General features: G+C 47.9%; 47 protein-coding genes, 1 tRNA gene, 1 pseudogene and 1 riboswitch (1 of these 50 running past the window's edge). Of the genes and pseudogenes, 6 read left to right on the forward strand and 43 right to left on the reverse strand.

All coding sequences use genetic code 11. The annotated features are described in order from the left end of the window. Positions 1 to 360: 360 nt before the first annotated feature. The 22 genes and pseudogenes from OCV96_RS11715 to acpP form a co-directional block, all read right to left on the reverse strand. On the reverse strand, positions 361 to 867 hold the full coding sequence (locus tag OCV96_RS11715; RefSeq protein WP_262594600.1) for a CvpA family protein: 507 nt from the start codon (positions 865 to 867) through the stop codon (positions 361 to 363). A 12-nt stretch (positions 868 to 879) separates the two neighbouring features. Continuing rightward, positions 880 to 2,079, reverse strand: a complete 1,200-nt coding sequence (locus OCV96_RS11720; RefSeq protein WP_022312772.1) for a DUF5711 family protein — start codon at positions 2,077 to 2,079, stop codon at positions 880 to 882. A 126-nt stretch (positions 2,080 to 2,205) separates the two neighbouring features. Beyond that, positions 2,206 to 3,282 (reverse strand): LysM peptidoglycan-binding domain-containing protein, encoded by a 1,077-nt coding sequence (locus OCV96_RS11725; RefSeq protein WP_262594601.1) that lies wholly within the window; start codon positions 3,280 to 3,282, stop codon positions 2,206 to 2,208. Positions 3,283 to 3,299: 17 nt separating this feature from the next. Next, the gene (locus tag OCV96_RS11730; RefSeq protein ID WP_262594602.1) at positions 3,300 to 3,497 is read right to left on the reverse strand and encodes a hypothetical protein; all 198 of its coding nucleotides are present in this window, start codon (positions 3,495 to 3,497) and stop codon (positions 3,300 to 3,302) included. 137 nt (positions 3,498 to 3,634) lie between these two features. Then, positions 3,635 to 4,684, reverse strand: a complete 1,050-nt coding sequence (locus OCV96_RS11735; RefSeq protein ID WP_262594603.1) for an aldose epimerase family protein — start codon at positions 4,682 to 4,684, stop codon at positions 3,635 to 3,637. Positions 4,685 to 4,730: 46 nt separating this feature from the next. Further along, a complete protein-coding gene (gene recR, locus OCV96_RS11740) occupies positions 4,731 to 5,327 on the reverse strand; it encodes a recombination mediator RecR (RefSeq protein WP_118731309.1) in 597 nt (198 codons plus the stop codon). Continuing rightward, positions 5,327 to 5,671, reverse strand: a complete 345-nt coding sequence (locus tag OCV96_RS11745; protein WP_022152832.1) for a YbaB/EbfC family nucleoid-associated protein — start codon at positions 5,669 to 5,671, stop codon at positions 5,327 to 5,329. The genes recR and OCV96_RS11745 overlap by 1 nt, the downstream gene beginning before the upstream one ends. 171 nt (positions 5,672 to 5,842) lie before the next feature. After that, a complete protein-coding gene (gene dnaX / locus OCV96_RS11750; RefSeq protein WP_227061957.1) occupies positions 5,843 to 7,426 on the reverse strand; it encodes a DNA polymerase III subunit gamma/tau in 1,584 nt (527 codons plus the stop codon). A gap of 86 nt (positions 7,427 to 7,512) precedes the next feature. After that, on the reverse strand, positions 7,513 to 8,586 hold the full coding sequence (locus OCV96_RS11755; RefSeq protein WP_262594604.1) for a 6-phosphofructokinase: 1,074 nt from the start codon (positions 8,584 to 8,586) through the stop codon (positions 7,513 to 7,515). 216 nt (positions 8,587 to 8,802) lie between these two features. Continuing rightward, the gene (locus tag OCV96_RS11760) at positions 8,803 to 9,855 is read right to left on the reverse strand and encodes a hypothetical protein (protein ID WP_262594605.1); all 1,053 of its coding nucleotides are present in this window, start codon (positions 9,853 to 9,855) and stop codon (positions 8,803 to 8,805) included. 7 nt (positions 9,856 to 9,862) lie between these two features. After that, a complete protein-coding gene (locus OCV96_RS11765) occupies positions 9,863 to 12,670 on the reverse strand; it encodes a hypothetical protein (RefSeq protein WP_262594606.1) in 2,808 nt (935 codons plus the stop codon). Positions 12,671 to 12,916: 246 nt separating this feature from the next. Continuing rightward, the gene (locus OCV96_RS11770; protein WP_262594607.1) at positions 12,917 to 13,366 is read right to left on the reverse strand and encodes a MarR family winged helix-turn-helix transcriptional regulator; all 450 of its coding nucleotides are present in this window, start codon (positions 13,364 to 13,366) and stop codon (positions 12,917 to 12,919) included. Between the two features lie 117 nt (positions 13,367 to 13,483). Further along, entirely contained in the window at positions 13,484 to 14,572 is a 1,089-nt protein-coding gene (locus tag OCV96_RS11775) for a beta-ketoacyl-ACP synthase III (RefSeq protein ID WP_262594608.1), read from the reverse strand. Continuing rightward, positions 14,569 to 15,630 carry an NAD(P)H-dependent flavin oxidoreductase gene (locus tag OCV96_RS11780; protein ID WP_262594609.1) on the reverse strand — a complete coding sequence of 354 codons (1,062 nt, stop codon included), beginning with the start codon at positions 15,628 to 15,630 and terminating at the stop codon, positions 14,569 to 14,571. Before OCV96_RS11780 ends, OCV96_RS11775 begins: the two co-directional genes overlap by 4 nt. Positions 15,631 to 15,654: 24 nt before the next feature. Next, complete coding sequence (accD, locus tag OCV96_RS11785) at positions 15,655 to 17,310, reverse strand: acetyl-CoA carboxylase, carboxyltransferase subunit beta (protein ID WP_262594610.1); 1,656 nt, start codon at positions 17,308 to 17,310, stop codon at positions 15,655 to 15,657. 73 nt (positions 17,311 to 17,383) lie between these two features. Continuing rightward, the gene (fabZ, locus tag OCV96_RS11790; RefSeq protein WP_118668822.1) at positions 17,384 to 17,812 is read right to left on the reverse strand and encodes a 3-hydroxyacyl-ACP dehydratase FabZ; all 429 of its coding nucleotides are present in this window, start codon (positions 17,810 to 17,812) and stop codon (positions 17,384 to 17,386) included. A 107-nt stretch (positions 17,813 to 17,919) separates the two neighbouring features. Continuing rightward, complete coding sequence (gene fabF, locus OCV96_RS11795; RefSeq protein ID WP_262594611.1) at positions 17,920 to 19,161, reverse strand: beta-ketoacyl-ACP synthase II; 1,242 nt, start codon at positions 19,159 to 19,161, stop codon at positions 17,920 to 17,922. A gap of 96 nt (positions 19,162 to 19,257) precedes the next feature. Next, a complete protein-coding gene (gene fabG / locus OCV96_RS11800) occupies positions 19,258 to 20,013 on the reverse strand; it encodes a 3-oxoacyl-[acyl-carrier-protein] reductase (RefSeq protein ID WP_262594612.1) in 756 nt (251 codons plus the stop codon). After that, a complete protein-coding gene (gene fabD / locus OCV96_RS11805; RefSeq protein ID WP_262594613.1) occupies positions 20,007 to 20,993 on the reverse strand; it encodes an ACP S-malonyltransferase in 987 nt (328 codons plus the stop codon). The genes fabG and fabD overlap by 7 nt, the downstream gene beginning before the upstream one ends. Positions 20,994 to 21,132: 139 nt before the next feature. Beyond that, a complete protein-coding gene (gene fabK, locus OCV96_RS11810; protein ID WP_227733875.1) occupies positions 21,133 to 22,071 on the reverse strand; it encodes an enoyl-[acyl-carrier-protein] reductase FabK in 939 nt (312 codons plus the stop codon). A gap of 68 nt (positions 22,072 to 22,139) precedes the next feature. Then, a pseudogene (locus OCV96_RS19640) lies at positions 22,140 to 22,377 on the reverse strand (hypothetical protein). Between the two features lie 11 nt (positions 22,378 to 22,388). Next, entirely contained in the window at positions 22,389 to 22,613 is a 225-nt protein-coding gene (gene acpP, locus OCV96_RS11820) for an acyl carrier protein (RefSeq protein ID WP_022312879.1), read from the reverse strand. Between the two features lie 446 nt (positions 22,614 to 23,059). Between acpP and OCV96_RS11825 the strand changes: the two genes are divergently transcribed. Continuing rightward, positions 23,060 to 23,146: transfer RNA gene (locus tag OCV96_RS11825), tRNA-Ser, on the forward strand. 93 nt (positions 23,147 to 23,239) lie between these two features. On the opposite strand, the gene OCV96_RS11830 is transcribed toward OCV96_RS11825, so the two are convergent. From OCV96_RS11830 to OCV96_RS11855, 6 genes are all read right to left on the reverse strand, one after another. After that, a complete protein-coding gene (locus tag OCV96_RS11830; RefSeq protein ID WP_022312878.1) occupies positions 23,240 to 23,479 on the reverse strand; it encodes a cysteine-rich small domain-containing protein in 240 nt (79 codons plus the stop codon). A 129-nt stretch (positions 23,480 to 23,608) separates the two neighbouring features. Next, positions 23,609 to 23,770: a hypothetical protein gene (locus tag OCV96_RS11835; RefSeq protein ID WP_022312877.1), complete on the reverse strand. Its 162-nt coding sequence runs from the start codon at positions 23,768 to 23,770 to the stop codon at positions 23,609 to 23,611. A 152-nt stretch (positions 23,771 to 23,922) separates the two neighbouring features. Further along, positions 23,923 to 24,789 (reverse strand): carbohydrate ABC transporter permease, encoded by an 867-nt coding sequence (locus tag OCV96_RS11840; protein ID WP_022154584.1) that lies wholly within the window; start codon positions 24,787 to 24,789, stop codon positions 23,923 to 23,925. Between the two features lie 12 nt (positions 24,790 to 24,801). After that, positions 24,802 to 25,716, reverse strand: coding sequence for a carbohydrate ABC transporter permease (locus tag OCV96_RS11845; RefSeq protein WP_118668825.1), 915 nt, complete (start codon positions 25,714 to 25,716; stop codon positions 24,802 to 24,804). A gap of 233 nt (positions 25,717 to 25,949) precedes the next feature. Then, complete coding sequence (locus tag OCV96_RS11850; protein ID WP_262594614.1) at positions 25,950 to 27,362, reverse strand: ABC transporter substrate-binding protein; 1,413 nt, start codon at positions 27,360 to 27,362, stop codon at positions 25,950 to 25,952. A gap of 99 nt (positions 27,363 to 27,461) precedes the next feature. Then, the gene (locus OCV96_RS11855; RefSeq protein WP_262594615.1) at positions 27,462 to 28,484 is read right to left on the reverse strand and encodes a LacI family DNA-binding transcriptional regulator; all 1,023 of its coding nucleotides are present in this window, start codon (positions 28,482 to 28,484) and stop codon (positions 27,462 to 27,464) included. A 491-nt stretch (positions 28,485 to 28,975) separates the two neighbouring features. Here OCV96_RS11855 and OCV96_RS11860 point away from each other — a divergent pair, with 491 nt between their 5' ends. Further along, complete coding sequence (locus OCV96_RS11860) at positions 28,976 to 31,411, forward strand: glycoside hydrolase family 94 protein (RefSeq protein WP_227061940.1); 2,436 nt, start codon at positions 28,976 to 28,978, stop codon at positions 31,409 to 31,411. A 289-nt stretch (positions 31,412 to 31,700) separates the two neighbouring features. Here the strand turns inward: OCV96_RS11860 and OCV96_RS11865 are convergent, their stop codons facing one another. Further along, on the reverse strand, positions 31,701 to 32,915 hold the full coding sequence (locus OCV96_RS11865) for a cation:proton antiporter (protein ID WP_262594616.1): 1,215 nt from the start codon (positions 32,913 to 32,915) through the stop codon (positions 31,701 to 31,703). Between the two features lie 68 nt (positions 32,916 to 32,983). Next, a riboswitch (Fluoride riboswitch) is annotated at positions 32,984 to 33,080 on the reverse strand. A gap of 72 nt (positions 33,081 to 33,152) precedes the next feature. Then, positions 33,153 to 34,106 carry an RsiV family protein gene (locus OCV96_RS11870; protein WP_262594617.1) on the reverse strand — a complete coding sequence of 318 codons (954 nt, stop codon included), beginning with the start codon at positions 34,104 to 34,106 and terminating at the stop codon, positions 33,153 to 33,155. A 190-nt stretch (positions 34,107 to 34,296) separates the two neighbouring features. On the opposite strand from OCV96_RS11870, the gene OCV96_RS11875 reads away from it, so the two are divergent. Beyond that, positions 34,297 to 35,286 carry a 2-hydroxyacid dehydrogenase gene (locus OCV96_RS11875; RefSeq protein WP_118504952.1) on the forward strand — a complete coding sequence of 330 codons (990 nt, stop codon included), beginning with the start codon at positions 34,297 to 34,299 and terminating at the stop codon, positions 35,284 to 35,286. 128 nt (positions 35,287 to 35,414) lie between these two features. On the opposite strand, the gene OCV96_RS11880 is transcribed toward OCV96_RS11875, so the two are convergent. Next, the gene (locus OCV96_RS11880) at positions 35,415 to 40,928 is read right to left on the reverse strand and encodes a LysM peptidoglycan-binding domain-containing protein (protein ID WP_262594618.1); all 5,514 of its coding nucleotides are present in this window, start codon (positions 40,926 to 40,928) and stop codon (positions 35,415 to 35,417) included. 450 nt (positions 40,929 to 41,378) lie between these two features. On the opposite strand from OCV96_RS11880, the gene OCV96_RS11885 reads away from it, so the two are divergent. Then, positions 41,379 to 42,425: an ATP-binding protein gene (locus OCV96_RS11885; RefSeq protein WP_262594619.1), complete on the forward strand. Its 1,047-nt coding sequence runs from the start codon at positions 41,379 to 41,381 to the stop codon at positions 42,423 to 42,425. 16 nt (positions 42,426 to 42,441) lie between these two features. On the opposite strand, the gene OCV96_RS11890 is transcribed toward OCV96_RS11885, so the two are convergent. From OCV96_RS11890 to OCV96_RS11920, 7 genes are all read right to left on the reverse strand, one after another. Beyond that, a complete protein-coding gene (locus OCV96_RS11890; protein WP_262594620.1) occupies positions 42,442 to 43,185 on the reverse strand; it encodes an anaerobic ribonucleoside-triphosphate reductase activating protein in 744 nt (247 codons plus the stop codon). A 3-nt stretch (positions 43,186 to 43,188) separates the two neighbouring features. Continuing rightward, entirely contained in the window at positions 43,189 to 44,223 is a 1,035-nt protein-coding gene (locus OCV96_RS11895) for a LacI family DNA-binding transcriptional regulator (RefSeq protein WP_262594621.1), read from the reverse strand. 29 nt (positions 44,224 to 44,252) lie between these two features. Beyond that, positions 44,253 to 45,746 carry a 4-alpha-glucanotransferase gene (gene malQ, locus OCV96_RS11900; protein ID WP_118668831.1) on the reverse strand — a complete coding sequence of 498 codons (1,494 nt, stop codon included), beginning with the start codon at positions 45,744 to 45,746 and terminating at the stop codon, positions 44,253 to 44,255. A 25-nt stretch (positions 45,747 to 45,771) separates the two neighbouring features. Further along, the gene (locus OCV96_RS11905) at positions 45,772 to 46,611 is read right to left on the reverse strand and encodes a carbohydrate ABC transporter permease (protein WP_262594622.1); all 840 of its coding nucleotides are present in this window, start codon (positions 46,609 to 46,611) and stop codon (positions 45,772 to 45,774) included. Next, positions 46,611 to 47,453, reverse strand: a complete 843-nt coding sequence (locus OCV96_RS11910) for a carbohydrate ABC transporter permease (RefSeq protein WP_262594623.1) — start codon at positions 47,451 to 47,453, stop codon at positions 46,611 to 46,613. Before OCV96_RS11910 ends, OCV96_RS11905 begins: the two co-directional genes overlap by 1 nt. A gap of 106 nt (positions 47,454 to 47,559) precedes the next feature. Beyond that, positions 47,560 to 48,978, reverse strand: coding sequence for an ABC transporter substrate-binding protein (locus tag OCV96_RS11915; RefSeq protein ID WP_118539379.1), 1,419 nt, complete (start codon positions 48,976 to 48,978; stop codon positions 47,560 to 47,562). 466 nt (positions 48,979 to 49,444) lie between these two features. After that, positions 49,445 to 50,857, reverse strand: a complete 1,413-nt coding sequence (locus tag OCV96_RS11920; RefSeq protein ID WP_118539377.1) for a family 4 glycosyl hydrolase — start codon at positions 50,855 to 50,857, stop codon at positions 49,445 to 49,447. A 260-nt stretch (positions 50,858 to 51,117) separates the two neighbouring features. Between OCV96_RS11920 and OCV96_RS11925 the strand changes: the two genes are divergently transcribed. Next, positions 51,118 to 52,062 (forward strand): helix-turn-helix transcriptional regulator, encoded by a 945-nt coding sequence (locus OCV96_RS11925; RefSeq protein ID WP_118539375.1) that lies wholly within the window; start codon positions 51,118 to 51,120, stop codon positions 52,060 to 52,062. Positions 52,063 to 52,120: 58 nt separating this feature from the next. Here OCV96_RS11925 and rsmA read toward each other — a convergent pair whose 3' ends face one another. The 5 genes from rsmA to OCV96_RS11950 all read right to left on the reverse strand — a co-directional run bounded on the left by rsmA (position 52,121) and on the right by OCV96_RS11950 (position 57,210). After that, positions 52,121 to 52,975, reverse strand: a complete 855-nt coding sequence (gene rsmA, locus OCV96_RS11930; RefSeq protein ID WP_227733673.1) for a 16S rRNA (adenine(1518)-N(6)/adenine(1519)-N(6))-dimethyltransferase RsmA — start codon at positions 52,973 to 52,975, stop codon at positions 52,121 to 52,123. 11 nt (positions 52,976 to 52,986) lie between these two features. Then, positions 52,987 to 54,105, reverse strand: a complete 1,119-nt coding sequence (locus OCV96_RS11935; protein ID WP_227733674.1) for a DHHW family protein — start codon at positions 54,103 to 54,105, stop codon at positions 52,987 to 52,989. A gap of 20 nt (positions 54,106 to 54,125) precedes the next feature. After that, the gene (locus OCV96_RS11940) at positions 54,126 to 55,541 is read right to left on the reverse strand and encodes an MBOAT family O-acyltransferase (protein WP_227733675.1); all 1,416 of its coding nucleotides are present in this window, start codon (positions 55,539 to 55,541) and stop codon (positions 54,126 to 54,128) included. Between the two features lie 16 nt (positions 55,542 to 55,557). Continuing rightward, positions 55,558 to 56,190 carry a DUF4358 domain-containing protein gene (locus OCV96_RS11945; RefSeq protein WP_227733676.1) on the reverse strand — a complete coding sequence of 211 codons (633 nt, stop codon included), beginning with the start codon at positions 56,188 to 56,190 and terminating at the stop codon, positions 55,558 to 55,560. Positions 56,191 to 56,295: 105 nt separating this feature from the next. Then, positions 56,296 to 57,210 (reverse strand): AEC family transporter, encoded by a 915-nt coding sequence (locus tag OCV96_RS11950; protein WP_117466394.1) that lies wholly within the window; start codon positions 57,208 to 57,210, stop codon positions 56,296 to 56,298. Between the two features lie 222 nt (positions 57,211 to 57,432). Here OCV96_RS11950 and OCV96_RS11955 point away from each other — a divergent pair. After that, on the forward strand, positions 57,433 to 57,671 hold part of the coding region annotated (locus OCV96_RS11955) for an ABC-F family ATP-binding cassette domain-containing protein (protein ID WP_262594624.1) (this coding region is incomplete at its 3' end). Its footprint extends 1,281 nt past the window's final position; 239 of 1,520 annotated nt are visible.

Consider the following 57,671-nt stretch of genomic DNA (forward strand, 5'->3'; position numbering starts at 1 on the left):
CAAGAGCTCGTTCGTTCGTTGCTGTTGTTCTCAGCGGCAACTCTGATATCTTATCATAACCGCTTTCGTTTGTCAACAACTTTTTTGAAATCTTTTTTCGTCTTGGAAAACTTTGTTTTCCGTGACAGGTATTTATGTTAACATATCTGTCAGACTTTGTCAACAACTTTTTTTGAAATCTTTTCAAGTTTCTTTCGAGCTGTTGTGTTGTCTCGGTGCTGCCTCAACAACGAATCTGAGTATATCATCCCCCACTGTACTTGTCAACACTATTTTTCGAATTTTTTGCACAAATTATCCCCTGCTACGTCAATTCCGCATAAACAGGGGATTTTTGCCATGTTTCTATTCTGTTTTTTACTATTTTATAAAGAACGGAAGCTTTTGTCCGAGCTGTTCCACCAGATATGCCAGATAGTTATTTTCATACAAACATGTAAGTATTCTGCTGTCTCTGGTATAATCTACGATCACCTGGCCCAGGGTTCCCAGGTCTCTGAAGATATTAAATGCGTATATTGTCCAAACAATTAGAACAGTTTCCAACATTCCAACCACAATACCTAGTAATTTGTCCAGGCTATGTACTATAGGTAGTTTCACGATCATCTTTGCCGAGAAAAATACGATATTAAGAAGATGATGCACCAAACCGATCGCCGCCAGCAACAGTATTGTCAGGATCACATTGAATATCTTTCCATCAAAGTAACTGCTCAGACCATTCCCGATCAGGAACAGCACCACACAGGTAATCAGCAGGGAGATCAGAGAGATCAGGGATTTTACCATTCCCTTCTTGTAGCCGTCCATCACCATGCAGATCAATACTACTGCCATGATGACCAGTAATAAATTCAGATTCATTGGTATACTCCTTTATTTTAACTGTATCGTATCTATTGTACTATCTGTCACCAGATAATATTTGTAGGAACCTCCTGCAGGAAGCAGAAGCCGGGCACTCTTACCGAAGCTGCCATGGTATTTTTCCACACCGTCCGTTGTAAAGATCTGGCACTCCGATTCGTTGTAGATCACCATGTCATCATCCCCGAAGAAAATATCCGTATAATCCACATCAAAATAGTAGCTGCCCACCTTTGCTGCCGAAGTATTGTACACATCCATGCGGTACTTGGTCTCCGCCTGGTCCGAAAGGAATACCAGTCCTACATATTTATCACTGTAGAAAATCGACTGGATCTCGTCGTCATATAGGTATTCTCCCGCCGTCACAGGCTTCTGGGTACCCGAATAGATCATAAGGCGGCTGTCTCCTACTGCAAACGCTGTATCATTATTCATAAACTGCACTTTCGGCACGACCAGGTCGGAATAAGAATATGCGCTGACCATATAATCGCTCTGATTCTCGCCCACCGGTCCGAAATTGTAGAATGTCACATTACTTTTTACTACGCCTGCATCCACATACAGGTAACTGATTGCCAGAAGCTCTCCGTCCGGTGACAAACTGACGGATACCGGATAACCTCCATCCGTCATATGCGCCTGTCCCGTGTAGCTGTTGGTACCGTCCGCTTCGTAAGTCATGATCCATGCCACATCCGTATCCGCCAGCACTGTTGTCACTCTTCCCGTTTCCGACACTGTGATATTTCGGATCGGCATGGTCGTTGTAATAGTTCCCAGTTGCTTGTCCGTATTCTGCACGTAGATCTCACGGCCGTTATAACTGCCGATAGCTGCCACATCGCCACAAGTAGCGATCTTCACATCCTGGATCACATAAGTCTGATTCCACTTTACATTTCCCTTGGCATCCGTACAGTGAGCGCCGTCTTTACTATATGTAAGAATACTGTTTTTCAACCGTATGTCTGTGGCATCCGATGAGACCTCCCGGCTAATGGAAGATACGGTGTCATATCCCGTATAGATATGTCTCTTTGCCTGTACCACCACAAGAGCAAGTGCCGCTCCCAAAGCCGCCACCACCAACAGCACCCGGTACACGATTTTCAGCCGGTGTTTACGGATCTTTTTCTTATAGTCATCCTGACTCTTTTGCCGCTTTTCTTTTTCCTTCAGATAATTCTTGATATCTGCTGCCATGTATCTGTTTCCTTATGTATTATCGTAACTATTAAGAATCGCATTCGCAAAATTACTGCGGCGCAGTCTGCTTTTTGCTCATGTAGTTACAGTATAACACACTTCCCCTTTTTGAAAATAAGTTTTTTACGGGAGAAGGATTTCCTGACCGATCTTGATATCATCCGGGTCAGTGATACCATTCAGGGAACAGATCTCAGATACCTTACTGTTGCTGCCGTAGTTCCGCAGAGAAATACCGATCAGTGTGTCCCCTCTCTGGATAGTATAATGTGTGGGTTGAGCAACCGCCTCCACTGTAGGAGTCTCTGCCACTGCAGAGTCTGCCGTCTGTGTCACATCCTGTATTGTTTCCTGTGTCGTGTTCTGTTCTGTTGCCTCCGTCACATCTGTCGTATTTTTTGTGACATTGCTGTCCGCAGAGGTTCCATCCGCTACACTGCCCGTATTTTCTTCCGTCGGATCTACAGCACTGTTTCCTGTTCCATCCATTGATGCATTTTCCGTGCCTTCCGGCATCACTGTCTCTGCTGCAGTCCCAGTAGTATTTCCCGCCGCAGCATTTTCCTGTCGCAGGGCGTCCTCCAGCTTGTCCTCCGCCACCAGCGTGCTGATCTGGCTCTGTTCCTCCACCGCATCCGGCAGTTTCTGCTCCATCAGGTTGCTCATGGCCTGCCTGGCTGTCTCCCCCAGGGATTCTCCGGTGCTTTCCTGCCGCATCAATGCCAATGCCATCACGCAGAGCAGAACAAAGACACCGGCAGCCGCCATTTTCATCCGACGCAGCCCCACCGTTGGCATGGGTATAATATTATCCGGCTCCTTACGCCTGGTTGCCGCAGCTCTGCGGTATTCCACGGATGTATTCTCCGTATGTCCGGCGGCACGGGAGGCATATCCGCTCTCCTGTCTCTGCCTGCGTTCCTCCTGCCGTTTCTTCACCACTTCGTATTTTTCCTGATCCACCTTCTCCGGTGCCGCCTCTTCGCCCCGGTTCTCCAGCATATATGCCAGCATACTGTCATTCTTCTCATAGAACTGCGCATACCCCGACACATAACGGCAGATCTCCTGTTCGCAGATCTGGAAGCCTTCCACCATCTCGCCATTCAGTATCTGGTAGCCTAAAAAGGTCATTTCCGAAAAATACTTTCTCCGCAGCTTCTCAATCTCCTGTTCCTGCGCCTGGGACAGGTGCCGCACCGGCTTCTGCAGGAAATTCAGCTTTGCGGAGCCATAGGCGATAGATATGCCACACCGTCCTCTGCTGTCTTCCTGCCGTATAATGCTATGGCAATATCCTTGTTCTGTGCCATTCCATTCATTTGTTTTATGTAAGATACCACATAATCTTCCACATAGATTCTGCAGTGCTTGTCCGCCTCTCCGATCTGCGTTATGTTCTTCGGTAATTCCATACAAAAAACACCTCCCATGCCGTTTCTATCAGTTATCACTAACTATAGCATCCGCACAGGAGGTATTTTAGCGTTCTTTGTCGCACCTCTTCAAAAACAGTTCGACAAAGTTTGCACCATATTCTATGTATTCTTAGCTATGCTTCAAACTTATATACGGTAACAGAATCGTATTCTCTGCCGTTCTCCCCGCCAAATACATAGGAGGGGAAATTCTCATGATGAATGGTATCCGGGAAATACTGGGTCTCCAATGCAAAACCGCAGCGATTGCCGTAGGTCACCCCATCTTTTCCGGGCTGTACATCAATAAAATTGCCTGCATAAAACTGCACTCCTGGCAGGGTGGTGTATGCCTTCATTACCCTGCCGCTCTTCGGGCCTTTTACTGTAGCAATATGCCGCAACGTACCGTCCCAGTCATCAATGACAAAGTTATGATCATAACCGCCGGTCAGGAGTAACTGTTCATAATCTTCCCGGATATCTCTGCCGATCTTCTTCGGCTGTGTGAAATCCATGGGGGTGCCTGCTACCGCACGGATCTCACCGGTAGGGATCGATCCTGCTGCCACCGGAGTAAAGTGAGAGGCTCTCAGCCACAGTTCATGCTCTTCAATGCTGCCTGCGCCGTGCCCGTCCAGATTGAAATAGGAATGGTTGGTCAGGTTGATAATGGTCTTCTTGTCACTGGAAGCATGGTAATGCAGAGTCAGCTCATTCTCCTCACTCAGAGAGTAGGTTACGGATACCTTCTTATTGCCGGGGAATCCCAAATGTCCATCCTCATCCTCCAGAGAAAATGTCACGCTGTTCTCTCCGATCTCCGCATCCCAGAGTCTCTTATGGAAGCCCAGCTGCTTATGGGTATGTAAATTGTTGGCACCGTCATTTTTGTCCAGCTGATAAGTAACGCCATCCAGCGTATACTCCGCACCGCCGGTACGGTTCGCACAGGGGCCGATCACCGTACCGAAAAAACTGTCGTTGCCATAATAACTTTCACCGTTATCAAATCCCAACACCAGATCATCCGCCTTGCCTGTAGCATCCGGCACCAGTACACGCACCAGAATAGCTCCCAGATCTGTCACCGCTGCCTTCATACCCTTACTATTACTCAGGGTATACAGCGAGATCTCTTTACCTTCCGGGCTTTTCCCAAATAAACTTTTTGTTACTGCCATTGTCTTTCCCTCCCACTTTTATCCATTTTTATTTCATGCATACTGTCTATAATTCCACTCTGCCCTCTAAAGCGCGGAGTAATGTTACCTCATCAATATATTCCAGATCTCCTCCTACAGGGACACCACTGGCGATTCTGGTCACCTTGATTCCTGTGGGCTTGATAAGCTTGCTGATATACATTGCCGTGGTCTCACCTTCCAGGCTGGAATTGGTTGCGATAATGACCTCCTCCACATCACCCTGCAGACGTTCCATCAGTTCCTTCAGCTTGATGTCACCGGGTCCCACACCCAGCATCGGGGAAATGGCACCATGCAGTACATGGTACACGCCCTCATATTTGCCGGTCTTCTCATAAGCCGCCAGATCTCTGGTGTTCTCCACCACCATAATGGTACGATGATCCCGTCTGGGATTCGCACACACCGGGCAGAGTTCCTTATCCGTCAGAGTATAGCATTCCTTGCAATAGCGGACATTGGCTCTGGCTTCGATCATGACGTTTGCCAGCCTGTCCACGCGTTCCTTCGGCATATTGATCAGATGAAAAGCCAGTCGCTGTGCGGACTTACTGCCAATCCCCGGAAGGGCTGCCAGTTCTTCTATTAATTTATTGATCTGTCCGCTGTAGAGTTCCATTAGAAAGGAAATCCTCCTAATCCTCCGGTCATTTTGCCCATAAGTTCTGCATTGGCTTCATCCGCCTTGCGCAGTGCTTCGTTGGCTGCTGCCACGATAGCATCCTGCAGAGTCTCGATATCCTCGGGATCCACGATCTCCTCTGCCAGCTTGATGGATGTGATCTCTTTTTTACCGTTGATGGTCACTTCCACCGCTCCTCCACCTGCGGATGCGGAGAACTCCTTGGTCTCCAGTTCCTTCTGTCCTTCTTCCATCTGACGCTGCATTCTCTGTGCCTGCTTCATCAGATTATTCATATTACCGGGCATTGCGCCTCCGGGAAATCCACCTCTTTTTGCCATGTTGCTGTTTCCTCCATATTATTTATAATTGATTTCTCCGTGCTGCGCACTTTCGAAATCATAACATATATTCGCATTTCGGACTATTGTCCTACGTGCTCATATATGGTTGAGTTATTATTCTATCTTACCTTATCTGCAAGTCTGCCGCAATCCCAAATTCACGCAGGATCACTCTTCCTCATCGATCTCCATGTTGATGACCTTACTGAGATCCACATAGTTATCTTCGAATTCTCTGCTGCTTTCCACCGTCTGGATCGTCACTTCAATCTCTTTGCTGGAAAAATCGGACAACAGCATTTCCAGCTGCTGCTTGTTCTGTTCGTGGGCTTCCCCCTTGAAATAATCGGAAGCCAGTCCGTCCTCCAACACCACCATGAGCTTGTTGTCTCCACCCAGACTTAATCGGGCGTTTTTCAGATACATCTTCATGGGATTCTCGGCATTTCCCACGATGGCCGGCCATTTCCGTACAATCTCCTGAATATCCCCGGGGACCGCCTTCGGCAACTGTGGCTTCGGCTTTGCCACACCGGCCTGCGGCACTCCCTGTGCTCCGGGAGCTCCGGCAGGCATCTGGGCCGCCGTGACTACAATACCGTTCTCGACCTTTTCCTCCACCTGGCGGATTCTATCCAGGACCGCCTCCTGATCCGTCTCCATCTCCGGCTTGCACAGCTTGATCAGCGCGATCTCTACCAGAATACGTTTCTGTGCCGCATAGCGGATCTGGCCGGACAGTTCGGAGAAAATATGAATATAGCGGATGATCTGGTCCATGGACAGCATGGAAGCTTCTTCCTTCAGATTCGCCAGATTGTCCGTAGACATGTCTATGACATCCTCCAGATTATCCGCTGTCTGTACCAACATCAGATTCCGCAGATACCAGGTAAAGTCCGTGACAAACTGTACCAGCTCCCTGCCCTGCATGACGATCTCTTCCAACAGTTCAATGCAGCCTAACACATTCCGGTCCATGACGAAGCGCAGCAACCTGCTGAACACTTCCGTATCCACTGCCCCCAGCACATCCAGGGTCATATCGTAGGTCAGTTCTTTGCCCAGATGGAAGGCAATACACTGATCCAACAGGCTCAAGGCATCTCGCATAGAACCGTCCGCTACTTTCGCAATGTAGCGCAGAGCTCTGTCCTCCACCTGTACCTGCTCCGTGTCCATCAGTTCCTTCATACGATCCGTGATGGTATCAATGGAGATTCGTTTAAAATCATATCTCTGGCAGCGGGACAGGATCGTAATGGGGATCTTGTGCACCTCTGTGGTCGCCAGAATAAAAATAACATAAGAGGGCGGCTCTTCCAGCGTTTTTAACAATGCGTTGAAAGCTCCGGGGGAGAGCATATGCACCTCGTCGATGATGTAGACCTTGTATTTTCCCTCCGCGGGAGAATAGGATACCTCGTCGATGATCTCACGGATATTGTCCACACCGTTGTTGGAAGCCGCATCGATCTCGATGACATTCATGCTGGCTCCTGCTGCGATTGCCTTACAAATACGGCATTCCCCACAGGGGCCGTCCTCTGTGGGGTGTTCGCAGTTCACTGTTTTCGCAAAAATCTTGGCCACCGTGGTCTTACCGGTACCTCTTGTTCCGGTGAACAGGTACGCATGGCCGATCCGGTTCGCCCGCAGCTGATTCTTCAATGTGGTCACGATATGATCCTGACCTTTGACATCGGAAAAAGCATCCGGGCGGAATTTCCGGTATAGTGCTGTATATGACATGTTTTTTCTCTCTTCCTTGTAACTATTCAGAGCCATCAAATATTAGCAGATGCCTGGCGAAAATAGTTACTCATTAATTTTCTGTCTTAATCGCCGAAGCAGATGCCCAGCAGTTTCGCTTCCTGTACGATGGTAGCATCGGGATCCACGGTCTTTAACTTGCCCGCTACATCCTCTAACGGAACCCTTACGATCTCACGGTTCTTGTAACCTACCATGAATCCATACTGATTACCCAGGATCAGCTTGCCTGCCTCGGAGCCCAGACGGCTGGCGAATACTCTGTCATAAGGGCAGGGGCTTCCGCCTCTCTGCATATGGCCGGGTACGGTGACACGTACTTCTCTGCCGGTCTTCTCCTGGATCTGTGCAGCCACTTCGTAAGATACGGAAGGGAACGGATATTTTTCCATCTTTTTCTTGTAGTCTTTTTTGGTCAGGGCAGCATCTTCCCTGGAAATCGCACCCTCAGCCACAGCGATAATGGTAAAACGGCAGCCCTTTTTGTCCCTGTCTTCGATCTTCTCGATCACCTTATCGATATCATAAGGGATCTCCGGGAGCAGGATGATGTCCGCACCGCCTGCCATTCCGGCATTCAAGGTCAGCCACCCTACTTTATGTCCCATAACTTCCACGATAAATACTCTGCCGTGGGAAGCTGCTGTGGTATGGATGCAGTCGATGGCATCCGTTGCAATATCCACCGCACTCTGGAAACCGAAGGTCATATCGGTGCCCCACAGGTCATTGTCGATGGTCTTGGGCAGGGTCACGATATTCAGTCCTTCCTTGCGCAACAGGTTCGCAGTCTTGTGGGTGCCGTTACCACCGAGAATTACAAGGCAGTCCAGCTGCAGCTTGTAATAGTTCTGCTTCATGGCTTCCACTTTGTTCAGCCCGTTGGGATCCGGATCCTGGATCGTCTTGAAGGGGGTACGGGAGGTTCCCAGGATCGTGCCGCCCTTGGTAAGGATGCCGGAGAAATCCTTGTCTGTCAGCATGCGGAAATTACCGTAGATCAGTCCTCTGTAGCCATCGAGGAAGCCATAGATCTCGACCTCTTCCTTACTGTTCGCCAGGGTCTTCACCACACCTCTCATGGCAGCATTTAATGCCTGGCAGTCACCACCGCTCGTCAACATTCCGATTCTCTTCATCGTAGGATCCTCCGTTTTCTATATTTCATTATTTTCTCTTGCGTTTGCTGTAACTATGCAAAACTGTCTTCGTTCTGCCAATACTTATTTCTATTTTAATACATTTATTTTCATCTGAAAATAGTTTGTTGTAATTTCCGGCAGATTTCTCCCCTATGGCAAAACAAACCTCAGAAGCACCGGGCCTCTGAGATTCGCTTATCATCTTATCATACGTTATTTGAATTTAAACTTTCCTTTGATCATGGTCACGTAGACAGCTGCGCCGCCACCGCCGACCACTACGGCTCCGGCTGCTGCCGCTGCCGCCACGCGGCCTGCGTTCGTTCCCTTACCGGAGGTCTCCGTTATCTGCTCTGTGCCGGATTCCTGAGAGTCGGAAGTCTGGGCGGTCATGGAATCTATCCGCTCCTCCTGCGGTGCTTCTCCACTCGATTCCTGCGTGTCCTGTACCTCCCCGGAGGGCTTTGCCGCATCTTCCTTACGGTTTTCGTCCGCAGCGGGTGTTGTCGGGGGCACGGGAATTACAGAAGGCTTTACCACACCGGGTGTGGCAGGCGTTGCCGTGGCTGCGGGAGGTGTTGCCGCGCCCGTGGCCTTCTGGTCCGTATTGGACGCCTGACTGCTGTCATCGTCGTCATCATCGTCATCGTCGTTACTGGCAGCAGGCTTCTTCGGTGCGATCTCATAACCGCAGATCGTACAGATCTCCGCCCGTTCTGTGGTGGCCGCGCCACCGGATGCATGCTTTTCCGTATTGCTGGTGATTCCACAGACACCACACTTATGCCAGTGTCCGGTCATATCGGACAGATATCCTTCTGCCCAGCTATGATCCGTCTTCGGAAGAACGATCTCTGTCGCTGTTATGCTCTTGCTTCCGTCCGCGGATGCAAAATACAGTCCGCAGACGTCGCAGGTCCAGTATTCGATGCTGCCCTCTGCCTGACAGGTGGGTTCCACCCGGTCGTGGCGGTTCAGCGGGCCGTGACCGGAGTTCCATGTCTTCGATACGGCGGGGCTTGCGTTATAATCATCGGTTTCCGCATAGCGGATCTGTGCAGTCACCTTCTTGTTGTGACCGACTCCGGTGGATTTGGTCTGTCCCCAGTCCGTTCCATCAAAGCTGAATTCCACGTCAGTGCGATCTGTGGTGATCTGCGCCGCCAGATCGTTGCCGCTGACGGTAAAGGTCATGTCAAAGGAATCCGGATCCGGGGTATCCTCGCGGTCTGCTTTTGCGGTACGGGTGATAGTTATGCCAAACACAATATCATTATAATTTTTTTGACCGTAACTGAACACTTACTATCGCATGCTCGCCAATATCATCCATGGTGTTTTCACCCAGAGTGAATAGCAATTTTCCCTCGGAATATTTGATGTCGGGATCTGCCGCCAAAACGTTCATGGAATTATCCAACATGATAACTTCCATCGTTGTCTCTCCCAGATCCTCGGGCAACCCCGGTATCTGCACCGCCTTCTCTCCTTTGGCCGCCCAACTGTATTTGAGATCCAAGTCTTGAATCTTCGGAGCAATTGCTTTACTGATTTCCAATTTTACCTGTGCCGTCAGCGTCTGATAGTATTCCGGATGCTCCGTAGGAATAAACGTTGCCGTGTAGGTCTCACTATCGCCAACATAAGGAACCTTGTCATCATCGCTCTGGATCTGCCAAGTTCCGTCGATGGGCTCGGTTCCCAGTTTTGCCGTCAGTCTTGTCACTTTGAGTTCTCTCAGCTTATTGCCATAGGCTCCTCTGGCGATGCCATCACCCTCTGCCGCAAGTGCTGCCGGGGCGATGTCAACGATCAGATTCTTCGTCTTCTCAGAGAAGAAAGAATTGTCATTTCCTTTGTAGACGAGGGTAAACGTGGTCTTACCTGCAGTCCGCGCCTTGTAAGTTGCGATGCCGTTTTGGATCTGCGCTGCGCTTACCACCGCAGTATCCCCGATCCGGATCTCAAAGCTACCATCCGTATCTTCCGCAGAGATGGTCTGTACGTCCGCCACAAAGTTTACCAGTGCCTTTACATTAAAAGTTATATCCTGTCCATAGGTGGGCGTAACGTCATCTGCTCTCTCAAACTGCAGACCGGTGGTGTACTTCACACCAACTGCATTATTTTCCCCAAGCGAAGGATAGTAGGCTATGCCATTCTCTTTGTCGTTGGCTTTCTTCGTCCAGATGGCCGGATCAAAGCCATTGTCTTTGAGTTCTTTGAAAAAGCTGGAAGAGGTCAGTTGCAGGGTAGAATGTCCCAAATCACAGTCATCTTTTACGTTACAAATATCTTTATTGAAATAACACTTCTCCGGGTTGGGATCACCACTATTTGATATTCCCGCAAGTTCTCCATTCCCTTTGACATTTCCTATGCTAATGCAATGGTCAATAGTTCCGCCCATACCACAGATTCCTGCCGCAGAATCCTTTCCCTGCACGTCTCCTTCAAAAAAGCACTGGGAAATCATAGTGTATTGTCCACCCACGCCGCTGATTCCGCCTACCATAGACCCTTTTACCGTTCCGGTAAAGGAGCAGCCATAAATTTCGCCCGCAGACAAATTTCCACAAATTCCTCCTGTTTCACAATAACTCGAAACAATGTCTCCGTTGGCAGCCAACAGCATTACCTTACCGCTTTCGCTGAGCTGGTTTTGCGTGTAGCCAATCTGGGCAAACAAACCAGAACTATAAACATCATTTTCTTTTGTCATATCCACATGGCTTATCGTATGTCCGTCTCCACTGAATTTTCCTATGTATGGAGTTCCGGGATCTCCAATAGATCTGAGTTCCACTCGGCTCACATCAATATTGTTTTTTAATACATAGTTTGCGTTACAGTTTGCCGTATCCTGTCCGATGGCTACGAATTCCTCCGCCGTGGTGATCAGGGTATAGATATCCCAGTCGTCGCCATTCGTTGTAACATAGTTGTATACCGGTACGGAAGCAGTCTTCGTCTCTCCGATCTCTGCCACCTTTGTCAGATTGATGTAAGTCCCTGTGGCTATACCAAATCTACTTCCTGTATCTGTAGCCGCTGCAGTGCTGGTATCGACACCGCCCTCTTTCCAGATTGTAGAATCCAAGCCCTCCGGAAGTGCACCGCAAAGCTGCCCTGCCGTTAGTGCTGTTCCAGCGTCAAAGCCTCCGGTAATTGCATCCATATTGTAATAACAATTTGAAATATGCCCCGTACTTTTAGAATCAGTGCTACCTACAATTCCGCCAAAAGATTCTCCCCCACTGACTTTCCCCAGATTTACACATGCAGTAATACTCGCAGACGCAGTGGTATCATCAAAGATGCCAAATATTCCACCACCGGCACTTTTATGAGCTTTATTTATAATCATTATCTCACCGGTATTCAGGCAATTCTCAGCAATACCACCCATCCCGGCAATACCACCAACTCTCCCTCGCCCTGTTACCTTACTACTATTGTAACATTGCGAGACTTTACCAACCGAATATCCTCCAATCTTACCGCAAATACCGCCAACATCTGTTTTACCGTTTATTGTATTTCCAATACTCCGACAGTTCTCAATATTTATTTCTTTTGCGTATCCCACGATAGCCCCAACAATGTTTTCTCCACAAATAACAGAATCTTTAACCGTAATATTTTTTATGGCACTATTAACATTAAATTTTGTACATTCTCCAAACAAACCGACATAATCCGCCGAGGAATTACTTATCCGCATTCCCGTCACAGTATGATTCCTGCCGTCAAAGTTCCCTCGAAAAGAATTACTATGGTTTCCTATTGGTGTCCATTCCTGATTATTAAGATTAATATTATTTTTCAGTATAATATATTCTCCATCGTACCATTTTCCGTCATTCACACTTTTTGCAAAATACGCAAGTTCCGCCGCAGTATTGATCTGATAGGGATCATTTTCCATACCGGTGCCTACGGCAAACCCACTTGCAATCGTACCGTCCCACACATTTGTCTCCGCTCTCGCACTCACCGGCACAGCGATCCACGCCAGTGCCGCCAGTACCAGCAAGGCCAGTCTCATCTTCATGCTCCATGCTTTTGTACTTTTCTTCATAACCCTCATGCCTTTCTATATCCTGCAAAATTTCACATATTTCCCAACCCTTTGCAGATGTAAAATCCAATTTTGTTTTTATACTATCCGTATCATTTATTATACCAAAAAAGCAAAGGCACCGTCAATATTTTCCATACGATTCGTCTCATATTTTTATAAAATTTTGTTAAACAAGTGCGCCCACCGCAAAATCGAGCAGGCTGGCTCATCGTATACGCAAAAAGAGTGACCGGATCTCTCCGGTCACTCCTCGTTGCCTTCTCTGAAAAATATATCCAGTTTTCCCAGACATTTGATCAATGTCTTCATTTCTTCCTCGTCCAGATCCCGTATGATGGTGTGGATCATTTTCCTGTGGAAATCTCTGTGATGGAAAAAAGCTTTTCTCCCCTTCTCTGTCAGGGTCACCAGCACTACACGTTTATCTCTGGTGCTGCGGTTACGCTCCAGGTAGCCTTTTTTCGAAAGGCCGTTCATATTCGTGGTCAGGGTTCCCACGGTGACATGCAGTTCCCCGGCGATCCTGGACATGCTCTTGGGTTCCTCGATGCCGATGGCTTCGAGGATGTGCATATCATTATTTGTAATATCCCTGAATTCGTCTGTTATGACTGCCTTTGCTTCCGCATCCATCACGTTATGGAACAGGTTCACCAACAGTTCATTCAGTACCCGGTTTTTGCTTTTTTCCATAGTTTTCCTAATAAATGTTTCTCTGGTATACCGGCAATGCTCCCGGACCGCAGGCTTCCTGTCTACCGGACCGCATCCATGCCGTTGTCGTGTCCTTAGTCGTTATCAGTATACCGTCTACCAGGTCATCACGCAAGCCCCAATCGTAAGCCCGGCTCCGAATCCCGCCAGAACGATACGATCGCCGCGGTGCAGCTTTCCCTGCCTGTTCAGTTCGTCCAAAAGCACCGGAATGGAGGCAGAGGACAGATTGCCTACCCTCTCCAGATTTGTAGGAAATTTTTCACGATCCGCATGAAGGCGTTTCGCCACTGCATCAATAATACGTGCGTTGGCCTGATGCAATACAAACATATCAATATCCGGCACAGCAAGTCCGGCATCTGACAGTGCTTCCTCGATGCACTGCGGCACCCGTCTGGTGGCAAACCGGTACACTTCCTGTCCGTCCATCTGAATATAATGTTCTCTGCCATCCGTCGGCTGGTTTTGGTTCGTTTTTGCCACTGAAGTCCTTGCATATGGGGTTGTCAGTTCTCTTGCTCCGCATTGCAGGACTCCGCCACCGGTGCCGTCGGAGTGCAGTGCCCGGCCCAGAATGCCTGCTGCCGGTATCCGTTTCTCCTCCGCCGTCTCCTGCATCCCTTTCTCTGTCTCCGGCAAAGCGTTACTGTATTCCACCGCCCGAGACTCCGTCCTGCATCGCTCCACAACTACCGCCCCGGCGCCGTCTCCGAACAGAATACAGCTGCCCCGGTCCTTCCAATCCACCAGTTTAGACAGTACCTCACTGCCGATGACCAGCGCATTTTCCGCAAGTCCCGTCCGCAGATAGGCATCCGCGGTATTCAGTGCAAACAAAAATCCGGAACAGGCCGCATTCACATCAAAAGCCAGTGCATTCACTGCGCCGATGTCCGCCTGCACCTGACAGGCGCAACAGGGCAGATACTGCTCCGGAGAGCAGGTTGCCACCAGAATCAGGTCGATCTCTTCCGCTCTTTTTCCTGCCTGTTCGAGTGCTTTACGGGCAGCTTCTGACGCAAGTGTCACAACCGTTTCGCCAACTGACACATGTCGTTCCGCAATACCGGTTCTCTCCCGGATCCATTCATCCGAGGTTTCCACCAGCTGTTCCAATTCTTTATTTGTAACGATCCTTCCCGGAAGTGCACTTCCGGTTCCGGTGATTCTTATGGTTCTCACGCCATTTCCTCCATGATATCCACTGTTCTTTCTATTTTCTGCGCCCGCCAGGCATTGCTGCCGCAGAACAGCAGTCCGTTATCCACATCTCCCATTGCCGCATTGATCAATGCTCTGGTGATGCAATACGGTGCTGTCTTCGGATCGCAGGTCTTAATGCAATGTCTGCATCCGGTCATAAACCGTTCCCCGGCCGCCACCTTTTCCAGAAAAGCATTCTGTATAGCTCTGCCCGGCATTCCCACCGGGCTTTTCACAATGACAATGTCTTCTTTCTGCGCCCGGAGATACTCCTGCTTGTACGCCTCCGCCGCATCACATTCCTCTGTGGTCACGAAACGGGTTCCCATCTGTACCCCTGCAGCCCCGAGGTACAGGCAATGCTCCAGATCCCTCCGGTCATAAATACCGCCTGCTGCAATCAGTGGAATTTCCAGTTCTGCTGCCTGCCGGATCATTGCCGTAAGTTCTCTCTCATAGTTCTCCGGTGTGTAAGCATCCAGTTCTTCCCGCTTAAATCCCAGATGTCCTCCTGCCAACGGTCCCTCTGCCACGAGAAAGTCCGGCTTTCTGTCGTATTTTTTCATCCAGTATTTCGTGACGACCGACAGGGCACGGGTGCTCGACACGATCGGAGCCAGCATCGTCCGGTGGTTGCGCCCGGGCATTCCGTTTTCCGTCTCTGCCACGACTCCGGGCAGATCCAGCGGCAGTCCGGCACCGGAGATAATGCAGTCGGTACCTGCCAGCACTGCTGCCCTGACATAATCCTCGTAACGCTGCGTTGCCACCATGATGTTGACACCGACGATACCGCCTCTTGCGGTCTGTCTTGCTTTTTCTATTTCTTTTCCGATAGTACGCAGATTACAGGCGATGGGATCTCTGTCAAAATCCGGCTCCCGGAAACCGATCTGGGCAGTAGAAATAATGCCGATCCCACCGGCAGCTGCCACTGCTCCGGCCAGCCCGGACAGACTGATTCCCACACCCATGCCTCCCTGGATCACGGGAATATCTGCATGTAATTCCCCCAGGATCATTTTTCCGTGCTTCATCCCACATCACCTCTCGTTACCGCTTTAATACTTGCGGAACCTTTCATAACGTTCCTCTGCGATTTGTTCACCGGTCATGCCGGTATATTTTTGCAGAAATTCCTTGATATGTTCCTTGAGATACCCGCCTATGGCTTCCACGGTACTTTGGTCTGCCCCACCGTATTCCGGTACGATCCGCTCGATCACACCGAGGCGTTTCAGATCTTCCGAAGTGATGTTCATGACTTCACTGGCTTCTCTGGCTCTGTCGGCATCCTTCCATAATATAGAAGCAAAGCCTTCGGGAGACAGGATCGAATAGGTGGCATTTTCCATCATCCACACCTCATTGCCTACCGCCGTAGCCAATGCCCCGCCGCTGCCGCCTTCCCCGATGAGAATGCACAATACCGGCACTTTTAAAGCTGACATCTCCAGCAGATTCCGGGCAATGGCCTCGCCCTGGCCTCTCTCCTCCGCCTCCACGCCGCAGAAAGCTCCCGGCGTATTTACAAAGCTGATAATGGGTCGGTTGAATTTCTCCGCCTGCTTCATCAGACGCAGTGCCTTACGATACCCTTCCGGCATGGGCATGCCGTAATTGCGTCTGGCACACTCCGCAAAATCCTTGCCCTTCACATCTGCCAGCACTGTCACCGGCTGCCCGTCCAGGAATGCCACTGCACCTACCAGTGCTTTATCATCCCCATAATAACGGTCTCCGTGAGCCTCCACTACATAATCGAAAATGTAGGGAATATAGTCGGTTGCTGCCGGTCTGTCCACTCTCCGGACGGTCTTGACCTTTTCCCATGCCGTTCTGGGGAGTGTCAGTATTGACCGTTCCTTCACGATCTCCGTAGGTTCAAAATGGAAGTCAAAATTTTTCTTAAAATCCGCATAATTCCCCTCACTGCACCGATGCGTCGTGATCAGGAAATATAAGGTCTTCTTCAGATTCTCCCGGCGGACGATACCGTCCACAAAACCATGCTCCTGCAAAAATTCCGCTGTCTGGAAGCCATCAGGGAGGCGCTGTCCCAGAGTCTGCTTAATAACTCTCGGTCCTGCGAAGCCGATCAAGGCTCCCGGTTCCGCCATGATCACATCTCCCAGCATGGCAAAGCTGGCCGTCACACCACCTGTGGTGGGATCTGTCAAAATAGTCGCATAGAGAAGTCCTGCTTCTCCATGTCGTTTGATCGCTGCGGAGGTTTTTGCCATCTGCATCAGTGACACGATTCCCTCCTGCATTCTCGCACCGCCGGAACAGCAGAACAAAAATACAGGCAGCCGCAATTCTGTCGCCTTTTCAATTGCCCGGGTGACTTTCTCGCCGACCACATGTCCCATGCTTCCCATCATGAATTTGGATTCGCAGATGCCGATCACAGCCTTTTCCCCGTAGATCTCGCATTCACCTACGGTCACAGCTTCTTTTACGCCGGATTTTTCCCTGGCCTCCGACAGCTTTTCTTCATAGCCCTCATATTTCAGTGGATTGCTCTCTTCTATCTCCTCGAACCAGGGCTGAAAGCTTTTCCGGTCTGCCACCATGCGGATCCGGTTGTGGGTCTTCACCCGGAAATAATAACCACACTCATAGCAGACATATTTATTTTTCGCTGCCCGGTCTCTGTTTATCATTTTCTTACATTTCGGGCATTTGATCTCTGTTTCTGTATCTACACTTCCCATACCTGCACCTCTTATTCTGCGTCACTTTTATCTCTCTGTCCCGCTCATAAAAAATCACTTCCGCAGACTATTCTTATTTTAACGCAAAGGTAAGCTCTGCTTTCGCCGCCAGTTTTCCGTTTACCGTAGCGATCGCTTCCCCGACACCCACCGGTCCCTTACTGCGGATAATGGTGGTCTCCAGCTCCAGGGTGTCTCCGGGGCGCACCATCTGCTTAAATTTTGCCTTATCGATCCCGGCAAAATAAGCGGTCTTGCCGCGATGCTCCGGCAGAGACAGAATTGCTACAGCCCCTGTTTGTGCCAGTGCTTCCATGATCAACACGCCCGGCATCACCGGATTCCCCGGAAAATGCCCGGCAAAATACGGTTCGTTAAAGGTCACATTTTTGCGTCCCACTGCCCGCACACCGGGCTCCAGCTCCTCGATAGTATCGATCAGCAGAAAGGGATGTCTGTGGGGCAGAATCTCCATGATTTCCTGTGTATTATAAACTGACATTGTTCCTCCGTTCCGCGAATGCTGTCGTATCAACTACTTCCTCGCATTGTGCAATCGTCCTTGTTGATGCTCTGCCTTCTATCCTGTGTCTTGAACATCTGCTGCGGTTATTCTGTGTACTTCTTCAACAACAGACTCGCATTATGTCCGCCGAAGCCCAACGAATTGGTCAATGCATAAGGCACCTCTTCTTTGTAGCTGTCCCGGCAGTAATTCAGGTCAAGTTCCTCCTCCGTCTCACGCAGTCCCACGGTGCGGTGGATATAGCCTTCCTGAATTTCTTTTACACAGGTGACAAACTCCACTGCACCTGCTGCTCCTAAAAGATGTCCCACCATGGATTTGGTGGAATTGATCTTCAGGTCATATGCATATTCTCCAAATGCCAGCTTGATCGCTCTGGTCTCGAACAGGTCATTATGATGGGTGCTGGTTCCATGGGCATTGATATAGGTAAGCTCTTCCGGTGCCACACCACCGTCTTTTAAGGCATTCAGCATGGCGGTGGCTGCTCCGCTGCCATCCTCCGCAGGGGATGTAATATGATAAGCATCCGAAGAACAGCCGTAGCCGGTCAGTTCCGCATAGATCTTCGCCCCGCGCCTCTTTGCATGCTCCAGCTCTTCCAGTACCACGATAGCGGAACCCTCTCCCATGACGAAGCCGTTTCTCTCCTTGTCAAAAGGAATGGATGCCCGTTCCGGATCCTCACTAAATGACAATGCTGTCAGTGCGGAAAATCCGGCAATGCCGATGGGTGTAATGGAGCTTTCCGTTCCTCCCGCTATCATTACATCCGCATCACCGTACTGGATCGTACGGTATGCTTCTCCGATGGAATGTGTACCGGTTGCGCAGGCAGTAACCACATTCAGGCTCTTGCCCTTCAGCCCATAGGCAATGCTGACATTGCCTGCTGCCATATTGGAGATCATCAGAGGCACCAGCATGGGGCCTACCCTGCCGGGGCCTTTTTCCTTCAGGCGGTCATATTCCCGCTCCATGGCCTGTAAGCTTCCGATGCCGCTTCCCACACTGCAGCCCACCATATAAGGATCTTCCTGTTCCATAGTAAGACCAGCATCCGAGATGGCCTGTCCGGCAGCCGCCACAGCAAACTGGCAGAACTGCTCCATTCTGCGGGCGGATTTTTTGTCCATATATTGTGCGGGATCAAAATCCTTCACTTCCGCCGCCAGCTTACAACGGTAATCCGCAGTATCAAAATAGGTTATAGGACCGAATCCGGTCTTACCCTCTTTGATACCATTCCAGAATTCCTCTACGCTGTTGCCAATAGGGGTGATGGCTCCCATGCCTGTTACTACAACTCTTCTATTTTTACCCATACAGATATACTCCCTCGCATCCTGACTTATTTTCTGTCCTGCTGTACCGTTAGCGGACATATTTTCTATTCTGCTTTACTGTTGCCGGACATAGTTTTACATCGCCATACCGCCGTCCACGCACAGCACCTGGCCGGTAATATAGTCCGAGGCATCTCCTGCCAGGAACAGAACCGCCTGTGCGACATCCTCCGGTCTTCCCATTTTCTTAAGCGGGATCTGTCCAACCGCATTATCCTGTACCGCCTCCGGAAGCTTATCTGTCATATCTGTCCGGATAAATCCGGGTGCCACGGCATTCACACAGATATTCCGGGATGCCAGTTCTCTCGCTACACTTTTCGTCAGACCGATCAGTCCCGCCTTGGAGGCGGAATAATTAGCCTGTCCTGCATTCCCGACGATGCCACTGACAGAAGAGATATTGATGATTTTCCCATATCTCTGCTTCATAAAGGTCTTCGTCAGATGCCGGATCATGTGAAATGCGCCTTTCAGGTTCGTATCCAGGACTGCATTGAATTCTTCTTCCGTCATCCGCACGATCAGATTGTCCCGTGTGATCCCGGCATTATTGACAAGGATGTCAACTCTGCCGTATTTCTCTGTTACTGCCTTTACAAAGGCTTCACTCTCTGCAAAATCTGCAACATTGCATTTCACAGCCTCCGCCATGCCGCCTTGGCTTCGGATGTCCGCCGCCACCGCTTCCGCTGCTTCTGCAGAACCGTTATAATTAATGATCACCGTGGCTCCTTCTGCTGCCAGTGCCTGTGCCACTGCTTTTCCGATGCCCCGTGATGCCCCTGTGACAATAGCAACTTGTCCTGTCAGACTTCTTCCTGTCAACATGCCAGTTCCTCCATCACCCGGTCCAGATCCTCCGGTTTCTCGATATTGTATACTTTGACATTTCTGTCAATTTTCCGTACGAAGCTGCCGAGTGTCTTCCCCGGGCCGATCTCTATGAAAGTGTCCACGCCATCTGCGATCATCCGCTCTACGCTCTGGGTGAAATGAACGGGACTGGATACCTGTTGTTTCAGCAGTTCCGCAACCTGTGACGCATCTGTCACATAATCCGCTGTTACGTTGGACACGTAAGGAATCCAGGGGGTTGACAGCTTGACGCTTTTCAATTCTTCTGCCAGCTGTTCTCCCGCAGTTTTCAGCAAAGCTGAATGGAATGGTCCGCTGACCTTTAAGGGTACACAGCGTTTTGCACCTGCTTCTTTCAGCGCTTCCGATGCTGCTGCTACTGCATCTGCCTCTCCGGTGATCACGATCTGCCCCGGGCAGTTATAATTTGCCACCGAGACGACTTTGCCGGTTTCTTTTGCTGTCTGTCCGCAGATTTTTGCCACGGTGTCTCCGTCCAGTCCTAATATTGCTGCCATGGCTCCGCCTTCCGGATAGGCCTCCTGCATATAGATACCACGCATCCGGATGATCCGGAACAGATCCGGCAGCTCCATCACACCAGCGGCAGCCAGCGCCCCATATTCTCCCAGGCTTAAGCCTGCTGCCATCTCCGCTTTCAGTCCTTTTGCCTCCAATACTTTCAGAATTGCCACTTCCATGGTCAGCATGGCGATCTGTGTGTATTCCGTAATGTTGATATAAGGATTTTCTTCAAAGGTCAGCTGTTCCATGGAGTACGGATGTCCGCTTTCCGCCTGTACTTCCCGCTTATCCTGCCAATACAGATTCTGGAGCACCTTGTCTGCCAGCTTCCATACCGCCTGTGCTTCCGGGTAAGTATCATAGAACTCCTTGCCCATTCCTATGTACTGGGAGCCCTGTCCCGGGAATAAATATGCGATCCTGCTCATTTTGTCTTCTCCTAATTACTATGTGATGCTATTGTTCTCCTCGGTTACAGCACATTTTTTATAATGCGCCGTTTTCCATATAACTACGCCGCCTGTCGCTGTTCGATATCTGTTGTCAGCGGTTACCTGTCGCTATATTTTATTTATGCTGTCCTTGTGCCGCTATGCACTCCTGCGCCTGCTGCACTGTTTCTTCAATAATCTCACGGCAGGTCTGTTCTCTGCGGATCAAGCCTGCAATCTGTCCCGCCATCAGTGTTCCGTTTACGGTATCTCCGTCCTGCACTGCCTTCCTGAGAGATCCCAGCGTCAGCTTTTCCAGTTCCATGAAATCGGCATTCTCTTTTTCCAGCTTCAGATACTCCCTGGTCATCTGATTACGTAAAGAACGCACCGGATGTCCGGTAGACATTCCCGTCACTACAGAATCAATATCCTTTGCCTTGATGATCTGATTCTTATAATTTTCATGGACGATGGATTCCTTTGATGCGACGAACCGGGTGCCCATCTGGATACCTTCCGCTCCCAGCATAAAAGCCGCCGCCATTCCTCTGCCATCGGCGATACCTCCGGCTGCGATCACCGGGATAGATACCGCATCCACTACCTGCGGAACCAGCGCCATGGTCGTGGTGGAACCGATATGTCCACCGCTTTCCATGCCTTCCGCCACCACAGCGTCCGCTCCGGCACGCTCCATCATCTTCGCCATAGCCACACTGGCTACCACCGGAATGACTTTCACTCCGGCATTCTTCCACAGTTCCATGAATTTTCCCGGGTTTCCAGCACCAGTCGTTACCGCTTTTACTCCTTCTTTCACGACAATCTTCGCTACATCCTCCGCATTGGGATTGAGCAGCATGATATTCACGCCGAAGGGTTTGTCAGTCAGTTCTTTGCATTTACGGATTTCCTCCCGGACAACCTCAGGCGGAGCGGAAGCGGCACCGATGATACCTAAGCCTCCGGCATTTGATACCGCTGCCGCCAGCTTATGTTCTGCCACCCAGGCCATACCGCCCTGGAAAACGGGATATTCTATTTGTAGAAGTTCCGTGATCTTTGTTTTCATTGTCTTTCTGATCCTTCTCGTCATTCTGCGTTATATTACATATTCTGATGATACCAGGGTCAAAAGGTCTAAGCCCACATGAGCTTGCTCATAAGTGGGTGAAAGACCTTAGGACCCGCCCCGATATGAGCATAAAAGTGGGATGATAATCCCACGATATGCGAATATTGGGTAGGGTGCTATGTGCCAGTGGCACATGTCTAGCACGGACCGAAGCGGAGCGGAGACATGGGAGTGCGTAGCACGAAGCAATCCGTAGGTATCAAAATCGGGGGCTTTTGCCTGCGGATTCTTGCATTCAGGCAGATATGTCGTTCTTACGCATGCTCCTGAATATATCTGATAACATCACCTACTGTTGCCATATTTTCCAATTCCTCGGAAGGAATGGACACACCATATTCCTCTTCAAACGCCATTACCAGTTCAAACAGATCCAGGGAGTCTACTTCCAGATCCTCCTTGAAACGGGTTGCCTCTGTGATTTCTACATTCTCCTGATTTAACTGTTCTCTGATGATGGCTGCTACTTTTTCTAACATGTTTTTGCTCTCCTTATGCATTTCATTATTGTGTTTCTGATACCTTACTTTACTACTTTGTCGTCTCCGGCGTGTTTGCCTTTCATTTCAAATTGTTTTGACTATCAAAGTATTTATCTGCAATATACTACGCTGATGTTGTTCTGTCAACATCTTTTTTTATTATTACCGCTTACAAACTTATTATCATCACGTAAGCAGTAATAATCTCATTGCAAAAGATCCTTTTCCCGGAAAAATACTGCTACAAAAGCGTAATTCCCTTGCCAGGCGGTAAAATCCGGTGGTTTCCATCGGAAAATTTGCAAAAACTACCGCCTGCAAAAATAATTTTTCAAATCAGGCGGTAAATGCCATCGCAAACAATAGAAACTACTAGGTTTTTTCGTTTCTCCCCTTGCCAAACGGTTATTTTTCAGATAAAATAATCTACGTTGTAATCTTTTGGAGACGTATCGAAGTGGTCATAACGGGGCGCACTCGAAATGCGTTAGCCCTTCTCGGGCACGTGGGTTCAAATCCCACCGTCTCCGCACATAAAAAGCCGGTAATCTGTCAAAACAGACTATCGGCTTTTAGTTTTAGAAAAATGTGCAAAAAACATGTTTATTTTCCAGAAAAATGTGTTATGCCTCCCGCAGAATCTGCATGATCGTATCATAATGCTCCGGATCATGCGGGAAGGTGCAGCCCGAGCAATCCTTGATCCGTCTGCCATTTTTCTCGAAATACCTGGGATTCCCGGGGCAGTGCTCCAAGCGGTACATGGGGCAGTAGCAGAACAGGCAGTTGAAATCTGCAAGTCCCTTGTGGCAGGGGAAATATTTACAATCTTTATTCTCAAAAAAACGATAGGAATTTTCCATTTGCAACACTCACATCCTTCCATAACCTGCAAAGTTTGCGCATTGGCGCAAATTTGCGTGTGAAACATAGAACTTCTTCGCGAAAGAGCCTTTGCTCTGAGTGATTAGAAGTTCTTTTCACACTTTACACTACACTTCTTCCGCCATACACATTCCATGGGCAATACCCTGCTCCTTCAGCTGTTCCTCCAGCTGGTTCAAGGCATCATCTTCATCTTCTGCAAACACCATCGCCTGATAGACTTCCTCCGGTCCTTCCGGTGCCAGTGCTGTCACCTCATACATCTGCATGGCAATTACCTCTTTCTTCCTCAAAATACACGTTCACTCTTCTCTTTATTTTATACCCGTTTCCCCGTTTTTTTGCAAGCGAAAAGCGCCACTCCGGGGAAGAGTGCCGCTTTTCAGGAGAGATTTATGTATTGAATGTTGCTGGCGAAATATTAACCCTTGACGCTTCCCATTGCCACGCCCTGGACAATGTACTTGGAAAGGAACAGGTATACGATGATAACAGGGAAGATAGAGAATGCAATCGTTACATACACCTGACCCATATCAAACTTCAGGAAGTCTGCGGAACGCAGCTGAGCGATCAGGATAGGTAATGTCTTCATCTTGTCATCATGCAGAACCAGTGCCGGTGTGAAGTAGTTATTCCAGTTCGCTACGAAAGTGAAGATCGCCTGTACTGCGATTGCCGGCTTCATCAGCGGCAATACGATGGAATTAAATGTACGGAACTCACCGGAACCATCGATTCTGGCTGCCTCTACCAGAGACAGGGGCAATGCACTTTCCATGTACTGCTTCATATAGAAGAAAGTAGCAGGTGCTGCGATTGCCGGGATGATCAGGGGGATAAAGTTATCCTCCAGCTTCATATCAGCTACCAACTGGATAAATCCGAGTGCGGTAACCTGGGTAGGAATGGTCATGATTGCCAGGATAAAGGTAAACATGAACTTCTTTAACTTAAAATCATATACATGGATCGCATATGCGGTCATGGTAGAGAAGTAGGTACACAGCACAGCACTGCAGGTTGCTACTACAAGGCTGTTGATCATACCTCTGACTACCGGCAGGGTTCCTGCCATGACACCCTTCCAGTTCTGGATCAGATGTGTGCTGGGCAGCAGGGTAAATCCCTGTGTCAGCTCGCCTTTGGATCTGGTTGCATTTACAAACAGTATATAGAACCAAAACAGGCAGAGAAAACTCATAATAACCAGTACGATATATGCAAGTGCTCTTCTGGCATGAATGCCCAGACCTTTTTTTGTCTCGTTTGTTTCTACGCTCAACATTTCTGCCACCTCCTACTTATCCTGTTTGCCGTTCGAGAACTTAAATACGATCAAGCTCAGGATACCTGTGATAATGAACAACATTACAGACAACGCACCACTCATTCCGTAGTTCTTACTGTACAAATGGTTGTTCAGGTACATGATCAGGGTCATGCTGGATCTCATAGGATCGCCCTTACCGTTGGTCAGAATCTGAGGTACATCGAACATCTGCAGACCACCGATCAGGGATGTGATCATTACGTAGATCAGAATCGGCTTCAACAAAGGTAATGTAATCTTGAAGAATACCTGGGTAGAGGTTGCTCCGTCTACCTCGGCTGCCTCGAAGAGGGAAGTATCGATACCCATCATACCTGCCATCAGGAGGATCGTTGTATTACCAAACCACATCAGGAAGTTCATCAATGCTACCAGACCTCTGGTACTCCATATGTTTGTAAGGAACTGATATGGCTCTTTTAAGATTCCGATCTGCATCAGCATTTCATTGATAGGACCACCATCAGAGAACAGCGTGAAGAACAACATTGCAAATGCGGAAGCCATGATCAGGTTCGGCAGATAGATAACTGTCTTGAAGAATCTCTGTCCCTTTAATCTAAGGCTGGGATCCGAGAACCATGCACCCAGAAGCAGAGATATGATGATCTGCGGTACAAATCCCAGTACCCACATGATCAATGTATTCTTGGTGTACATCCACAGGTCCGGATTGGACAACAGCTTTGCATAGTTACCAAATCCGATGAAATTCGGTCCGATCTGTGTCAGTCCGGAACGATAATTTTCAAAAAAGCTGTAATAAAATGTCCTGAATAACGGGATCAACTGGAATAATACATACACTACTACAAAGGGGATCAGGAAAATATAACCCCACTTATTATAGCGTACCACCTTTCCGCGTTTTACCTTTGCCATAATGATTCCTCCCTTTTGCCGTCATGCTCTCTTAGCGACTTTACGTTTTTCGTGCCTTTCTTTGTTTCCGATCAGGCTCGCAGCAGCTCTCTTCTTTTTGTTCTTAATTATCTTCTTCTGAAAAAAGCTTCTGCCAACCGGGAATTTTGAGAGAAAAACCGTGCCTACCTGACCAGCCAGGCAGGCACGGTTCTCAATTCCTTATTGTTTCGCTATTCGCTTATCATTTCGGATTAGTGAGTAAGCTCAGGATACTTCTCTTCTACACCCTTGTAGAACAGATCCAGTGCATCATCCAGAGAAGCCTTGCCATCGAAGTAGTTCTTCATAGCATGCTGGAACTCTTCGTTACATCCCTGATCGTATGCAGACAGGTTGCTCAGATCGATCTTCTCAGCGCCTGCGCAGAACATAGCCAGAGGGTTCTGTCCGCCCAATACCTTGCTCTGATAAGAGGTATCTGCTGCCATAGCTTCCATAGCGGGTTTGTTGTTTACGAAATCATCATCAGCTACAACGATCTCTTTCATGATGTCTTCATCAGTGGTCATCTTCAGGATGATATCCTTAACCAGAGAAGCGTTGTCAGTTCCGGTAGCACCGCAGATCCAAGTACCGCCCCAGAAAAAGCCCTGAGGTCCTTCAGTAGCGCCCCAGCCACCCTGATTTGCGATAGATCCATCGGTATCAGCTGCCATGGAGAAGTTGATCAGCCAAGCGGGTCCAAAGTAGCAGAATACTTTGCCATCGGGATAGAAGCCTTTGCTCCAGTCATCAGACCACAGGTCGAAGGTACCGGTCTCCTTAGCGTCAACCATCTTCTTGGAGTCATCAACCCACTTCATCAGGTTGTCATCGATTACGATCTTGCCATCCTGTACCCATTTGCTAGATACGTTGTTGGAGTATACACGATAAGTATCGTTTACGGAAGATACCATGTTGTAACCGGCTGCTTTCATCTTCTCAGCGGTTGCGGTGAAGGTATCCCAATCAGATACAGACTTCTGAACCTCTGCTGGATCATCGGTTCCCAGAACAGCCTTAGCAGCCTCACGGTTGTAAATCAGAACGCCGGGGCAGCCCTGCCATGAAACACCCTTCAGATTGCCGTTGGAGTCGGTAACAACATCCTTGGTGTACTGATACTGGTTAGCCAGATCTGCATCGGTGATGCCCAGATCCTTAACAGGCATTGTGTAGTCGGTATCAACATATTTCAATGCGTAGTCAGCCTCAATCAGGAACAGGTCGATCTTGTCATCAGCTGCTGCATCAGCCTGCTTTAACAGTGTTTCATCCAGATTGTTCTGATAAGCGTTGTCATCAGAAGGAGTGATGTTCCACTTTACAGTGATGTCACCGATCTTACCGGTGGTTCCGTCTACTTCTTCATATCCGGGATAATGATCTGTCAGACGGCTCTTGAACTCTTCGTTCCAGCAGTAGATGTTGAAGACTTTGCCTTCTTCTGCTGCAGGCTCTGCTGCCTCGGTGGATGCAGGCGCCTCGGTCTTAGCTTCGGTGGAAGCTGCGGGTGCCGCATCGGTGGATGCTGCAGGAGCTTCATTGCTGCTGCCACAACCTACCAGCATGCTGGCAAGCATAGCAGTTGTAAGTAAAGCACTAAGTACTTTTTTCTTCATGTTTGTTTCCTCCCATTTTTTGTTGAATGTTTGTTGTAAGTGTTTGTTGCATTTATATTCATATGTCGGCGGTTGCGTCGCTTCCATATAAATGCCTGATTAATTGTCTGTCGGAATTCTGGCCACCGACTTGCCTTCAGCAACTTTCCCGGGTACGATGACCTGTTCTATGATGGTAGTCTTGGGTCTCTCAATGAGACTGATCAGTTCTCTGGCTGCCAGGCAGCCGATCTGTTCTGTGTCCTGTTGGACTGTGGTCAGTCTGGGCTCCAACTGCCTTGCTGCCTGTATGCCATCATAGCCTGCTACCGAGATATCTTCAGGGATCTGTAATCCTCTCTGTCTGATAGCGTTGATGCCTCCGAAAGAAGCAAAGTCATCCGGATAGATGATGCATGTCGGTGGATTCGGGAGATCCAGCAGTTCATTGGTCACACGATAGGTTGTTGTTGTGTCTCTGTAAGCTGCTTCTCTGATATACTCGTCCGGAATCTCCAGTCCCAGACGTTCCGCCGTCCGGTAGAAGCTGGACAACCGTCCCGAGGTAACCGCTGACATTGCTCCGTGAATATAAGCAATTTTCCTATGTCCTCTACTATATATGTACTCCAGCAGTTCTTTCATTCCCGCAACATTGTCCGACATGATTGCGATACGATTGTTGAACAGGTAGTCAATGGTGACTACCGGGATGGAACTCTGTACCAGTTCGATAACTTCGGGATCTCCGAAATCAATACAGGCGAGCACCACTCCGTCAAAGCCTCTGTACCTACTGTGTTCCAGATAGGACATCCGATCCGGCCGGTTCTTGCAGCTATTAATGAATGTAATGTCGTAACCGCTCTTCTCTGCCGTCCTCTTGAAACTGTCCAGTACACTGGAAAAGTAATCATGGGTAAGACCGCTTCTGGCTTCATCTGCAAAGAGGACTCCGATGCCGTAGGTCCTGTTCGTCTTCAAAGCTCTTGCGGAAAGGTTCGGGGAATATCCCATTTCCTTTGCGACCCTTCTGATAGTTGCTTTTGTTTCTTCTCCAATGTCCTTGTGGTCGTTCAGTGCCTTGCTGACAGTTGCAACGGAGACTCCACAAATCTTGGAAATGTCTTTCAGTGATGCCATATCTTTCTCCTGTTCCATGTCTTCGTCATTCCGTCCGACCTGTTTTGTAACTTAATCGTTTTCGTAGTTTTAATATATAACACCTTTGAGCATTTTGCAATACTTTTTTGCAGTTTTTTTCAAAAAAGTATCCACTTTGTCTATAATTAACAATTTCAGATATGCTGTTTTGTACATTTGGCTTGTACATAGATTGTGTTTCTTCTATATAAAGGCAAAGTGTGCGATAACGTTTGCTATTATTTTGTTTCGTAAAACCGGTGTTTCGAAGGTTCTTTCATTTTGTATCTTCTGCCCATGTTTCCCCACTGTTTTTGTATACATTGCGCATTTTACGGGCTTTTTCAAGATTCGTATTGCATTTTTCCCTTTGCTTCTGTATAATACAAATCAGAAATTCGGAGCACTTAATCGTTTACTTAACATTAAGCACTCCGCAGCGAAAAAACAAACACTCAACATACAACAACATGAAAGAAGGAGATTTTCTTATGAAGTATGGTCATTTTGATGATGTGCATCAGGAATATGTCATCACCACTCCCAAGACTCCGCTTCCCTGGATCAACTACCTGGGCTGCAATGAGTTTTTCAGTCTGATATCCAACACCTGCGGCGGATATACTTTCTATAAAGATGCAAAGCTGCTGCGTCTGACCCGTTATCGTTATAATAACGTACCGGCCGACATCAACGGTAAATATCTGTACATTAAGGACGGGGACACCGTATGGAACCCCGGCTGGCAGCCCACGAAGACCGAGCTGGATTCTTACGAGTGCCGTCACGGTATCGGTTACAGCCGATTCACCTCTTCCAAGAACGGTGTCAAGGCTTCCGTGCTCTCCTTCGTTCCTCTGAACGATAATTGCGAGATCTCCCAGCTGACCCTGACCAACGGTAGCTCCGAGGACAAGAAGCTGTCCGTATTCTCTTATGTAGAGTGGTGTCTGTGGAACGCTGACGATGATATGAAGAATTTCCAGCGTAACTTAAGCACCGGTGAGGTCGAGGTACAGGATTCCACCATTTATCACAAGACCGAGTACCGTGAGCGTCGTAATCATTATGCGATCTATTCCGTAAATACGAAGATTGACGGTTTCGATACCAGCAGAGATGCTTTCCTGGGTGCTTACAGGGGGGCTGATTCTCCCGAAGCTGTAGAGAACGGCAAGTGCACGAATTCCATGGCAAGCGGCTGGTCTCCCATCGCTTCCCATCAGATCAACGTGGATCTGGCAGCCGGTGAGACCAAGACCTTTATCTTCGTTCTGGGCTACATCGAGAACCCCGAAGACGAGAAATGGGAATCCTACGGTGTGATCAACAAGACCCGTGCCAAAGAAATGCTGGCAAAATACCAGACCGATGCACAGGTAGATGAGGCTTTTGCAGCATTACAGGCTTACTGGAAACAGCTGCTGGCACGCTACACGGTAGATTCCGCTGACGAGAAAGTCAACCGTATGGTCAACACCTGGAACCAGTATCAGTGTATGGTTACTTTCAACATGTCCCGTTCCGCTTCCTATTACGAATCCGGAATCGGCCGTGGTATGGGTTTCCGTGATTCCTGTCAGGATCTGCTCGGTTTCGTACATCTGATTCCGGACCGTGCAAGAGAGCGTATCATTGATATCGCTTCCACCCAGTTCCAGGACGGCAGTGCTTACCATCAGTACCAGCCTCTGACCAAGAAAGGCAACTCCGATATCGGCAGTGGCTTCAATGATGATCCTCTGTGGCTCATTGCAGGTACCAGTGCTTATGTAAGAGAGACCGGCGATACCTCCATCCTGACCCAGATGGTTCCTTTTGACAACGATATGAGCGTAGCTGCTCCTCTGATGGATCACTTAAAACGCTCCTTAGACTATATCATCAACCACAAAGGCCCTCACAATCTGCCTCTGATCGGCCGCGCCGACTGGAATGACTGTCTGAACCTGAACTGCTTCTCCGCTCATCCCGGAGAATCTTTCCAGACCTTCGGTCCCAGTGAAGGACCCGTTGCAGAATCCGTATTCATTGCCGGTATGTTCGTAAAATACGGCGAAGAATATGCTCAGCTGTGCGAGCTGATGGGTGACGATACCGAAGCAGCCCGCGCACGTAAGGAAGTACAGGCAATGTACGATGCGATCCTGAAGGATGGTTGGGACGGCGATTGGTTTGTACGTGCTTACGATGCTTACAGCCACAAAGTAGGTTCCAGGGAATGCCGCGAAGGTCAGATCTACATCGAGCCTCAGGGCTTCTGCGTACTGGCCGGTGTCGGTGTGAAGGAAGGACTTGCCGAAAAGGCATTGAATTCTGTAAAAGAGAGACTGGATACCAAGTATGGTGTCATGATCTTACAACCTGCATACACGGAGTATCACCTCGAACTTGGTGAAGTATCCTCTTATCCCCCCGGATATAAGGAGAATGCCGGTATCTTCTGCCACAACAATCCCTGGGTATCCATCGCAGAGACCGTTCTGGGCAGAGGTGACAGAGCTTTCGAGATCTACCGTAAGACCTGTCCCGCATACATTGAGGATATCAGTGAGATCCATCGTACCGAGCCTTATGTATATTCCCAGATGGTAGCCGGTAAGGATGCAAAATTCTACGGCGAGGCAAAGAACAGCTGGCTGACCGGTACTGCTGCATGGACTTTCGTAAATATCTCCCAATACATACTGGGTGTATATCCCACTCATCAGGGATTGTCCGTAGATCCTTGTATTCCCAAGGGCTTCGGGGATTTCTCCATCACCCGTAAGTTCCGTGAGGGCATCTATCACATTCAGGTGAAGAACCCGCAGAATGTGGAGAAGGGCGTGGTATCCATGACCGTGGACGGCAAGGCTGTTGACGGACACATCATTCCTTACGAAAAGGGCAAAGAAGAGTACAACGTAGTTATTACCATGGGTTAATAAACCTGATGTACATAGTTTAAAACGATTTCTATCCTCCTTAAAACCCCGGCAGTTGTTGTAGCTGCCGGGGTTTTGCATTGGATATTCGTAGTTTGCGCTACAACATCTACACCATAAGGACAAGCAGGCCGTAAGCAGACGTCGGTACTTATTGACCGTATTGGGGTCAATTATGTACCGCTACGTTCTGCACCAGAGCGAGAGCGTGCCTGCGGTTCTTATGGTGTAGATGTTGTGGACGTTTTTGCGGCTTCCTTCCGGGACTCGATCACGTGCCGGATGGCTGTCAAATGATATTATTTTCTCCATTTTTCTGAAGCAGCTTCCGGTATGTGGCATCCATTCCCAGCGCTCCCAGCGGGGCTGTGATAAGGATGGCCAGCACAGCCACGGACAGAACGATCTTGCCGCAGGACAATCCCATCGATAACGGCACAGAGCCGATAGCAGCCTGCACCGTAGCCTTCGGTAAATAAGCGATCATGCAGAACAGACGCTCCTTCTTATTCAGATTCGTTCCTAACAGGCACAGTGTCACGCCAATGGAGCGGAATATCAATGCCAACAGGATCATTCCTATGGCTGCCAGTCCAGCTTCCATAGTATAGCGGATATCCACTGCCGCGCCCACCAGCACGAACAGCACTACCTCCGCTGCCAGCCACAGTTTACCGAATTTAGCAGACAGTCTGCCGGTGACTTCCCTAGGTGCCCGTATTTTCAGCGCGCAGGCCATGCTCACCACCGCCAACAGGCCGGAGAACGCCACGATCCCCTTTAACAGGGTTTCCAAAGCCATTAACAAGAAGGACAAACCCATGATGATAATAACTTTCATGCTGTTGCGCACATAACTGCCCTTTCGGTACAACAGTTCAAAAAGCTGCCCCAGCAGCCAACCCACCAATGCACCGAACAACACACCCGTCAGGATCGATACCGGGATATTCACAAAATCCAGGGCATTGACCTGTCCACCCTGTGCCATTCCAACAAAAGTGGAAAACAATACTATGACATAGATGTCATCACAGGATGCCCCAGCCAGAATCATCTGCGGAATGCTTTTCTCCGTACCATAGCCACTTTCCATAAGATGTACCATCCGCGGCACCACAACCGCAGGTGACACTGCTGCCAGAACTGCTCCCATGACCGCTGCATCCACTCTGCTGATGTTAAGGATCATGGGTGCAAATATCACAAAAGCCAACAGTTCGCAAGTGGCAGGAACACAAGCCAGCATGACTGCGGAGCGGCCCACTTTTTTCAGATCCTTCAGATCCAATGATAATCCGGCCTTCAATAAAATGATGATCAGCGCGATCTGCCGCAGTTCCGATGAGATATTCAGGATTGACACATCCAGCAGATCCAACACATAAGGCCCCAGAATAATACCCGTAAGCAGCATCCCGATAATACGGGGCAGGTGAATCCTCTGGCAGACCGCCGCCATGAGTAATCCCAGTAAAAAGATCAGTCCCAGTGATGTAAGCATAAAAATTCCTCCGTTTTCTCGCAGCAGGGCATTTTGAATTCCAACAAAAAAGGCTGGTGTCCCCTGCATATTCTGCAGAAGTCATCAGCCAAATCGAATTCGTATGTTCAAATTCCGGCGGTTCGAAGCCTGTGCTTCCGGGAGAACCTCATTCCCGATGTTCTTATTATATACACGGTGCCCGCCCATGTAAAGTCCTATATTTTGCAAATATACCCGCCAGCATCCTGTACTCCATTAAAAAATATCTGCTGTGAGATCATCCCCGAAGTCTGCTGTCGGAATCTCAAAGTCAACAATTCCAACCGCATAGGACTGTAATACATACTGGCCGGATTCAAATACAAAGCCATCCTCTGTAATGTAGAATGTAGGGTCTGCGGGGCCATTATCCGTACCTGCAATGTCCGGCCCATAAATTTCCTGATAGATAGCATTCAAATCTTCCGTACCATCCAACACCACCAGTTTGATACTCTTCTCGTAATCGTTAAAGAAGCAGTCCTCCTTTGCCTGCATTTCCGCTGCCTTTGCTGTCACCAGTTCCAGTGCTTTGTCGCGGAATCCGCTCCCCAGACTGTCAAAAGTAATTCTCTCTCCGGTCTGCGTATAATAGTTCATATAGTACAAAGTATACCATCCATGAGCCCCCTGATCATACCCTTCCAGCCCCCACGACAGGCTGATCACCTTATCATCCGCGCGGATCACACGGAAAGTAAGATCCTCATAGCTCTGCTCATACACCGGCATATCCTCATAAAGTGTACCAAACTCCCCGTTCTTGATTCCTTCTACAAAACTGTCTACATATTCATCCAGCTCTTTCTGAATCTTCATCTGCACCGTCTCATTGCCCGGAATCGTCACTGTAACTGTTGGATAGTAATAGGTATAACTTCTGGTCTTGTCTTCGGGATCACTGCTACCCTCGTGATCCTCTGTGGTAAACTGCACCCATTCACTTCCCTGTATTTCACTCTGGCCTTCTGTCGGTTCCGTCTGTGTGGGCACTTCCGAAGTCTCCTCAGTCCCGGCCGTCGTCTCTTCCGTCGTCTGACCGCTCTGTGTCTCCTTGATGCTGTCTATAACTGTCTCCATCTCCGGATCCGTCACCATCTCCCGGTTTCCGCAGGATGTAAAACCTAACAGTGCTCCCGCAAATACTGCTGCAAAAAATATTTTTTTCATAATCCTCGCCTCCTGATGCCAGTATATCTGCCGATTGCATCATATCTGCATCATTTTTATAATTTTTCTCGATTTCACTTTTTAAATATGATAGACAATTCCCATATTTTGAGCTATAGTAAAGCCAAATCTAAGTATGATTAAAAATAACAATACACATACTATAAAAATCAACCCGAGGAGGACTGTTATGAAAATATTATTTTATGATACCAAAAGCTATGATAAAGAATCTTTCGAGGCAACTCTGAAAAAATTTCCCGGCATCCAGATTGATTACATCCGGTCGGATCTGGATCCCCGTACTGCTGCTCTGGCTGACGGCTTCGATGCCGTCTGTGCTTTCGTCAGCTCCAATGTGAGCGAAGCCACATTAAAAATTCTCCACGAAAAAGGTGTCCGCCTGGTCCTGCTGCGTTGCGCAGGATACAACAACGTGGATCTGGAAAAGGCAGCTGCATATGACATATGTGTCATGCGTGTCCCCGGTTATTCTCCGGAAGCTGTCGCAGAGCATGCCATGGCTCTGGCTCTGGCCTGCAACCGCCGCTTATACAAAGCCTATAACAAGGTCCGGGAAAATGATTTCAGCCTCGCCGGACTCATGGGCTTCAATTTCTATGGTAAGATTGCCGGAATCATCGGAACCGGCCGGATCGGTGCAGCTATGTGCCGGATCTGTAACGGTTTCGGCATGAAAGTCATCGCCTACGATGTCTACGAGAACCCGGATCTGAAAGATTTCGTCACCTATGTGACCTTAGACGAATTACTGGCGCAAAGTGATCTGATCTCCCTTCACTGCCCGCTGATGGATTCCACCTACCACCTGATCCAGCTTGACACCATCAAGAAAATGAAGGATGGCGTCATTCTGGTAAACACTTCCCGGGGTGCTCTGGTCAAGACCGAGGATCTTATCGAGGGCATCCGCCTGCACAAGTTCGCCGGGGTCGGTCTGGATGTCTATGAAGAAGAGACGAAAAACGTCTTCGAGGATCGTTCCGACGAGATTCTGGAGCATTCTACCACCGCAAGGCTTTTGTCCTTCCCCAATGTCATGATCACATCCCATCAGGGATTTTTCACAAAAGAAGCACTGGAAGCCATTGCAGAGACTACCTTGCAGAATGCTCTGGATTTCGAAAGTGGAAAGAAGAGCCCCAATCAGGTGCAATAAAATATTTCCAATCGAGTAGGCTGACTCATCGTATACACAAAAAACGGATGGCCCTCCCAAGCCATCCGTTTTCTCGTTTTTCAGTTTCCCGTCTTATCCTTTTTCTCTATCTCTTACAGTTTTTACGATCAGTCCAGATTCAGTTTCTGACCAACTCTGATCACATTCTGGTTTGTAATCTGTACATTTCTGCGAAGCAACTGTGCCAGAGTCATGTGATTTCTCTTAGCGATCCTGGAAAGCGTATCACCACTCTTTACCGTATAACCGCCCTCTGTATACCAGATGCTCTCGGAAGGTCTGCGGTCAGTAACAGTTACCAGATAATTGCCGCCGCGCTTCAATGCGAACATGGACTGTCCGGTGGAAGTTACGGTAAAGGATCCGCAATACTCCAGGCGTCCCTTCTCTGTATTATAGCGATACAGGTTTGCACTCTTGCCGGAATTGTCCTTGCCTACATTTACATGAATGTTGACATTCACTCCGAAGCTGCCGGTATCTCTGATACCCAGCTGTCTGTTCACGGTTCCGGACTTTGCGGATACCACATTTGCCGGGATTGTGTTGCTCGTCTGGTCTACTGTCAGATCAATATTCTGAATCTTTGACAGATCTTTATTCTTCAGATCCTGTCCACTGATGCTCAGTGCCACACCGTTTCCGCTGTGGAATGCCACCGTCAGCTTCGTACCTTTAATGGTATTCAGTACATTCTGAGGCACCTTGACTTCACCGCTGCATACAAAGTTCATGTTGACACTTGCAATAGCAGGATTTTTCATCATCTCTGCCACCTTATCCTGTACAGAGTTGCTTACATCCGTCCAGTCTACTGCAGGTGCTGCAGAGGAACCGCTGTTGTTGTCATCATCATCGTCATCATCGTTGTTCACCACATCTGCCGCTACCGTAAATACAGCAGAAGGGGTTCCGGTCATTCTGGCTCCAACACCTGCTGGTACTGCGGAAGTCACTGCCAGGAAACCGTTCATATTGATGGTACCGTCCGTATTTCTGCGAATGCCTCCGTGGATTGCACTGTTCATATCCATGTTCTGGAACCATTCTGCTGTAGCTGCTATTCCTTCACTGTTGGTAGAGTTTTCGCCTCTCCAATAATAGTTCATTGCATTTTCGTAGGCACTGGTCTCCTGAGTTCCTTTCGGTTTGAACTGTTCTGCAACCGTCTGCCCTGCTGCATTGCTGCTATCCTTAAAGGACAGGATTCCTTTTGCTATAAATGCAGTATTCTTTGCGTCATTTGTATAGAATGCCACGTTAAAGGACTCATTGTTATAACTGGTAGAAGAATATGCCTCAATATCCGGACAGCTGTTGGAATCAATACCCTTTGCCTTATTGCTGAAGGATACGCTGTTGCGCAGGATATGCTGTCCACTGATGCTGGAACCACCCATCTTGAAGCCGTTACCGTTACCCGCATCTACTTCCTGTCCATTCTCATCCAGTACATAACCGTTCTTAAATGCCACACTGTTCTGAATCGTTACCTGTCCGATGGCACCGGTCTCTACCTTTGCGAACAGATCCCATCCGTCATCGGCATTGTAAGCTGCGATACATCCGTCAAATACGTTGCCGTCTGCTACCGTCAGTTTTGCCGCAAATCCATCCGCATCCTCATATCCCGCATCTGCATTCAGATAAGAAGTGCAGTTCAGGATCAGGTTGTGGGACGGCCAGTCTTCCCAGTTATCTGTGCTCTTATATCTGCTGATCTGAAGACCGGTATTACCATTTTTGTAGGTCACTACGTTGTCCACAGTGTTGTAGCTTCCGGATACCTGAATACCCTTCTGCGCATTTGCGGATCTCGTAACATCAAATCCCTGGAAATACCAATAATTGCCTGCCAGGATCATACCCGCACATCTTCCCTGGAAATCCAGTACCGGGCGTGTGGCAGCTTCCGGATCTGCGATCATGTAAATCTTCGCATCTGCGGTTCCGTTAACGCCTCTTTCTACAATGACTGTCTTGTCCAGTGCATAAGTTCCGCCCTTTAACAGGATCGTCCGTCCGGGAGCAGCACTCTTCACTGCGGTATAAATATCTACAGGATCATCCTTTGCACCGCTTCCATAGCTTCTGCCGTCGGGACTTACATAAATATAACTTCTGTCTTTTACATTATAGGTTACGTTGAAATCAAATTTCACAGTATCATAACTGCTTAAAAGAGAATACTTTGCAGGCTTGTAATCTGCATCCGGTGTGAACTCCACTGCAAAAGTATTGCTGCCCTGCTCCAGAACCGTATTGACACGGAACTTGGTCTTGGCATCCACATGCTGTCCGGATACCACTGCCTCCCCCTTGCTGTTCGTAATACTCAGAACGCCATCGGCATTGCCGTAGTATACCATCTCATAGTTTGCATTGTTGGCAACCTTGGCAGACTCAATGCTGAAGTTCGGGGTTACATAAGTAATCGGTCTTGCTTCTGCAGGTGCATCGTTTTCCGGAGCCACTGTGGTCAGGCTCATATTGCTGAAGCTTACCTTAGCACTTCTGGAAGCATAGAAGCCTACATAAATATTGTTTTCATCCAGTCTGGTCAGTTCATCACCGTTGTCACCGTGGTAATATTTGTTGGTCACGGTCTCTCCGGTAGCTGCATTGGTATAGCTTAAGAAATATCCGGTATTGTTTCTCTGGATCGTCATATGGAAGGTTGTCTGTGGATTGACATCTGTGATATCCTTTAATGCTGCCTCATATCCGCCTACCATATTATAAGTTCCGGCACCCTGCCCACTTGCTACGGCACTGGTCTCAAGTGTTCTCATGGCCGTCTGGAAATCATCTACTACAGTGTCTGCCGCAAGATTCTCCGGTGTTACACCGATTTTCTCCTGAGATCCGACACCCAGCTTCATGGTGTACTTATCTCCGGCATCAGATACCTGACCGGCCTCTGCATCCCAGAAATATTCCACCTTGGTCGCACTTACCATATAAGAGTTGTTCCAGAAAGAATTACCGGAACCGTTCTCTCCCACACGGTCTGCTACCATCAGGCCGAAGCCTTCCTGACCATTGGTAAACTTCCAACTATCTACGGTTACATCTGCGGACAGTGTAAAGTTCTCTGTCTCAGGATCAATGGTGGTATAGTAGAATGCCACACCATCGGTGGAGTTCGGTACCAGCTTACCCTTGCTGTTCATACTCCATACTTTCAGATCCTGGGTATCATAACTTCCGCTGAAACCATTGTTCTTGCCGCCTTCTGACATCGTATCTACGCTGGAACCGAATGCGGAATAATTCCAGGTCTTTACTGCATCTTCTGTTATCGTTAATTTCACCTCTGCCGGTTTGGAAATATCATTTCCTCTGACTGCCGCAACTCCGAAAGTATATTCCTGTCCTACGGTCAGTCCTGAAATTTTCTGTAATAACTTTGTCACACCCTCTGCATATACCTTGCCATCCACATATACTGTGTAGTTCTCCGCTTCCGGAACAGCCTGCCAGGTCAGCTTCACGTTGCCATGGCCTTTGTTCTCGGCGTTTAAGCCTGCGGGAGTTGCCATAGGAAGGACAAAGTTAACGCTGGTTGTCGTATTACTTACCTTAGAAGCTTCGCCGGTACGGATCAACTCTGCTTTAAAGCTGTAAGTACCGGATGCTGCCGGTGTGAATTCTGCTACTCCGGATTCTCCTTCGGCAGTTATAGACTGTTTATTTACCGCCTTACCATTTGCATCGTACATAGTCACATCCAAGGTCTCTGCATAAATTCCACCTACCTGTGCAGTGTAAGGAACAGAAATTGTTCCTCCCTTTACAGAAGGAGTTCCAAGTACGGGAGTCTCGATTTTGTTCCAATCCAGAGACGTTCTGTAATCTACGGTAATTCCATACATCTTGATTTTGGATCCGTGTGTATATAAATAATAAGTTTTTCCTGCTTCTACCGGAAGAATCAGAACCTTTCCACCAGTTTGTGTATTTGTTGTATTATCAAATTTCAATACTTCCTTGGGACCGTTTGCAGTCTCTTCCAGGAAATAGTAAACTTTGCTTACAAGGGATACTGTAACCTTCAGCTTACCCGCCTTTTCTGCAACCAGTTTCACCGCAGCACCTGTAGTAGGGATTGCTCCATTATTTGGTGAAGGATTCTCTTTCGGGGTCTGTACGGTTCCCTCATATAAAACACCACATGCCTCTAACGTATTCGATGTATAAGGCATATCTGCCAGAACAGAAATACCGCCTTCATAAGTCTGTCCTTTTAACAGTCCACCGCTCAGATCCAGTTCATGCAAATCTGCATCTTTTGCACTTATAACCACATTTGCATTTGTAGTTTCTCTTGACGCTTTGTATATTGTACTGTTATTGATCTTAATAATTGCGTTGTTTACTGCGCAGCTTACTTTATATACCTCTCCAATCGTCAGAGATACTGCTTCTCCACTCTTAAAGCTATGTACGTCGGCAGTATCTTTCATATTGGTCAATGTCACCGCTCCATCACCCAGCAGACCATCTGCATCTTTCACAGTGATCGTTGTCGCTACCTGTGTGGATTCTATAGAAATGATCAGCTCTGTAGTTTCTTCTGTAACAGTAACCGTTTTTTCACCATTTACTTTCGCATCAGCTAATGCCATACTCGTAGAAATCTCGTAGGTTGCACCTACCTTAAGGGGTACTGTTCCATTAGGTGTCAGCTGAACAGTATCACCAGCATCTGCTGTATTGATCAATGTTAAAGTCGCACCATTCTCCAGTTCAGAACCTTCTGCCAGTTTTACCAGTGCTTCTACTTTTGCCTTACCTAAGGTAATGGTAGTGCTAAAAGCTTCCGTACCGGTGGTAATGGTGGTCTTACCGTCTTCTGCAACAGCGCGGACATTCTCGTTCGGAGCAACGATGTTGTACTTAGTTCCGGCACTCAAGGTAATATCCTCATTTTCAACTCCTACAGCTAACTCTACTGTATCTTTGTTCTCTGCTGCGGTCAGGCTAACCTTTTGGCCTTCCTGCACCAATCCGTTCGTGTTATCTACAACTGCAATGTTACCAGAAACGGTTGCACCTGCGGGAACATCCTGCGATGTCTCTGTTACCTTAATACTTATGATTCGAACGCTTCTCTCCGTAAATCCTTCTGCACTAATGATTGAGTAAGTACCTGTAGCAAGGTTCGAGTAAGTTACTGTTTCACCAGTTGTTCCTGTAGCTTCCTTCACAGAATCTGCTATCTGTGTTCCATCTTTTTTTAATGCCAGTTTCGAGGTTTTTCCACCACCAGTACTACTAAATTTCACTTCCAAGGTTGCCGTTCCACTAACCGTAAAATTTATGGCAGATTTTCCTTCCTTATTTGACAGTTCAACAGCTTTTACTTTTGTTGCTTCACTGTTTAATCTACACATTGCACTTCCAACAAGTGCATAATAGCTGTCTGCCATCATATCATTTGTAAATGGATCCGTATCTTTTTTTCCTTCTACAGGTAGCTTTGTAAAGTTCACCTCATGGACCGTCTCCGCAGCCTTCACACTGGCAATACCGCCCAGCAGATCCACCGGCATGACACCCAGCAACATAGCCACGGTCAACATAAATGCCAGAAATCTTTTTCTCTTACATCGACTCATACAATCCTCCCATTTTTTTACGGTAGCGCTCTAATCTCCGTAATTTTTTGCACTGTTTTCTGTTCTTGCGCTTTGTTGTAAACGATTACATTTGTAAGCTCTTACAACACTATGTACTGTATATTAGCACTATCACTTCACATTAGTAAACTGTTTTTGTGTATTTTGAATATTTTTGTAAGTTATTCCTATATTTTTTGAGCAAATTTTAGCTATTATTTTTGCGCAACATTTATTTTTTATAAAATATGCACATTTTCTCATGAAATGTCTATTTAGGAAGAGTAAGCGTTTACATTTTCCTTCTGCATTCATTTCCCATAGCCGCAATATCTCTTGCCAAAAGTTATATAAACTTATATAATAATTACAAAGTTATATACACTTATATAAAGTTATATAAGATTTTAAAAGTTATATAAACTAATATAAGAAAAGGAGGTTTTCATTATGAGTACCAATCCGTTTACGGTATCTTTTGGAAAAAAACCGTTGCAATATATCTCCCGTCTCACGGAAACAAACCAAATTCTGGAAAGCTTTTGTGCCGAGATTCCATCCAATCAGATCTACATGATCACCGGTGTCCGTGGCTCTGGCAAGACTGTAATGATGACAAATATTGCTTCGGAATTACGAAAAAGAGAAGACTGGATCGTTGTGGAACTGAATCCTACCAGAGATTTACTGCAAAGTCTTGCTGCAAAAATCTACAGCATTCCCGAATTACACACGCTGTTCATTAATGCAAAACTTGACTTTTCTGCTTTTGGTCTGGGAGTATCCATTGAAAACGCTGCTCCGGTCACGGATATCGAAAACGCTCTGGAACTCATGTTGAAATATATCCAGAAAAGTGAAAAAAGGTTGCTGATCAGCGTTGACGAAGTGACGAATTCCGAATATATCCGAATCTTTGCAAGCTCCTTTCAGATTTTTTTACGAAACGACTATCCCATCTTTTTACTGATGACGGGATTATATGAAAATATTTATAATCTTCAAAATGATAAAGTACTGACCTTTTTATACCGTGCACCCAAATTAATCCTGGAGCCACTCAATTATACCGCTATCCGCAAACAATATATGGATATCTTTTCTCTGGATATAGATGCTGCCGGAGAACTGGCTTCACTGACCAAAGGCTATCCTTTTGCCTTTCAGGTACTTGGTTATCTCTACTGGGAAAATCGCAATAAAAAGACTTTGGAACAGATTTTGCCGGAATATGACCAATATCTGGATGAATATGTATACAGTAAAATATGGTCGGAATTATCCGATCTGGATAAAAAAATCGTAACTGAAATGTCTCTCAGCGGAGAGACTCAGGTAAAAGCTCTCCGTGAGCGATTAGATATGAAATCTGAACTTTTCTCTGTCTATCGTGAGCGTTTAAAGAGAAAAGGTGTCATTATTTCCAAAGAATACGGGAAAGTCACGCTGGCCTTACCTCGCTTTGATGAGTTTGTAAAAATACAACAGCTTATGTAACTGCGGGACGCAGCGTCTATTCCACGCCCCGCAGGATAACTTTCCCCACATATTTCCGGACCAGTTCCTCCATCTGTTCCAGTTCCTCTCTGGAAAATGCGCCGAACGGATCTACTCCGCCCGGTTTCACATCGTCACATTCCACTGTCTGTATCATCCGGTACAGGCAGTTTTCATTCTCTTCGTAATTCTGAAGATAATACGCAGGGCATCCCGCAATCCATTTACCGATTTTCTCAAATTCCGCCACGGTATGAATTCCCTTTACCACGGTAGTGCGGAATTCATAGGGGATGCCACTGCTTTTCAGGATGCCGATACTCTCCTCGATGCGGGAGATATCTATATGCGGCAGTCCCGCCGCCCGGGCATAATTATCTCTGGACGCCTTGATATCCATCGCCACATAATCAATCAGATGCTCCTGCATCAGATCCCACAATACTCCCGGCATATAGCCATTGGTATCCAGCTTGATCGGATATCCGAGTTCCTTGATCTTGCGTAAAAAATCCTTCAGATCCTTTTGCAGAGTCGGCTCTCCGCCGGTGACGCAGACCCCCTGGAGAATCCCCTGCCTTTTTTTCAGGTAAGAGAGTACTTCTTCCTCCGGAATGAGCGGCTGGCAGCCGGGATCCAGCACCAGTTCCCCGTTGTGACAAAACGGACAGCGAAAATTGCAGCCCCCTGTAAAAACAGTGGCTGCAATATGTTCCGGATAGTCTAATAAAGTTGTCTTGTTAAAACCATGTATCTGCATAGTTTAAGTCCTCGGCATAGTGGAATCCCGCACCACCAGTTCTCCGTCGAACACACAGTGCTGGTGCTTCGCCTTTTTCCCGATGATGTCGAACAGGATCCGGGCCGTCTCTCGCGCCATGCTGTCCACCGGCTGCTTTAAAGTCGTCAAGGACGGGATAACATATTTCCCGATTTCCACACCATCAAAGCCTGTCAGGGAAATATCTTCCGGTACCTTATATCCGGCATCAGACAATGCTTTTCCTGCACCGATTGCCAGCATATCGGAGATTGCGAAGATCGCCGTGCACGGAATCTGCTTCTCCAGGAATTCCTTCGTCACCATATAGCCATTCTCCAGGGAGTAATCTTCCAAATCACTCCTCATAGGCAGGATCAGTTCTTCTCTTACTTCTATTCCGTTATCCTTCAACGCCTTTTTATAGCCCTCCAGACGCAGCTTACCGATGGAAGCATCCGTTTTGCGGGCACAGAGGATTGCAATATCCTTATGTCCGTTCTTGCACAGATAGTCCACCATCTTGTAGCTTTCCTTGGTATCATCCACCGCTACGGAGGAATAGGTGTTGCGGCTGAAGCCCTTGGGCAGCATTCCCGTGGTACTTAAGATAAACGGCACATGAAGCTGTGCCAGCTTTTCCTCACTGTGCACCAGATAACCGCCGAGGAAGATAATGCCGCGAAGTCTTTTTTCCTTGACCAGCTTCAGTGCCACTTCCACTTCGTCCTCGTCATAGTCTACATGCTGCAATACCATGGCGTAAGATTTTTCCTTGATCTCTTCTTCCAATACCTTGATCATCTGGCTGAAGAAAGAGTTGTTAATACCTTTGACCAGTACTGCAATTGCCTTGGCATCCTGACGTTTCAGGTTTCTGGCACTGTTGTTGGGTACGTAGTTATTCTCTTTGATCACCCGCATGATCATTTCCTTGGTCTCAGGATTGATGTCCGGGTGGTTATTTATGGCACGGGATACCGTGCTGACACCGACACCGCAGATTCTTGCGATGTCTTTGATCGTGATTTCCTCCATGGAGCACAAACCTTTCCAAGCCTACGGACCTATCTGCCGTACAGCTTCGTCATACTGCGGATCCGTCCTGCAAGCTCCTTTGTAAAATCTCCGTTCCCCATTCTCCACTTCCAGTTGATGCCCAGTGTGGAAGGAATGTTGATGCGGGCCTCCGATCCCAGTCCAAGATAATCCTGCATGGGAATGATCGCCAGATCCGCTACGCTGGACATTGCGGCACGCACAAATTCCCAGGGAAGCTGCTCTCTGGGAATCGGCTCTCCGTCCGCATTTTTCAGACGCAGATAGTCGTCACAGAGCTTTTTGTCAGCTCCCTTCAAGGTGTCATACCACCCCATCACAGTATCATTATCATGAGTTCCCGTATATACCACGCAATTATGTGTATAATTATGCGGCAGATAATCACTTTCCTCACGGGAATCAAATGCAAACTGCAAAATTTTCATACCTGGATAACCGGATTTCTTCACTAATTCTATCACAGATGGTGTTAAAAAGCCAAGATCTTCTGCAATAACTTCTTTTTCTCCCAATTTTTCCTTCATGGAACGGAAAATATCATATCCCGGGCCATGTTCCCAGTGGCCGTGCTCCGCAGTGGGTTCCCCATAGGGAATCGCATAATAAGCATCGAATCCACGAAAATGATCGATACGTACCACATCATAGCGTTCAAAGCAGGCTGCCAGCCGCTGCATCCACCAGGCATAACCGGTCTCCTTGTGATGTTCCCAGTTATACAGAGGATTGCCCCACAGCTGTCCGGTGACGGAAAACGCATCGGGAGGGCATCCCGCCACTGCTACCGGCTCACAATTCTCATCGAACTGGAACAGCTCCGGATTCGCCCAGGCATCTGAGCTGTCAAATGCCACATAAATGGGAATATCCCCAATAATCTTGATGCCGTTATCGTTGGCATAGGTCTTTAGTTTCTCCCACTGTACCTGGAACAGATACTGCTGGAACTGGTAAAACATAATCTCTTTCGCATATTTTCTGCGATATTTGTCCATGGCAGCCGGGGTTCTTAGCTTGATATCCTCTTCCCAGGCTGCCCAGCAGATGCCGCGGAAACCATCCTTGATGGCCATATAAAGTGCATAATCCTCCAGCCAGTATGCATTCTTCTGTACAAACTCCTGGAATCTCGCATCTTCTTCAATATGACTGTTATCAAACGCTTCCTTCAACAGGCGGAAACGGCTCTTATAGATTTTGCCGTAATCCACGGAATGGATATCCGTGCCGAAGTCATAGGTATTGCACTGCTCTGCGGTCACATAGCCTCTCGCCACCAGATCCTCGGGATCAATAAAGTAGGGATTACCCGCAAAAGTGGAAAAAGACTGGTACGGAGAATCTCCATAGCTGGTGGGTCCTAATGGCAGGATCTGCCAGTAGGCCTGACCGGCTTCTTTTAATCTGTCAATAAATTTATATGCTTCCTTGGAAAAGCAGCCGATTCCGTAGCGGGACGGCAGGCTGCTCACCGGCAGTAATATTCCGCTTTTTCTCATATTAATAACCATATCTTTCTATTTTTTAGCCCTTAACCGCACCGGCTACCACGCCCTCGATAATGTACTTCTGACAGGTCAGATAGAAGACGATAATAGGGATTACGGACAGTACCAGCAGTGCCATCATGGCACCCAGATCCTTTGCACCGTAAGAACCTACCAGGTATTGTACTACAACCGGTATGGTCTTGTAATTAGTACTCAGGCCGATCACCAGATAAGGCAGCAGATAGTCGTTCCAGATCCACATGGCATTCAGGATGGCTACGGTGATGGCAGTAGGCTTTAAGATCGGCATTACGACACCAAAGAAGGTCTGCAAAGGGTTACATCCGTCGATCATGGCTGCCTCTTCGATGTCCAGTGGAATCGATTTGATGAATCCACAGAACATGAACACGGACAGGCCGGAACCAAATCCCAGATACAGCAGCACCATTCCGGGAGGGTTGTTCAGGTGGGTCATATTAGCCAGCTTAGACATAGTGAACATTACCATCTGGAAAGGCACGATCATGGAAAATACGAACATGTAATACAGCACGTTGGCCACGCCGGTTTTCACTCTGGTCAGATAGTACGCAGTCATGGAAGTGAACAGAATGATCGCTGCCACGGAAAATACAGTGATAAATGCAGACCACCCGAAAGCTGTGAAAAAACCGGTTTTTTCAATACCGTTCACATAGTTGGTCAATCCCACAAAGGTCTCTGCGGTAGGCAGTGCAAACGGATTGTTGCTGATGAACAGTTTTCCCTTAAAGGAGTTGATCAGCACGAAGAAAATAGGTGTCAAAAATGCAACTACCAGCAGACACAGGATACAAAATATGATCACATTGGAAGTTTTTTTCTTAGTCATTATTGTTCTACCTCCTTACGTCTGGTAAGTACCAGCTGTCCCAGGGCTATGACTGCCACAACGATGAAGAACAGTACTGCTTTTGCCTGACCGACACCTTCGTAACCGTTTCTGCCGTAGAAAGTATTGTAAATATCCAGAGCCAGCATTGCGGTCTTTTTGCTGGGAGCACCGGCAGTCAGCGCCAGGTTCTGGTCAAAGAGCTTGAAACTGTTGGATACAGTAAGGAACAAACATATAGTAATAGATGGCATAACCATCGGAATTTTCACTTTGAATAAAGTCTGTAACGAAGTAGCTCCGTCAATCTGTGCTGCTTCGATCAGGTCTGTAGGTACATTCTGCAGTCCTGCTACATAAATGATCATCATATAACCGATCATCTGCCAGTTCATCAGGATAACCAATCCCCAGAAACCATAGGTAGGATTAGCTACCAGTGTGGTCTCATATTTCAACAATACCGCATTGATCATCTGCTGCCAGATATAACCCAGGATGATACCACCGATCAGGTTCGGCATGAAGAATACGGTACGGAACAGGTTGGTTCCTTTGATCTTTCTCGTCAGTGCCAGTGCCAGAATGAACGCAAACACATTAATAGTAACAATGGACACTACGGAGAATTTTAGAGTAAATCCAAATGCGTTGACAAAATCTTTGTCCGCAAAAATTTTAATATAATTACCTAAGCCTACAAATTGCGCGTTTGTAATTGTCTTAAATTTGCAAAAGGACAGATATACGCCCATGACAAACGGTATGATAAAAGCAAAGGAAAACGCGATCAGGGTAGGCAGTACAAAAATGGGAAAATATCTTTTTAATGTCTTTTGCATAAGCCTGTCTCCTTTTTTACAAACACGGGGGCCGTGGTACCACCACCGCCCCTGTGTCTGAAGTTATATAAGATGGATTAAGTTATTGTCTTTTTATTGATGGAGCTTAGTTAGCTGCGGTTGCGGCCTTTTCAGCTGCCCATTCGTCAACTACTTTTGTCTTTACAGCGTCCCAGTCGATGGAACCGGAAGCGTACTCCAGAAGAGCTGCACCGAAGTCATCCTTGAACTGCTGGCTGGGGAAGGAAGTGAAGTTCCATGATACAGATGTCTTGGAGGTATCTGCCATGTAACGAAGAACTTCCTGTGCCAGAGGATCGGTGGGCTTTTCGTCATCGCTAAAGGTGTTGAAAGGAGCGATGAATCCAAGGTCGTTGGTTACTGCTGCCTTACCGGTCTCAGAAGAGAACAGCCACTCAACGAATGCGATAGATGCTGCCTGATCCTCAGCAGAAGCTTCCTTGTTGATGCAGAAGAAGTTCTCAGTACCGGTGCACAGTCCCTGATTCTCTTCACCTTCAACGCCGGTATAAATAGGAAGGAACTTAACATCTTCAGCCTTAACGGTGTTGCCGTCTACGCCATTGATCTGGCTCCATCCCCAGTTACCGTTCTGTACCATTGCTGCCTGGCCCAGAGCGAACTCAGCCATGGAGTCGTCTACAGACTTGCTTCCCAGCAGGCCGGGTGCTGTGCAGGAATTGTTGATGTACAGATCGAAAATGTTCTTGAAGTTATCGGAGTAAGTGAACTCCAGGTTATCGGTATCGGTGATACCCTTGTCCTTGAACTCGTAGTATACAGGGATGTTAGCCAGATGAGTCTGCCATCTCCAGTCTTCACCGGGAGTCAGGGATGTAGAAGCGAATACGCCTTCAATACCCAGTTCATCTTTCTTAGCCTGCATATCTTCTACAACCTCTTTTAACTTGGCGAAGTTGTTGATCTCATCCATGCTTGCTGCCTTAGCACCATCCAGTGCGAAGTACTTCTGCATGATAGCGTCGTTGTAAATGATACCGTAACCCTCTACTACGTAAGGGATTCCGTATACACCACCATCTTCGCCGGTGATTGCCAGGCTCTTATCCATTAACCAGCTGTACAGGTCTGTATCCTTTAAGTCTGCACAGTAGTCTTTCCAGTTCTGATAACCGATAGGTCCGTTGATCTGGAACAGGGTAGGTGCTTCCTTGTTAGCGATCTCAGACATCAGGGTCTGCTCATAAGTACCACTTGCTGCGGTTACAACCTTTACAGGAACACCAGTCTCCTCGGTATATTCCTGAGCCAGCTTCTGCCATACTTCGTCAACTTCAGGTTTGAAGTTCAGATAGTATACAGAGCCTGCTGCCTCTGCGGTCTTCTCTGCGGTCTTCTCTGCCGCCTCGGTAGTTGCTGCTGCGTCCGTCTTGTTGTCGGTAGCAGGGGTGGTTGCTGTTGCATTGTCAGCATTTCCACAACCGGTCAGCATGGAAGCTGCCATTACTGCACAAAGTAAAACACTTGCCAGTTTCTTCTTCATAATCTTACCTCTCCTTTTTTGTTGGAACGGGAACCCTTCATAATTCTTGCTATACTCCCGTCAGGTTGTCGGAAACGGTTTCGGTATTGTTCCCGGTAACGTTTCCGTTGCTGTAATTAGAAAATAGCACATTCACGAACTGGTTGCAAGTGCTTTTCTGTAAATCCCTGGAAGTTTGTATATTGTTCTCAAAATACTTCTCGCAGTTTTGTGCATTTTCACAATGACTTTATAATTCTTCTGCCGCTTATATTCTTTTTTCAAATAATTAACCCCTCGAGCGGACTGTCTCCTACTCGATTTTTATACTTTGCACACCATCTCGCTTAAAAGCTCGATGATGTACATTCGCCAGGTACAGATTCTTGTGCAAACACAAATCTGTACCTGGCTCATCGTATACACAAAAAGAGGTGCCGCCTCATCCTTCTGCAGCACCTCCCGGGTTCTTTTTTCTATTTTATTTTTACAGATACTTTTTCCAGCCTTCCGGCAGATATTTTGCCGTGCTGCGGAGCATATCCCTTACCAGCTCTTCCACCTGTTCTCTGGAAGCTCTTCCTTTCACCTGCGGATCCTCCAGGAATGCTTCCACCACCAGATCAAAATCACACAGAATAGCTGCTTTCAGAATCCGCTCATGGTTTGCCACATGGGGATCCACCAGCTCCTTGATCTGCTCCGGAAGCTCTCCGGCATACAACGGGCGGATGGCATCTCTCTCGAATACCGCATTGGTCTCTACAACCGCACTTTCCGGCAGATTGGCAATCTGATGTCCGGTATTGGGAATATTGACATTGCTGATCTTGCGGGTCAGTCCGCAGAGTGCCTTGATCAGCTGGATACCTTCCTCCCCGGTAGGCTTCAACTCGATCTCTTCCTCACCGGCTGCCAGTCTCGCGCTCTTTGCCAGACGTTCCTGCAGATCCTTCTTTCTCCAGTCTACGGTAGTCAGACCGAATTTCCATCTCTTTACCGTCTCGGGATCTTTCAGGTAACTGTCACCCACACCGGGCATGAATTCCACCAGATGCCTGTCGCCTGCTGCTGCGATCAGACCATATTTGCGGAACAGATCAAATTTCACAATATGGGCACACTCGAAAGTAGAGTTCGCCCAGTTTTTATCTGCTTCTTTGTAGCCGTCTTCCTTATGCTCCTCGGTATATTTCCGGTAAATGGGGAACAGATCGATTCCCTTATAGGAAGCATAGTCAAACCAGGTGAAATGGTTGATACCCAGTACATTGATCTGAATATCCTCACGTTTCACATCCTTAAGCCCCATGGTCTCTTCCAGAATACCCTTTAACACTTTCTGGGTACCGAATACTTCATGGCAGCATCCAAAAGCTTTGATCTCCGGAAAAACGTAGTACAAAGTCTTCACGCACAGGGACATGGGGTTGGTGTAATTAATGACCCAGGCTTTCGGTGCATATGCCCTGATGGCCTGTGCGATCTCCACATACATGGGAATTGTACGCAGTGCTCTCATGGCACCGCCGGGGCCTGCGGTATCTCCTACAGACTGATAGATTCCCAGTCGTTCCGGCATATGTACATCCACAGCCATCTCATCAAAAGTTCCCGGCAGAATAGAGATCACGATGAAATCCGCACCGGTCAATGCGGACTGTAAGCTGTCAGAAACAGTATAGTTCCATTTGCCCACCACATCCTCTCTTGCAGAAAGTCTGTTGCCGATGATCTCATTGTGTTTTGCCGCCTCCGCATCAATATCATACAGGCGGATGGTTCCGGACAGTTCTTCATCCATGGCCAGATCCGTCATAAATGTCCATGCCCATCCTCTGGAACCACCGCCAATATAGGCGATCTGTAAATCTTTTACCTTTCCGTCTGCATACTCCATTTTTGTATCCTCCTTATGTGTTTCCGGTCCTTGGGATCCTCTGCTCCATCGGCCCGTACTGCCTTCTCTATATTGCACATTATAGCCTATGGCTGTATAATAATCTTGCTATTATTTGCGTATTTTTTTCCATTTTCGTACTATATTGACTTTTGTTTTTATACAAGTCCATAGATTTGTAATATAGCCTGCGCATACTGTTTTTCAGAATGCAGTCTAATATAGCACTAATATAGCATAGGAAAAAGGAGATCACTATTATGTTTGAAACAGGGGATTTTCAGACACCGGCTCCACCGGAATCAGGCGTTGCGGACAATGCTGTTGCTTCGACGCCTCAGGATCACTGGCTCTATAATGAGCTTGTAGACGGATTCCACATCGACCGTGTTGTACGGGACTATAATTATTCCATGGATATCCGTCACATTCACGAAGAATACGAGATTTATTATCTTTTAGAGGGGGAACGGTATTATTTTATCAACCAGCAGACCTATCTGGTCACCCCGGGAACGCTGGTCTTCATTGACAAGGAGCAGATCCACCGCACCGGTATGGCTTCCGCCGGACCACATCACGACCGGATCGTTTTAGGAATCATGGAAGAGCCTTTTTCTACCTTTCTGGCATCTTTCGGAGGATTGCAGCTGCAGAGTTTTTTCACGGAGCAGGGCAGTATTCTGACACTGCCAGAAGAAATGCGCCCCTATATCCAGTCTCTGTTGCAGGACATTGCCTCTGAGCTGATCCACAAAAAGCCCGGCTATCTTCTGGCCGCCATGACGAAGCTGGCAGAATTTTTCATTGCCGTGCTGCGCTTGCAGCCCGAGGGTCCCGTTGTCTCATCCCCGGCCAGACATTCGAACCCGAAGTATCAAAAGGTCGATGAAGTGGCGCACTATATTGTAGAACATTGTACTGAGCGGATCTCTCTGGAGGATCTCGCTGGGCGGTTCTATATCAACAAATTTTACCTGAGCCGTATTTTCAAAGAAGTCACCAGTTTCACCATCAACGATTACCTGAATGTCAACCGCATCAAAAAAGCCCACCGGCTCCTTCTGGAAACGGATGACAGCATCACTTCCATTGCGGAACAGTTGGGCTATGAAAATATTACTTATTTTGAACGGGTGTTTAAAAAATACCGGAATATGACACCGTTAAAATACCGAAATTATTATCGGTCGGAGACGGAGTGACCTATGAATCTGCAGCTGTCTGAACGTATACTCCTTGTCTGCTTCATGATAAGTCGCTCTACAACAGATCACTCAGTCTTGCGAACTGCTCCAGTGTCAATGCCTCACCTCTTACGGTAGGGGACAGGCCCATCTGTGTCAGGGCTGCTGACGCGGATTCCTTGGTGATGCCTGGGAGGCCCGCATTTCCCAGACCATTCACCAGGGTCTTACGGCGCTGGTTGAAGGAAGCCCGGATCAGGGCGAACATCTTCTTCTCATCCTTCACCTGTACCGGCGGTTCTTCGTAGCGGGTCAGGCGGATGACCGCACTGCCCACATTCGGTCTCGGGATGAAGCAGTTGGGCGGTACATTCGCCACGATTTCCGGCTTTGCATAATACTGCACCGCCAGAGACAGGGCGCCGTAATCCTTCGTGCCGGGGCCTACCTGCATACGGTCCGCCACTTCCTTCTGCACCATGATGGTGATGCTCTTCAGCGGCACACGGCTCTCGAATAAGCCCATGATGATCGGTGTCGTTATGTAATAGGGCAGGTTTGCCACCACCTTGATGGGGCGTCCTCCGTTTTTCTCTTCCACCAGCCGGTTAATGTCCACTTTCAGGATATCGTCATTGATGACCGTGACGTTATCATAATCCTGTAATGTCTCTTCCAGAATAGGGATCAGTGCCTTGTCGATCTCCACGGCCACCACGCTGCCCGCGCGCTCCGCAAGATACTGGGTCATGGTACCGATGCCCGGCCCGATCTCAAGCACGCAGTCCTCCTTCGTGATCTCCGCAGAAGAAATAATCCGGTCCAGAACCGTCGTGTCTATAAGAAAGTTCTGTCCGAATTTTTTTTGAAAATTGAAATGGTACTTCTGCAGTACCGCAATGGTATTCTGGGGAATGCCCAAATAAGCCATAATAAGCCTCCTTAATAATACTTAAAATCCTCTAAAAAATGAATACAATCATACAACACCAGCACATCCATTCCCTGTTCCGGTTCATACTGCTCCATCAGTTGGAACAGTTTCCCGTTAAAATACCGCAGATCCACCACGTAGATATTCTCATAATGGGCCGTGAGCAGCGGAATCAGGCTGTTGGCATAAGAATCCTTGATGACAAACAGCGTCTTACCGGGATTGTATCCCGTATGAATCTCAATAAATGCATGATTGTCATTCAGGAAAAATCCATACTGGTTCTTGGTATCCAGATAATCCGGTGCATACAGAGAATCAGCCGTGTCCGCAAAATCATACGTCACCGATACTGCTTTTTTCTCCGTCTCCGGGAAATACTGTATGCTATCCTTCGTCCAGTCCACATTGATACGGGACTGCAGGGTTCCCTGAAAATTCTCCGACACCGTCTTCATGCCGTTTACGTCATACGGGTAGGGGAAACGTCCCACACTGTCCGCCCAGGCCAGAAAACCGTAATATGCCCCCAGACTGGTCCAATGATGATCCGTGCGATAATAGATGGGCTCCTGTGCATGCTCCTGCAAAGCGTGATACACATCTATATAATGCTCTTCTCCAATAGAATTCCTTACCTTCGTAAGCAGCCGCTCTTCGTCATAATAAGGTGCAAATGCCGGCAGCTTATCCGTGAGAATGTTGTCCGCCGTCGGTACCAGCATCACCTTGGCATCCCAGTGGTTCACCAGTTTTGTCAACGATGCCACACGGGAGTTCTCCATCTGTTCCGTGTATTCCCCGGGATCGTTCACTCCGATCAGATACCGGTCTGCTCCCAGATAGACCCCATTGATCTCCTTTTTCCGGAAATGAATATCTGCCCGGGTCTTAAGTCCTACCCATTTGTCCCGTCCTACGAACTGGTCGGACATGTATTTCTCATACGCATCCCCGTATTCTCCCGTAAAAAGACTCTCCCAGGAAAAGGCAGGGCGGGAAGCCAGCACCCGGTTCTCCGCTTCCGAATATACTCTGTCACTGTTCCACAGATCTGCCACTCCCAGAACCAGAAGTACCGCACAGACCAGTCCGATGGTCAACAGCGAATTTCTTTTATCATCCATATGCGGTTCCTCCTTCCCGGTCAGAATCGAAAATACAAAAAGGGATTATACGACGCATCCACAATATACGCCACCGACAGAAGCAACAGTACTGCCGGAATCACCTTTTCTCCCAACCGGTACAGTGCCATGGCGGGGCCTGTCTTACTGCTTTTCAAAGCATGCACCAGTCTGCTGCCCAACGGAAGACATGCCACCAGCGCGATGACCAGAAGCACCAGATACTCATTGCACAAAAACATTGCCAGCGAATTCACCGGCCCTATTCCGTTCATTCCGAACATAGCCTGGAGATAAGCCAGGATCTCTCCGGGACTTTCCAGTGCAAAAAACACCCAGCTGATCAGTACTACCGCCAACGTATAGATCCTGCCGAACACCTTGGGCACACTTTCCAGAATATCTCCTAAGAATAATTTCTCCAGGATCAGGAAAAATGCAAACCACAGCCCCCAGAACAGGAAATTCCATCCTGCACCGTGCCAGATACCGGTCAGCATCCATACCACCAGAATATTAAACAGCTGTCTCGGCAGCCCCTTGCGATTGCCGCCCAGCGGAATATACACATACTCCTTGAACCAGGTACTCAGAGAAATATGCCATCTGTGCCAGAAATCTTTTACCGAAGCAGCAATGTATGGATAATTGAAGTTCTCCGGAAAATGGAAGCCCAAGACTGCCCCCAATCCGATCGCCATGTCGGAATAACCCGAAAAATCAAAGTAAATCTGGAGTGCAAACGCTGCGATTCCCAGCCATGCCATCAGAATACTCATCTGCTCATTTCCCAGTTCCGTTACCTGTTTCCACAAAAGTCCCAGGTTATTGGCCAGCAGTACCTTTTTGGCCAGTCCTGTCACGAATCGTTTTACCCCGTAACTGATGGCATCCAGATCGGTCCGCCTGTCCTGCAGATACCGCTCCACCTGATGATACTTTAAGATGGGCCCGGCGATCAGCTGCGGGAACATGGTCACATAGACACCGAACTGCAGAATATTACGCTGCGCTTTTGTATCCCCCCGGTACACATCGATCACGTAAGACATGGTCTGGAACGTATAAAAGGAAATTCCGATGGGCAGCGGAAGCTTTAACAGCGGAATTGATGTTCCAAATACTGTATTCACCGTCTGCATCAGGAAATCGGCATATTTAAAAAATCCAAGGATAAAAAGATTGATGACAATGGAACATAGCAAAAAGATCCTGGAGTGATCCTTCCCTCTGTATTCTTCGATCAGCCTTCCCCACACATAATCGGATATGGTAGAAAAAAGCATGAGGAAAATATAGACGGGCTCTCCCCAGGCATAAAAGACCAGGCTCCCCAGGAAGAGAACCAGATTCTTCATCTTCCGGGGAACCAGGAAATAGCAGATCATAAAAATCGGCAAAAACCGAAAAAGAAACAATACACTGCTGAATACCATTCACTCTACTCCGTATTTACTCCAGAGTCTGTCTGATAGCCTCCAGGGCAAGTTCATTCTGCTCCTGACAGTAAGTGATCACGGCCTCATCGCCCTGTTCTTCCACAGAGGAAGTGTCCGCACCCAACTGTACAAAGCATACATAATCGCCTATCCGTTCCACTCGGGATGCCTGAATCTTGCCCAGATTCATGGGATACTGCATCGTGTCATTCACCAGACTGTCACGGTAGGCGTTCAATGCATTTTCTACCTCTTCTACCTTACCATCTTTTGCATGAATAATCAATAAAGTATCTACATTGACGCTGATCATGGGTGCCTCTCCCAGGTAGGCATCATAGAGCTCCGCACTGACACCGTAGGTCTCGTTCAGCATTTCCCCGGGTATCTCGGAATCCGGCCAGTAATTGTCTCCCAGTGCATCCGTAACTGCCTTTTTTGCACTCTGTAACGCTTTCGCAGCGTCCTTCGGATTCTGTGCAGCGGTTGTACTACCGGTCTCGCCGGTCTCCTGTCCCGCTGCGGTGCTCTCCATGGTGGACTGCTGGTTGTCTGATGCAGCACCGTTATTATCCTTGCCTCCGCAGGCGGTCATAGAAAGTGCCAGAGCACCCATAAGTAACATACATGCTAATTTCTTTTTCATAGAATCTCTCCTCTTTTTGCAGGGATATTTCCCATGTTCAGTTGCAGTATCCCCTTTTTGGGGATCCCTATTCTATCAGACGACAATCCGGTAGAAAAAGTTTCATTAAATTTTCAACAGCCAGAACAGAAACGGCATTGTAGCTACGGACAGCACAGTGGTCAGCGCCACGCCCTTAGAGGTCAGCCGGTAATCACCGTCATATTGCTGCGCCAGCATGACTGTCATGCTGCCGACAGGTGTGGCCGTCATGACCAGACAGACACCCAGAAACATGGGGTCTGTAATGAAAAAACGCAGTCCCCACAGAAGCAGTGCCGGCATAAGCAGCAACTTCACAACAGAAAAGAGCAGCAGCCGCACATCCGTAAACAGATCCTTTAACCGGATCTGTGCCAGCGAATCACCGATTACCAGCATACTTAATGGTCCGGTGACAGCTCCGATCCGGGTGGCAGTATCTTTGAAGACCATCGGAACCGGAAGATTACTGATATACAGGGTCACTGCAATGAGGCAGGAGATCACCCCCACATTCATCAGCTGCTTCCAGTTCAGCTTTTCCCGCTGTCCGGAGGTCTTCATCCTGTTAATGCCATAGGTATAGATCAGCACACTGTAAAGCAGATTAAAAATTGCAGCATGGATCACTGCTTCACCGCCGTACATGGCATCCAGCAGAGGATAGCCCATAAAACCAATATTGGCGAAGATCGTCATGACCTGATAAGAACCATAATCTTCTCTGTCTGCCCGAAGCAGTCTCGGAATCAGCTCTGCAATCACAAACATGATAGCAAAAAAGATCAGCGCCACAGCCAGCGTAACCAACAATGCCGCCTTATTTTCCAATGTTTCAGGATTCATGCCGGAGGCAATGATCAGCGCCGGATTGCCGATATTAATGACGATACCGGAGATCATCTTGCCGGTATTTTCCCCGAATACTCCGACTTTTCTGCAGATGTACCCGATCAGCATGATCAGGAAAAAAATCACCATTTGTTGAAGTAAAAGCACACGCTGCCTTCTTTCTGTATTTAATCAGGAAATAGTAACTATTCAGAACCCCATTCGCAAAACTGCGTACATCATAGCACATATGTGCTCTTTTTCACAACAAAAATTTATTGTTTTCCACCCTTTTTGCTTTCTTTCTTTACAAAACTACGGACAGTACGCTATACTTGCAAAGGACTATTGATGGAAACGACGCTGCAAAGCAGCAGAATGTGAGGAAATATGAGCATATTAAACGTAGAACACCTGACCCACGGATTTGGAGACCGTGCTATTTTTAACGATGTATCGTTTCGCCTGCTGAAGGGGGAACATATCGGTCTCATCGGTGCCAACGGCGAGGGAAAATCTACCTTTATGAATATTATCACCGGTAAACTGATGCCGGATGAGGGCAAAGTGGAATGGGCGAAGAATGTCCGCGTCGGCTATCTGGACCAGCATACAGTGCTGACCCCCGG

Source organism: Waltera acetigignens, from assembly GCF_025567015.1.
Classification (GTDB): Bacteria; Bacillota; Clostridia; order Lachnospirales; family Lachnospiraceae; genus Acetatifactor; species Acetatifactor acetigignens.

What these genes read in the sequence shown, in the direction of transcription:
- OCV96_RS11715 (WP_262594600.1), bottom strand. Translation starts at nt 867, where the DNA reads ATGAATCTGAATTTATTACTGGTCATCATGGCAGTAGTATTGATCTGC.
- OCV96_RS11720 (WP_022312772.1), bottom strand. Translation starts at nt 2,079, where the DNA reads ATGGCAGCAGATATCAAGAATTATCTGAAGGAAAAAGAAAAGCGGCAA.
- OCV96_RS11730 (WP_262594602.1), bottom strand. Translation starts at nt 3,497, where the DNA reads ATGGAATTACCGAAGAACATAACGCAGATCGGAGAGGCGGACAAGCAC.
- OCV96_RS11735 (WP_262594603.1), bottom strand. Translation starts at nt 4,684, where the DNA reads ATGGCAGTAACAAAAAGTTTATTTGGGAAAAGCCCGGAAGGTAAAGAG.
- recR (WP_118731309.1), bottom strand. Translation starts at nt 5,327, where the DNA reads ATGGAACTCTACAGCGGACAGATCAATAAATTAATAGAAGAACTGGCA.
- OCV96_RS11745 (WP_022152832.1), bottom strand. Translation starts at nt 5,671, where the DNA reads ATGGCAAAAAGAGGTGGATTTCCCGGAGGCGCAATGCCCGGTAATATG.
- dnaX (WP_227061957.1), bottom strand. Translation starts at nt 7,426, where the DNA reads ATGTCATATACAGCACTATACCGGAAATTCCGCCCGGATGCTTTTTCC.
- OCV96_RS11755 (WP_262594604.1), bottom strand. Translation starts at nt 8,586, where the DNA reads ATGAAGAGAATCGGAATGTTGACGAGCGGTGGTGACTGCCAGGCATTA.
- OCV96_RS11765 (WP_262594606.1), bottom strand. Translation starts at nt 12,670, where the DNA reads ATGAAGAAAAGTACAAAAGCATGGAGCATGAAGATGAGACTGGCCTTG.
- OCV96_RS11770 (WP_262594607.1), bottom strand. Translation starts at nt 13,366, where the DNA reads ATGGAAAAAAGCAAAAACCGGGTACTGAATGAACTGTTGGTGAACCTG.
- OCV96_RS11780 (WP_262594609.1), bottom strand. Translation starts at nt 15,630, where the DNA reads ATGAAGCACGGAAAAATGATCCTGGGGGAATTACATGCAGATATTCCC.
- accD (WP_262594610.1), bottom strand. Translation starts at nt 17,310, where the DNA reads ATGGGAAGTGTAGATACAGAAACAGAGATCAAATGCCCGAAATGTAAG.
- fabZ (WP_118668822.1), bottom strand. Translation starts at nt 17,812, where the DNA reads ATGTCAGTTTATAATACACAGGAAATCATGGAGATTCTGCCCCACAGA.
- fabF (WP_262594611.1), bottom strand. Translation starts at nt 19,161, where the DNA reads ATGGGTAAAAATAGAAGAGTTGTAGTAACAGGCATGGGAGCCATCACC.
- fabG (WP_262594612.1), bottom strand. Translation starts at nt 20,013, where the DNA reads ATGTTGACAGGAAGAAGTCTGACAGGACAAGTTGCTATTGTCACAGGG.
- fabD (WP_262594613.1), bottom strand. Translation starts at nt 20,993, where the DNA reads ATGAGCAGGATCGCATATTTATTCCCGGGACAGGGCTCCCAGTACATA.
- fabK (WP_227733875.1), bottom strand. Translation starts at nt 22,071, where the DNA reads ATGAAAACAAAGATCACGGAACTTCTACAAATAGAATATCCCGTTTTC.
- acpP (WP_022312879.1), bottom strand. Translation starts at nt 22,613, where the DNA reads ATGTTAGAAAAAGTAGCAGCCATCATCAGAGAACAGTTAAATCAGGAG.
- OCV96_RS11830 (WP_022312878.1), bottom strand. Translation starts at nt 23,479, where the DNA reads ATGGAAAATTCCTATCGTTTTTTTGAGAATAAAGATTGTAAATATTTC.
- OCV96_RS11835 (WP_022312877.1), bottom strand. Translation starts at nt 23,770, where the DNA reads ATGCAGATGTATGAGGTGACAGCACTGGCACCGGAAGGACCGGAGGAA.
- OCV96_RS11840 (WP_022154584.1), bottom strand. Translation starts at nt 24,789, where the DNA reads ATGTTGAGCGTAGAAACAAACGAGACAAAAAAAGGTCTGGGCATTCAT.
- OCV96_RS11845 (WP_118668825.1), bottom strand. Translation starts at nt 25,716, where the DNA reads ATGGCAAAGGTAAAACGCGGAAAGGTGGTACGCTATAATAAGTGGGGT.
- OCV96_RS11850 (WP_262594614.1), bottom strand. Translation starts at nt 27,362, where the DNA reads ATGAAGAAAAAAGTACTTAGTGCTTTACTTACAACTGCTATGCTTGCC.
- OCV96_RS11855 (WP_262594615.1), bottom strand. Translation starts at nt 28,484, where the DNA reads ATGGCATCACTGAAAGACATTTCCAAGATTTGTGGAGTCTCCGTTGCA.
- OCV96_RS11860 (WP_227061940.1), top strand. Translation starts at nt 28,976, where the DNA reads ATGAAGTATGGTCATTTTGATGATGTGCATCAGGAATATGTCATCACC.
- OCV96_RS11865 (WP_262594616.1), bottom strand. Translation starts at nt 32,915, where the DNA reads ATGCTTACATCACTGGGACTGATCTTTTTACTGGGATTACTCATGGCG.
- OCV96_RS11870 (WP_262594617.1), bottom strand. Translation starts at nt 34,106, where the DNA reads ATGAAAAAAATATTTTTTGCAGCAGTATTTGCGGGAGCACTGTTAGGT.
- OCV96_RS11875 (WP_118504952.1), top strand. Translation starts at nt 34,297, where the DNA reads ATGAAAATATTATTTTATGATACCAAAAGCTATGATAAAGAATCTTTC.
- OCV96_RS11880 (WP_262594618.1), bottom strand. Translation starts at nt 40,928, where the DNA reads ATGAGTCGATGTAAGAGAAAAAGATTTCTGGCATTTATGTTGACCGTG.
- OCV96_RS11885 (WP_262594619.1), top strand. Translation starts at nt 41,379, where the DNA reads ATGAGTACCAATCCGTTTACGGTATCTTTTGGAAAAAAACCGTTGCAA.
- OCV96_RS11890 (WP_262594620.1), bottom strand. Translation starts at nt 43,185, where the DNA reads ATGCAGATACATGGTTTTAACAAGACAACTTTATTAGACTATCCGGAA.
- OCV96_RS11895 (WP_262594621.1), bottom strand. Translation starts at nt 44,223, where the DNA reads ATGGAGGAAATCACGATCAAAGACATCGCAAGAATCTGCGGTGTCGGT.
- malQ (WP_118668831.1), bottom strand. Translation starts at nt 45,746, where the DNA reads ATGAGAAAAAGCGGAATATTACTGCCGGTGAGCAGCCTGCCGTCCCGC.
- OCV96_RS11905 (WP_262594622.1), bottom strand. Translation starts at nt 46,611, where the DNA reads ATGACTAAGAAAAAAACTTCCAATGTGATCATATTTTGTATCCTGTGT.
- OCV96_RS11910 (WP_262594623.1), bottom strand. Translation starts at nt 47,453, where the DNA reads ATGCAAAAGACATTAAAAAGATATTTTCCCATTTTTGTACTGCCTACC.
- OCV96_RS11915 (WP_118539379.1), bottom strand. Translation starts at nt 48,978, where the DNA reads ATGAAGAAGAAACTGGCAAGTGTTTTACTTTGTGCAGTAATGGCAGCT.
- OCV96_RS11920 (WP_118539377.1), bottom strand. Translation starts at nt 50,857, where the DNA reads ATGGAGTATGCAGACGGAAAGGTAAAAGATTTACAGATCGCCTATATT.
- OCV96_RS11925 (WP_118539375.1), top strand. Translation starts at nt 51,118, where the DNA reads ATGTTTGAAACAGGGGATTTTCAGACACCGGCTCCACCGGAATCAGGC.
- rsmA (WP_227733673.1), bottom strand. Translation starts at nt 52,975, where the DNA reads ATGGCTTATTTGGGCATTCCCCAGAATACCATTGCGGTACTGCAGAAG.
- OCV96_RS11935 (WP_227733674.1), bottom strand. Translation starts at nt 54,105, where the DNA reads ATGGATGATAAAAGAAATTCGCTGTTGACCATCGGACTGGTCTGTGCG.
- OCV96_RS11940 (WP_227733675.1), bottom strand. Translation starts at nt 55,541, where the DNA reads ATGGTATTCAGCAGTGTATTGTTTCTTTTTCGGTTTTTGCCGATTTTT.
- OCV96_RS11945 (WP_227733676.1), bottom strand. Translation starts at nt 56,190, where the DNA reads ATGAAAAAGAAATTAGCATGTATGTTACTTATGGGTGCTCTGGCACTT.